The organism is Kitasatospora sp. NPDC089797 (assembly GCF_040684795.1).
Lineage (GTDB): Bacteria > Actinomycetota > Actinomycetes > Streptomycetales > Streptomycetaceae > Kitasatospora.
In genome coordinates this window covers 57,672-100,677 of the sequence record NZ_JBFBGS010000036.1, presented here as the reverse complement: position 1 = coordinate 100,677, position 43,006 = coordinate 57,672, and the positions used below count along the sequence as shown (strand labels likewise).

The 43,006-nt window shown below is 75.0% G+C and carries 32 protein-coding genes, 2 tRNA genes and 2 pseudogenes (1 of these 36 running past the window's edge); 21 read left to right on the top strand and 15 right to left on the bottom strand.

Translation table 11 applies throughout. The annotated features are described in order from the left end of the window. Positions 1 to 164: 164 nt before the first annotated feature. From AB0O91_RS27275 to AB0O91_RS27260, 4 genes are all read right to left on the bottom strand, one after another. Entirely contained in the window at positions 165 to 821 is a 657-nt protein-coding gene (locus AB0O91_RS27275; RefSeq protein WP_363438100.1) for a nucleoside/nucleotide kinase family protein, read from the bottom strand. A 96-nt stretch (positions 822 to 917) separates the two neighbouring features. Further along, positions 918 to 1,898, bottom strand: coding sequence for an LD-carboxypeptidase (locus AB0O91_RS27270; protein WP_363438097.1), 981 nt, complete (start codon positions 1,896 to 1,898; stop codon positions 918 to 920). A 193-nt stretch (positions 1,899 to 2,091) separates the two neighbouring features. Next, positions 2,092 to 3,225 carry a tryptophan--tRNA ligase gene (trpS, locus tag AB0O91_RS27265; protein WP_363438094.1) on the bottom strand — a complete coding sequence of 378 codons (1,134 nt, stop codon included), beginning with the start codon at positions 3,223 to 3,225 and terminating at the stop codon, positions 2,092 to 2,094. A 176-nt stretch (positions 3,226 to 3,401) separates the two neighbouring features. Then, entirely contained in the window at positions 3,402 to 4,973 is a 1,572-nt protein-coding gene (locus AB0O91_RS27260; protein WP_363438091.1) for an APC family permease, read from the bottom strand. A 224-nt stretch (positions 4,974 to 5,197) separates the two neighbouring features. Here AB0O91_RS27260 and AB0O91_RS27255 point away from each other — a divergent pair, with 224 nt between their 5' ends. Both AB0O91_RS27255 and AB0O91_RS27250 read left to right on the top strand, forming a co-directional pair. Continuing rightward, positions 5,198 to 6,313 (top strand): iron-siderophore ABC transporter substrate-binding protein, encoded by a 1,116-nt coding sequence (locus AB0O91_RS27255; RefSeq protein ID WP_363438089.1) that lies wholly within the window; start codon positions 5,198 to 5,200, stop codon positions 6,311 to 6,313. Positions 6,314 to 6,724: 411 nt separating this feature from the next. Then, on the top strand, positions 6,725 to 7,771 hold the full coding sequence (locus AB0O91_RS27250; RefSeq protein WP_363438086.1) for a hypothetical protein: 1,047 nt from the start codon (positions 6,725 to 6,727) through the stop codon (positions 7,769 to 7,771). Here the strand turns inward: AB0O91_RS27250 and AB0O91_RS27245 are convergent. Next, the gene (locus AB0O91_RS27245; RefSeq protein ID WP_363438084.1) at positions 7,768 to 8,307 is read right to left on the bottom strand and encodes an NUDIX domain-containing protein; all 540 of its coding nucleotides are present in this window, start codon (positions 8,305 to 8,307) and stop codon (positions 7,768 to 7,770) included. The genes AB0O91_RS27250 and AB0O91_RS27245 overlap by 4 nt on opposite strands. A gap of 135 nt (positions 8,308 to 8,442) precedes the next feature. On the opposite strand from AB0O91_RS27245, the gene AB0O91_RS27240 reads away from it, so the two are divergent. Further along, positions 8,443 to 9,423: an ATP-grasp domain-containing protein gene (locus AB0O91_RS27240; RefSeq protein ID WP_363438081.1), complete on the top strand. Its 981-nt coding sequence runs from the start codon at positions 8,443 to 8,445 to the stop codon at positions 9,421 to 9,423. A 129-nt stretch (positions 9,424 to 9,552) separates the two neighbouring features. Here the strand turns inward: AB0O91_RS27240 and AB0O91_RS27235 are convergent, their stop codons facing one another. Beyond that, positions 9,553 to 13,584: an ABC transporter transmembrane domain-containing protein gene (locus AB0O91_RS27235; RefSeq protein WP_363438079.1), complete on the bottom strand. Its 4,032-nt coding sequence runs from the start codon at positions 13,582 to 13,584 to the stop codon at positions 9,553 to 9,555. A 625-nt stretch (positions 13,585 to 14,209) separates the two neighbouring features. Next, complete coding sequence (locus AB0O91_RS27230; RefSeq protein ID WP_363438076.1) at positions 14,210 to 14,851, bottom strand: TetR/AcrR family transcriptional regulator; 642 nt, start codon at positions 14,849 to 14,851, stop codon at positions 14,210 to 14,212. Positions 14,852 to 14,985: 134 nt separating this feature from the next. On the opposite strand from AB0O91_RS27230, the gene AB0O91_RS27225 reads away from it, so the two are divergent. The 4 genes from AB0O91_RS27225 (at position 14,986) to AB0O91_RS27210 (ending at position 21,634) form a co-directional block, all read left to right on the top strand. Further along, positions 14,986 to 16,713 (top strand): carboxyl transferase domain-containing protein, encoded by a 1,728-nt coding sequence (locus AB0O91_RS27225; protein ID WP_363438073.1) that lies wholly within the window; start codon positions 14,986 to 14,988, stop codon positions 16,711 to 16,713. 188 nt (positions 16,714 to 16,901) lie between these two features. Continuing rightward, a complete protein-coding gene (locus AB0O91_RS27220; protein ID WP_363438071.1) occupies positions 16,902 to 19,205 on the top strand; it encodes a biotin carboxylase N-terminal domain-containing protein in 2,304 nt (767 codons plus the stop codon). Continuing rightward, positions 19,202 to 20,197 carry a hydroxymethylglutaryl-CoA lyase gene (locus tag AB0O91_RS27215; protein ID WP_363438068.1) on the top strand — a complete coding sequence of 332 codons (996 nt, stop codon included), beginning with the start codon at positions 19,202 to 19,204 and terminating at the stop codon, positions 20,195 to 20,197. The genes AB0O91_RS27220 and AB0O91_RS27215 overlap by 4 nt, the downstream gene beginning before the upstream one ends. Before the next feature lie 246 nt (positions 20,198 to 20,443). Then, a complete protein-coding gene (locus tag AB0O91_RS27210) occupies positions 20,444 to 21,634 on the top strand; it encodes an acyl-CoA dehydrogenase family protein (RefSeq protein WP_363438065.1) in 1,191 nt (396 codons plus the stop codon). A 277-nt stretch (positions 21,635 to 21,911) separates the two neighbouring features. Here the strand turns inward: AB0O91_RS27210 and AB0O91_RS27205 are convergent. Then, positions 21,912 to 22,343, bottom strand: a pseudogene (locus tag AB0O91_RS27205) (universal stress protein); the annotation flags it as partial. Positions 22,344 to 22,721: 378 nt separating this feature from the next. Between AB0O91_RS27205 and AB0O91_RS27200 the strand changes: the two are divergent. Further along, positions 22,722 to 23,093: a hypothetical protein gene (locus AB0O91_RS27200; protein ID WP_363438062.1), complete on the top strand. Its 372-nt coding sequence runs from the start codon at positions 22,722 to 22,724 to the stop codon at positions 23,091 to 23,093. Between the two features lie 434 nt (positions 23,094 to 23,527). Then, positions 23,528 to 24,904, top strand: a complete 1,377-nt coding sequence (locus AB0O91_RS27195; protein ID WP_363438059.1) for an HAD family hydrolase — start codon at positions 23,528 to 23,530, stop codon at positions 24,902 to 24,904. Positions 24,905 to 25,018: 114 nt separating this feature from the next. On the opposite strand, the gene AB0O91_RS27190 is transcribed toward AB0O91_RS27195, so the two are convergent. Beyond that, entirely contained in the window at positions 25,019 to 25,819 is an 801-nt protein-coding gene (locus AB0O91_RS27190; RefSeq protein WP_363438057.1) for a GNAT family N-acetyltransferase, read from the bottom strand. Between the two features lie 1,142 nt (positions 25,820 to 26,961). On the opposite strand from AB0O91_RS27190, the pseudogene AB0O91_RS27185 reads away from it, so the two are divergent. The 5 genes and pseudogenes from AB0O91_RS27185 to AB0O91_RS27165 all read left to right on the top strand — a co-directional run. Further along, positions 26,962 to 27,900 (top strand): annotated as a pseudogene (locus tag AB0O91_RS27185) (helix-turn-helix domain-containing protein); the annotation flags it as partial. A gap of 869 nt (positions 27,901 to 28,769) precedes the next feature. Further along, positions 28,770 to 29,372: an oligoribonuclease gene (orn, locus tag AB0O91_RS27180; protein ID WP_363438054.1), complete on the top strand. Its 603-nt coding sequence runs from the start codon at positions 28,770 to 28,772 to the stop codon at positions 29,370 to 29,372. A 133-nt stretch (positions 29,373 to 29,505) separates the two neighbouring features. Beyond that, positions 29,506 to 29,581: transfer RNA gene (locus AB0O91_RS27175), tRNA-His, on the top strand. 183 nt (positions 29,582 to 29,764) lie between these two features. After that, entirely contained in the window at positions 29,765 to 30,211 is a 447-nt protein-coding gene (locus AB0O91_RS27170; protein ID WP_363438051.1) for a DUF4442 domain-containing protein, read from the top strand. Positions 30,212 to 30,320: 109 nt separating this feature from the next. After that, positions 30,321 to 31,214, top strand: a complete 894-nt coding sequence (locus AB0O91_RS27165; RefSeq protein ID WP_363438049.1) for a hypothetical protein — start codon at positions 30,321 to 30,323, stop codon at positions 31,212 to 31,214. Between the two features lie 134 nt (positions 31,215 to 31,348). On the opposite strand, the gene AB0O91_RS27160 is transcribed toward AB0O91_RS27165, so the two are convergent. From AB0O91_RS27160 to AB0O91_RS27150, 3 genes are all read right to left on the bottom strand, one after another. Further along, positions 31,349 to 31,813 carry a GNAT family N-acetyltransferase gene (locus AB0O91_RS27160; protein ID WP_363438047.1) on the bottom strand — a complete coding sequence of 155 codons (465 nt, stop codon included), beginning with the start codon at positions 31,811 to 31,813 and terminating at the stop codon, positions 31,349 to 31,351. Positions 31,814 to 31,917: 104 nt separating this feature from the next. Continuing rightward, the gene (locus AB0O91_RS27155; RefSeq protein ID WP_363438044.1) at positions 31,918 to 32,823 is read right to left on the bottom strand and encodes a fused MFS/spermidine synthase; all 906 of its coding nucleotides are present in this window, start codon (positions 32,821 to 32,823) and stop codon (positions 31,918 to 31,920) included. A gap of 218 nt (positions 32,824 to 33,041) precedes the next feature. Continuing rightward, a complete protein-coding gene (locus tag AB0O91_RS27150; protein WP_363438041.1) occupies positions 33,042 to 33,557 on the bottom strand; it encodes a hypothetical protein in 516 nt (171 codons plus the stop codon). Positions 33,558 to 33,831: 274 nt separating this feature from the next. Between AB0O91_RS27150 and AB0O91_RS27145 the strand changes: the two genes are divergently transcribed. Next, on the top strand, positions 33,832 to 35,445 hold the full coding sequence (locus AB0O91_RS27145; protein WP_363438038.1) for a tetratricopeptide repeat protein: 1,614 nt from the start codon (positions 33,832 to 33,834) through the stop codon (positions 35,443 to 35,445). Between the two features lie 157 nt (positions 35,446 to 35,602). Here AB0O91_RS27145 and AB0O91_RS27140 read toward each other — a convergent pair whose 3' ends face one another. Then, complete coding sequence (locus tag AB0O91_RS27140) at positions 35,603 to 36,259, bottom strand: histidine phosphatase family protein (RefSeq protein ID WP_363438036.1); 657 nt, start codon at positions 36,257 to 36,259, stop codon at positions 35,603 to 35,605. A 287-nt stretch (positions 36,260 to 36,546) separates the two neighbouring features. On the opposite strand from AB0O91_RS27140, the gene AB0O91_RS27135 reads away from it, so the two are divergent. Genes AB0O91_RS27135 through AB0O91_RS27125 form a run of 3 tightly spaced genes read left to right on the top strand, consistent with a single transcriptional unit; the run spans position 36,547 to position 40,822 of the window. Beyond that, positions 36,547 to 37,806: a hypothetical protein gene (locus AB0O91_RS27135; RefSeq protein WP_363438033.1), complete on the top strand. Its 1,260-nt coding sequence runs from the start codon at positions 36,547 to 36,549 to the stop codon at positions 37,804 to 37,806. After that, on the top strand, positions 37,803 to 39,473 hold the full coding sequence (locus tag AB0O91_RS27130; protein ID WP_363438030.1) for a hypothetical protein: 1,671 nt from the start codon (positions 37,803 to 37,805) through the stop codon (positions 39,471 to 39,473). The genes AB0O91_RS27135 and AB0O91_RS27130 overlap by 4 nt, the downstream gene beginning before the upstream one ends. Beyond that, positions 39,470 to 40,822, top strand: a complete 1,353-nt coding sequence (locus AB0O91_RS27125; protein ID WP_363438027.1) for an AAA family ATPase — start codon at positions 39,470 to 39,472, stop codon at positions 40,820 to 40,822. The genes AB0O91_RS27130 and AB0O91_RS27125 overlap by 4 nt, the downstream gene beginning before the upstream one ends. Positions 40,823 to 40,935: 113 nt before the next feature. Here the strand turns inward: AB0O91_RS27125 and AB0O91_RS27120 are convergent, their stop codons facing one another. Further along, positions 40,936 to 41,184 (bottom strand): hypothetical protein, encoded by a 249-nt coding sequence (locus AB0O91_RS27120; protein WP_363438024.1) that lies wholly within the window; start codon positions 41,182 to 41,184, stop codon positions 40,936 to 40,938. A gap of 235 nt (positions 41,185 to 41,419) precedes the next feature. Here AB0O91_RS27120 and AB0O91_RS27115 point away from each other — a divergent pair, with 235 nt between their 5' ends. From AB0O91_RS27115 to AB0O91_RS27105, 3 genes are all read left to right on the top strand, one after another. After that, positions 41,420 to 41,776: a hypothetical protein gene (locus tag AB0O91_RS27115; RefSeq protein ID WP_363438022.1), complete on the top strand. Its 357-nt coding sequence runs from the start codon at positions 41,420 to 41,422 to the stop codon at positions 41,774 to 41,776. Positions 41,777 to 41,995: 219 nt separating this feature from the next. Continuing rightward, positions 41,996 to 42,553 carry a bifunctional DNA primase/polymerase gene (locus AB0O91_RS27110; protein WP_363438020.1) on the top strand — a complete coding sequence of 186 codons (558 nt, stop codon included), beginning with the start codon at positions 41,996 to 41,998 and terminating at the stop codon, positions 42,551 to 42,553. Between the two features lie 68 nt (positions 42,554 to 42,621). Further along, positions 42,622 to 42,695: transfer RNA gene (locus AB0O91_RS27105), tRNA-Lys, on the top strand. A 111-nt stretch (positions 42,696 to 42,806) separates the two neighbouring features. Here AB0O91_RS27105 and pgi read toward each other — a convergent pair. Next, positions 42,807 to 43,006: the 3' portion of a glucose-6-phosphate isomerase gene (gene pgi / locus AB0O91_RS27100; RefSeq protein WP_363438018.1), read on the bottom strand. The gene runs 1,462 nt beyond the window's last position; the window shows 200 of its 1,662 coding nt (coding positions 1,463-1,662); its start codon lies beyond the right edge, outside the window; it ends in the stop codon at positions 42,807 to 42,809.

Sequence of the window (43,006 nt, the reverse complement as noted above, 5' to 3'; positions counted from 1 at the left end):
AAAACGCACATGCCAAATAAGCCCCCGGCCGGAACGCGCGAAAAACGCGAACACAGCCCGGCGCGAACCGAGAAGTGGTGTTTCAAGGGATTGGCCGCTCCGGGACCGTCCGCGCAGACGCGTGTCCGGTGCTCCCCGCCGAGCGACTAGAGAACACTACCCCTCTACGGGGCCGTGGGCAACCCCGTGCCGGGGACGGTCCGGGTGCAGAGCGCCCGGCCCGGTTTCACGTACTCGCCGTTGGGGTGGTCGTTGGCGGTGACCCACTGCACCGCGGTGGCCTCGTCGCGGCCGCCGTCGCGGTGGCGGCGGAGCAGCCGCTCCTCGCGGACGGTGTCGTCGGTCTCGACGTACCAGAGTTCGCGCAGCAGTCGGCGGGCGTCCGGCCAGGGGGTGTCCGCGGAGGCGAGGTAGTTGCCCTCGGTGATGACCAGGCGGGTGTGCGGGCGGACGACGTGCCGGGCGGCGACCGGTTCGTCCAGGGTGCGGTCGAAGTCGGGGACGTAGATGTCCTGGAACCGGTCGGAGGCGACCCGGCGCAGCAGGGCGACGTAACCGTGGGCGTCGAAGGTGGCCGGGGCGCCCTTGCGGTGGGCCAGCCCGAGCCGGTCGAGCTGGGCGGCCGAGAGGTGGAAGCCGTCGAGCGGGAGGTAGGCGGCGGTGCCGGGGCCTTCGACGCGCTCGACCCCGGCGACGAGGTGGCGGGCGAGGGTGGACTTGCCGGCGCCGGGCGGGCCGACAAGTCCGAGGATCGTACGGGCGTTGCTGCCCGGGCCGCGGAGGAGTCCGAGGGCAAGGGCGGTGAGGCGGTCCTCGTTCATGGCCGCACCCTACTCATTCGGCCGGGCCCGGCGGTCGGCTCGGGCAGAGCCCGTCAGGGAGGACCGCTCGGGCGGAGCGGCTCAGGCGGGTCCCGGTCAGGCGCGCTCGGAGGCGGGAGCGGCGGTGTCGACGAGGGCGGGCCGGTCCAGGGTCAGGGTGCCGGCGTCCGCGTCGAGCAGGGCGGGGACACCGAGCGGGACGGTGAGGGTGGACGGGCAGTGGCCGAAGCCCAGCTCCCAGAGCACCGGTACCCCGAGGTCGCCGAGGCGGTCGAGCATCACGCTCCGGACCCGCTCGGGCCGTCCGCAGCCCTCCCAGGAACCGAGGGCTATGCCGGCCACGCCGTCGAGGGCGCCGGAACGCCGGAACTGGGTGAGCAGGCGGTCGAGCTGGTACGGGTGCTCGTTCACGTCCTCGAGGATCAGGATCCCGCCCGCGTAGGAGGGGCGGGCGGCGGGTGTGCCGCGCTCGGCGGCGAGGACGTGGAGGCAGCCGCCGGCGGTGACGCCGTGGGCGCGGCCGGGCACGAGCGCGGTGGCGCCGGGCGAGCCGAGGACGGTGGTGGTGGCGGGGTCGAAGAGCGTCCGGCGCAGGTGGTCGGCGGTGGGGCCGTCCTCGATGAAGGAGGAGGCGGCGGCCATGGGCCCGTACAGGGTGGCGAGGCCCAGGCGCCGGGCGAAGGCCTCGTGCAGCGAGCTGACGTCGCTGAAGCCGACGAAGGGCTTGGGCCGGGCGGCGCGCATCGCGGTCCAGTCGAGCAGGTCGACGATGCGGTGGACCCCGTAACCGCCGCGGGCGCAGATGACGGCGTCGACGGTGGGGTCGAGCCAGGCGCCCTGGAGGTCGGCGGCGCGGTCGGCGTCGGTGCCGGCCAGGTAGCCGAGGAGGGGGTGGGTGTCGAGGACGTGCGGGGCGACGGTGACGCGCAGGCCCCAGGAGCGGAGGATCTCGCAGCCGGCGGTGAGCCGGTCGGGGTCGATCGGGCCGCTGGGGGCGACGACGGCGATGTGGTCGCCGGGGCGCAGCTGCGGCGGGCGGGTCAGTCCCTGGCCGGGCGTGGTCGGTTGCTGGTCCATGGACCGGGCCTTTCGGGGAAGGGGCGGGGCCGGGGCGGTCCCGGGGTGTGGTCGGGACCGCCCGGTGACGATATGCCCGCCGGTCGACCGGCCGATGTCGGCGGAGCGGCGCACGGGCCGGGCCGACGCCGCTTCGTGGACTGCCTCGTGGACCGCCCCTGCGGGCCGGGCTGCCGGTCGGGGCGGGGGCTCTTCAGATCGCCCCCATCACCTCCCGCACCTCGGCGAGGGTGGCGTCGGCGACGGCGTTGGCCCGTTCGGCGCCGGCCCGCAGGACCTGGCGCAGGTGGCCGCGGTCGGCGGCGAGTTCGGCCCGGCGGGCGCGCAGCGGACGGAAGTACTCGTTGACGGACTCGATGACGGTCCGCTTGAGGGCGGCCGCACCGCCGTCGCCGATCTCCTCGGCGATCGCCTCGGGCGCGCGGTCCTGGCAGAGCGCGGCGAGCAGGACCAGGCCGGAGACCTCGGGGCGGCCGCTCGGGTCGTAGCTGATCCGGCGGTCGGCGTCGGTCCTGGCGCCGCGGATGATCCGGGCGGTCTCGTCCTCGTCGGCGCCCAGGGCGACGGCGTTGCCGCGGCTCTTGCTCATCTTGCCGCCGTCGGTGCCCGGCAGCATCGGGGCCTCGGAGAGCAGGGCCCTGGGGCGGGGGAAGACGGCGCTGCCGTCCGCGTGCGGGTAGCGCTCGTTGAAGCGGCGGGCGACGGTGCGGGCGACTTCGAGGTGGGGCAGCTGGTCCTGGCCGACCGGGACGAGGTCGGCCTTGCAGAACAGGATGTCGGCGGCCTGGTGGACGGGGTAGGTGAACATCAGTCCGTTGACGGCGGCCTGGCTGGAGTGGGCGATCTCGTCCTTGACGGTGGGGTTGCGGCTCAGTTCGGCGACGCTCACCAGGCTGAGGAAGGGCAGCAGCAGCTGGTTGAGGGCGGGGACGGCGCTGTGCGCGAAGATCGTGGCGCGTTCGGGGTCGAGGCCGGCCGCGAGGTAGTCGAGGACGAGGTTCTCGGTGTGCTCGGCGAGCCGGTCGGCGATGTCGCGGTCGGTGATGACCTGGTAGTCGGCGACCAGGACGAACATCTCGACGCCGCGGTCCTGGAGTCGGACCCGGTTCTGCAGGGTGCCGAAGTAGTGGCCGAGGTGGAGCGGCCCGGTCGGGCGGTCGCCGGTGAGGACGCGGTGGGCGCCGGGGTCCTCGATCGGGTCCGCGGCGATCGCACCCGTGGTGGACGGGCCGGCGGTGCTCGGGTCCGTGGCGATCGGGCCGGCGGCAGTCAGGTCGGCGGCGGTCAGGGCGGAGGTCGACGCGCTGGGAACGGCGGTGCTGGTCACGGGGTTTCTCCCTCGGTACGGCGGTGGTGGCGGCCGTCCGGGGCGCGGGCCCGTCCCGTGGGGAAACGCGACAGGGCCGTCCATCCCGGACGGCCCTGGTCAGGCGAGCGTGGTGGCCGTCCTAGGACGGCCACCAGCACAGGCCCGTGAAGCGCTTCATGACCCCAACGATAGCGTCAGTCCTCCACGACCAGGGCCTGGGTGTCCTGGCGCAGCGTCTCGCCGCGGAAGAACTCGGGCCGGATCAGGGCGTACCAGGTCATCAGCCCGGCGCCGAGCAGCAGGATGCCGACGCCGATCACGAACACCGATCCGATGCCGAGGACCGAACCGCTGCCGTAGTCCGGGGACCAGGCGTCGGTGAGGGTCTGCAGGAAGACGGCGCTCAGCAGGAGGCCGCCGAGCAGCGGGGCGACGCCCTTGAGCAGCAGGTCGCGCAGGCCGCCGCGGAGCGAGCGGCGGAAGTACCAGACGCAGGAGAAGGCGGTCAGCGCGTAGTAGAAGCAGATCATCAACCCGAGCGCCAGGATGGTGTCCTGGACGACGTTCTCGCTGATCAGGCTCATGCCGACGTAGAAGACCGCAGTCGCCAGGCCGGCCGCGACGGTGGCGTACCCGGGGGTGCGGAAGCGCGGGTGGACGGCGCCGAAGCGGGGCGGCACGGCGCGGTAGGCGCTCATCGCGAGCAGGGTGCGGGCCACCGGGATGAAGGTGGTCTGCAGGCTGGCGGCAGCACTGGCGACGACGGCCAGGAAGAGCAGGATGCTCCACGGCGAGCCGAGCACCGGGCGGGCGAGCGCGGCGAAGACGTTGTCGGCGGTCGCCGGGTTGCCGAGGCCGTTGCCGGTGCTCCCGACGCCCGCGAACATCTGGGCGGAGATCGCGACCAGCAGGTACGAGCCGACCAGGGTGACCATGGTGATCATGGCGGCCCGGCCCGGGGTCCGGGCGCTGCCCAGGGTCTCCTCGTTCATGGTGAGGCAGGTGTCCCAGCCCCAGTACATGAAGATCGACAGCGACAGCCCGGCGGTGAACGCGCTGAACGAGCTGACCTGGAGCGGGTTGAGCCAGGAGAACGAGAAGCCGATCGAGTCGGGCAGGTCCCCGGCGGCCGCCTTGGCGATCGCGATGGCCGAGAAGAGCAGCAGCACGGCCAGTTGGAGGCCGACCAGGCTGTACTGGAACCACTTGGTGGCCGTCATGCCCCGGTAGCTCATCGCGGTGGCGCCGGCGATGAGCAGGACCACGGTGAGCAGGTGGACGGCCTTGTTGTCGTCGAGCCCGGCCACCCAACCGCTGCCGGTCATCTCACCGAGCATCAGGTAGAGGAAGTTCGTCGCGACCCCGGCCAGGTTGGAGAGCACGATGATGGTCGCGACGGTCAGTCCCCAGCCGGCCATCCAGCCGGTCCGGGGGCCGAAGGCCTTGACCGTCCAGGTGAAGGACGTCCCGCAGTCCGGGAAGTCCTTGTTCAGTTCCTTGTACGCGAACGCGACGAGCAGCATCGGCAGGAATCCCGCCAGGAACACCGCCGGCATCTGGACACCGACCGCGGTGACCGTCGGCCCCAGCGTCGCCGTCAGGCAGTAGACCGGGGCGACCGTCGAGACGCCCAGCACGATGCTGCCCAGCAGGCCCACCGAGTTGCCCCGGAGACCCTTGTCCCCCGCTCCCCCAGCCGTTCCCGGATCGGGAACGCCACCACTGGTGCCACTGACCGGGGCACCCTGCGGAGCGCCGGGCGCCATTGCCCGGCCGCTGCTTGTGTGCTCTGAGAGCTGCTGATCAAACACGAGCGCACTCTAAGGCGGATGAGGAAGGTTGAATAGACCAACTCTTGGTGATTTTATGCACTTACGATGACTTTTGACTTTACGGCGGACCCCCCTGTCCGGCGGGCACTGCGGGCGTCGAGATAGGTTTGCCTCACCTAATTCCGACCGCCCGGTTCCGACCCGTGAAGGAGCGTCGCGTGACCCCCCACCCCGACGGCCCGACCCCCACCCTCCCCACCCCCGGCCGACGCCGCTTCCTCACCGCCGGACTGACCGGCGCCGCCGTGCTCGGCCTCGGCGGACTGCTCAGCGCCTGCGGCAGCTCGGGCGGCTCGGGCAGCGGTAGCGGGGGCGAGGGCGGCGCGAAGCCGGGTGGCGGCTCCTCCCCCGACCAGAAGTCCGTCAAGCAGGGCGGCGACGACTACGCCACCGTGATCGAGAAGATGAAGGGCTTCGGCACCGACGCCGCCCCCGGCGTCTACCCGCGCACCGTCAAGCACGCCCTGGGCGAGACCGTCATCCCGGCCCGGCCCACCCGGGTCGTGGTGCTGGACACCGGCGAGCTCGACAACGTCGTCTCGCTCGGCATCCAGCCCGTCGGCGTCGTGTACACCGACGGTTCCAAGTCGCTGCCGTCCTACCTGAAGGACAAGGCGGGCAGCCCGGCCGCCGTCGGCACCATCAACAGCCTCAACCTGGAGGCGATCGCCGCGCTCAAGCCCGACCTGATCCTGGGCAGCCAGCTGCGCGCCCAGGACCAGTACGCGCAGCTCTCGAAGATCGCGCCGACCGTCTTCTCGCTGCGCCCCGGCTACCCCTGGAAGCAGAACTTCCTGCTCAACGCCAGCCCCTTCGGCCTCCAGGCCGAGGCCCAGTCCCAGCTCGACGCGTACCAGGCGGCCGCCGCGGCGATCGGCGCCGGGCTCGGCGACAAGCGGCCCACCATCACGCCGCTGCGGTTCATGCCCGGCCGGACCAGGCTCTACGCGGAGCTCTCCTTCATCGGCACCATCCTCACCGACGTGCCGCTGCCGCAGCCGAAGATCGAGCAGGTCAAGGAACTCGCGGTGGAGGTCAGCCCGGAGCAGATCGACCGGGCCGACGCCGACTGGATCTTCTACGGCGTGTACGGCAGCCCCAGCTCGACCAACCAGGACGCGGTGCTCGGCGGCGCGCTCTGGAAGACGCTCGGTGCGGTCAAGTCCGGTCAGGCCCGGCCGGTTTCGGACGAGACCTGGTTCCTCGGGCTGGGCGTGGCGGCGGCCAACGCGGTGCTCGCCGACCTCAAGGGCTTCGTGGCGCCCAGGAGTTGAGCCGACGGGCCGGGTCGGCGGCGGCGCCGGCCCCGCGGTCATCCCGACGGGCTCCCGGACACCCCTCCGGGAACGACGCTTGGAGCTGGTCGCGCGGTGCGGGAGGATCGTCGGGACCGTCCCCCGAAGGGCCCGCCGATGACCTCGCTCCACCCCCGTTCCACCGACTCCGCCCAGCCCGGCCCGCCCGCGGACGGCGTCGGCTCCGCACCGCCGGGCGGTGCACCGGCCGTCACCGGCGCACCGCCCGTGACGGCGGTGCTGACCGCCGTTCCGGGTCCGCCTGTTGCGGGAGCGCCCGTTGCGGGGGCGCCTGATGCGGGCCCGCCTGTTCCGGGGGTGGCGTCCCCGGGTGCGGCGTCCCTCGGGGCGGCGCTGTGCGCGGTCGCCACGGCGGCCGACCATGCCGGCGTGACCGTCGGCGCTCCGGTCGCCCCGGCCCGCCATGACTCGGTGCCGCAGCCGCGCACCCCGGAGGACGTCGAGGCGCAGCTCCGGCAGGCCGCGACGGACGGCACGGCGACGGACGGCGCGACGGACAGCACGGCGGACAGCACGGCAGACGGCGCGGCGACGGACAGCGCCGCGGACGACACTGCGACGGACGGCACTGCGACGGGCAGCGCGGCGACCGCGGAACGGCTCCGGGCGGCGTTCACCGAACGGCTCCGGTCGGCGGCCGCGCCGCCGGAGGGCAACCGGCCCGCGCCGGCGGCCCGTTCGGCGCGGGAGGAGCTCCGGGGCCTCGGCTCGCGGCGGCCGTCACCCTCCCGCCGACTGCGCCGGATGCACCCGCAGACCGACCGGACCGGGCAGGAGGCGACCGCACGGGAGACGGCCGCGACCGACCCGACCGGAGCGCCCGGAGCGCCGACGCGCGGCGCGGGACCGGCAGGTGCACCGACCGGTGCAACGGGGGCGTCGACCGATCGCGCACCCCTGGCGGGTGGCCGGACCGCGACGGAGGCCGGGCCCGCTGGGGCTCCCGGCCGTGGAAGTGCCGCCGGATCCGGGCCCTGGGCCGAGGAGTTCGGGGTCGAGCCGCCGCTCGGCATCCTGATCGGCGGCAGCCCGGTCCAGTCGGAGGCCGTCGGCCGTCCGGAGGAACGGGCACCGGTCCGGGTCGCCGCCGAGCCGATCCGGGTCGGGCGCGGGACCAGCCTGGTCGTCCTGCCCTCCTGGCGTCCCGCGATCGCGGTCTCGGTGTCGACCGAACAGTTGCTCGCCGAAACCGGACTCAGCATCGATCAACTGGCCGTCACCCGGCTGACCGTGTGGATGAACCCCTGGGCGCTGCACGACCGGGAGTTGGACCTGCACGGCTGGGAGCCGGGACCGTCGGGCCAGGCGGGCCCGGCCGGACGGGCCCGACGCGGCGGGCCAGGCGGGCCCGGCGGGCGCGGCCAGGGTCCGTCCGGACGGGACCCGATCAGCCCGGAGGCCTCCCGGAACCGCTAACGGGGCTGCGGGGGGCGGGAGTTCGGGATGTAACCGAGGTCGACGGGCACCGGAGGGCGCCCGTCGACCGCCCAGCCCGCACGGACCGGCTCCAGCAGCTCCGGGAGACTGGGCGGCCAGAGCGCGTCGGCGTTCCCGTCCGCCAGGTCGGCCGGGGTCCACCAGCGCCAGTCGAGGATCCGGTCCTGGGCGTGCACGGCGCTGACGTCGCCGACCGGGCCGCGGTGCGGTCCGGCGGTCAGGTAGATGTGCTCGTGCTGGCGGACCGGGGTGCCGTGCCAGGTGAAGTCGTGCTCCCAGGTGCAGAGCAGCGGGCCCGGCACCAGGTCGGTCCAGCCGGTCTCCTCCCACAGTTCGCGCCGGGCTCCGGCCTGCGGGGTCTCGCCGGCCTCCAGTCCGCCGCCGGGCATCGTCCAGTGGACGCCGATCTCGTCGTTGTCCGAACGCAGCAGGAACACCGAGCCGTTCGGGTCCAGGACCACCGTGCGGGCGGCCCGGCGGGGAACACGCTTGCGCGGTCGCAGCAGTCTTCGCATCGGGACACTCTGACAGCGCCCGGACCGCGCGTCGATCGGATTCGCGGCCCGGCTCGCCCACTTGGGCCGTTTCCGGGCAGCGAACCGTGGTCGGGGCGGGGCCTCCGGCGGCCCACTGGCCGTACCCTGACCGCCATGCCCGTACCCTCGATCCTCTTCCCTGCCGACCCGCTCAATCCGCGTCGGCCCGATCCGCACTTCGCCTGGGAGGCCCGGCTGCTGCGGGAGTTGGGCGGCGAACACCATCTGGTCGACCACGACGCGCTGTTCACCGGGCGTGCCGGGGAGGCGGTCCAGCGGGTGCCCCAGGACGACGGACCGCTCTGGTACCGGGGCTGGATGCTCCCCTCCGCCCGGTACGCCGAGTTCGCCGCCGCCCTCGCCGCCCGCGGCGGCAACCTGCTGACCAGCGCGCCCGGCTACGCGGCGGCACACGAACTGCCCGGCTGGTACGGGGTGTTCGAGGGGGCGACCCCGCCCAGCGCGTGGATCCCGTCCGACGGCGCGGCGGCCCCCAGCCCGGCGGAGCTCGCGGACGCGGCGGCCCGGCTCGGCGGGAGCGGGCCGGCGATCGTCAAGGACTACGTGAAGTCGCGCAAGCACGAGTGGGACGAGGCCTGCTACGTACCGGAGTTGGCGGATCTGGAGACTGTCGGCCGGGTGGTCGGGCGGTTCGTCGAGCGGCAGGGCGCGTCCCTGGCGGGCGGGGTGGTGCTGCGGCGCTACGAGGAGTTCGAGCGGGCCGGCGGACCGGGCGCCGAGGGCGCCTCGGGTGACGCGGGTGGCACGGGTGGCACAGGTGGCGCGGGTGGCGCGGGTGGCACGGTCGACGCCGGTGGCGGCGGGAGGGCGCTGGAGGCCCGGGTGTGGTGGCTCGACGGGCGGCCGATCCTGGTCGGGCCGCACCCGGACGCCCCGCACCGGCGGGTCGAGCCCGACCTGACCGACGTGCCCGCGCTGGTGCGAAGACTCGGCTGCCGCTTCGTCACCACCGATCTCGCCAGCCGGGCCGACGGCTCCGGCTGGCGGGTGGTGGAGGTCGGGGACGGACAGGTGAGCGACCTGCCGCGCGGCGTCGACGCCTCCGGCCTGCTGGCCTCGTTGATCGCCGCCTGACGCACCGGACACACCGGACACACCGGACACACCGCTCGACGCTGCGCCCGGCACACCGCTGCTCGCGGGTCGCCGCCCACCGGTCCGGTTGCCCGTCCGACGCGCGGGCGGGCAACCGGCTCCCCCGGGCTAGCCGGCGACGGCCGCCCCGGCCGGTGCGGGGTGGCCTTCCGCGACGAACGCCTGCCAGAGCCGGGCGTACGTCCCGTCCAGGGCGAGCAGTTCGGCGTGGGTGCCGTCCTCGACGACCCGGCCGTGGTCCAGGACGACCACCCGGTCCGCGCGTTCGGCGGTGGTCAGGCGGTGGGCGATGACCAGGGTGGTGCGGCCGCCGCTGAGCCGGTCCGCGGCCTGGTTGACGGCGGCCTCGGTGGCCAGGTCGAGCGCCGCGGTGGCCTCGTCCAGCAGCAGGATGTCCGGGTCGACCAGTTCGGCCCGGGCCAGCGCGATCAGTTGCCGCTGGCCCGCCGAGAGGTTCCGCCCGCGGCCCGCGACCTCGTGGTCGTAGCCGTCCGACAGTCGGACGATCATTTCGTGCGCACCGACCGCCCGGGCCGCCGCCTCCACCTCGGCCGCCGAGGCGTCCGGTCGGCCGTACGCGATCGCCTCGCGGACCGTGCCCGCGAACAGGTAGGCCTCCTGCGGCACCACGCCCAGGCGGTGGCGGTACTGGGCCAGGTCGTAGCGGGTGAGGTCCACCCCGTCCACCCGGACCGTGCCCGCGGTCGCGTCGTAGAACCGTGCGACCAGCTTGACCAGCGTCGACTTCCCGGCACCGGTCTCGCCGACCAGCGCAACCGTCTGACCGGCGGGTATGTGCAGGTCGACGCCGCTCAGCACCTCCGGGGCACCGTCCGCACCGCCGTTGTAGGCGAACCCGACGCCCTCGAAGCTGATCTCGCCGCGCAGCCCCTTCGGCACCGGGACCGGGTCGACCGCCTCGGCCGTGGTGGTCGGGGTGCGCAGCAGCTCCCGGATCCGGCCGAGGCCGACCGAGGCCTGCTGGTAGCCGTCGAACACCTGGGACAACTGGTTGACGGGGGCGAAGAACAGGTCGATGTAGAGCAGGTACGCGACCAGCGCGCCGACCGTCAGCGTCCCCGCGTCCACCCGGGCGGCGCCCACGATCAGCACCAGCGCGGCCGCCACGCTGGAGAGGAACTGGACGAACGGGAAGTACAGCGAGATGTAGAACTGCGCCCGGACCCGGGCCTCGCGGTAGGCGATGCCGCGGGCCACGAAGCGGTCGGTGTTGGTGTCCAGCCGGCGGAAGGCCTGGACGATCCGCATGCCGGCCACGTTCTCCTGCAGGTCGGCATTGACCGTGCTGATCAGGTCACGGGAACGCTCGTACTGGTCCCTGGACTTCCGACGGAACACCAGGGTCGCGATCACCAGCAGCGGCAGCACCGCGAAGACCACCAGCGCCAGGCCGGCGTCGATGATCAGCAGGGCCACGAAGATCCCGGCGAAGGTCAGCAGGCTGACCACCGCGGTGACCATGCCGGTCTGCAGGAAGGACGTCAGCGAGTCCAGGTCGGTGGTCATCCGGGTCATGATCCGGCCGGTCAACTCGCGCTCGTAGTAGTCCAGGCCGAGCCGGTTGAGGTGGGCGAAGATCTTGAGCCGGAGGGTGTAGAGCACGCGCTCGCCGGTACGGCCGCTGACCCGGTTCTCGCTGCTCTGCACCAGCCAGTCCAGCAGGACGACGACGAGGGCGATGACCGAGGCCACCGCGACGCCGGACATCAGGCCCTTGCGGACGCCCTCGTCGATGCCGTGCCGGATCAGCACCGGCAGTACCAGTCCGGCGGCCGCGTCGAGGGCGACCAGCAGGAAGGCGATCAGCAGCGGGGTGCGGAACGGGCGCAGCAGGCGTCCGAGGCTGAAGTCGGGGTCACCGGCCTCGGCCTCGGCGCGGGGGACGTCCGGGACGTCGGTGGCCGGTGGGAGGGCGGCGACCTTGGCCAGCAGGTCGGGGTCCGCGGTGCGGGCGGCCTTGGCGAGGGCGGGGGTCGAGAGCCCGGGGGTGGGGAGTCCGGGGGTGGGGAGTCCGGGGGTGGGAAGTCCGGGGGCCTTGGGGGTCGGGGTCCCGCCCTCGGACGCCTCGCGGTCGGGCCGGACGGTCGGTTCCGAGCGTTCGGCCCGGTCGGCCCGGTCGGCCGGGGCGTTCGGGTCGCCCAGGTCGGCCGGGGTGTCTGGGGTATTCGGGGTGCTCGGGGTGTTCCGGGGCTCGATCGCGGGCTGCGGCTCGGGCGCGCGACCGGCCTCGGGGTCGGTGATCAGGGCACGGTACTGGGGACATCGGGCTTCCAGTTCCTCGTGCGTACCGAGGTCCAGCAGGCGGCCGTGGTCCAGGACGGCGATCCGGTCGGCGAGTTGGAGGGTCGAGCGGCGGTGGGCGATCAGCAGGGTGGTCCGGCCGGTCATCACCGAGCGCAGCGCGTCATGGATCTCCGCCTCGACCTGCGGGTCGACGGCCGAGGTGGCGTCGTCCAGCAGCAGGATGCCGGGGTCGGTGAGGATCGCGCGGGCCAGGGCGATGCGCTGGCGCTGGCCGCCGGAGAGGGTCAGGCCCTGCTCGCCGACCTTGGTCTCGTAGCCGTCCGGCAGCGCCCGGACGAATTCGTCGGCCTGGGCGGCGCGGGCCGCGGCGACGATCTGCTCGTCGGTGGCGTCCGGTCGGCCGTAGGCGATGTTGGTGCGGACCGACTCGGAGAAGAGGAAGCTCTCCTCGGGGACGATGCCGACCGCCGAGCGGACCGAGTCCAGGGTGAGGTCGCGCAGGTCGTGGCCGTAGAGGCGGACGGCGCCGGCCGCCGGATCGTAGAAGCGGGGCACCAGCTGGGCCACCGTCGACTTGCCGGAGCCGGAGGCGCCCACCAGGGCGAGGGTCTCACCTGGGGCCAGCCGCAGGCTGAGGCCGTGCAGGACGGGGGCGGGGTGCTCCGGGTCGTAACGGAACTCGACCCGGTCGAACTCCAGGGCGACGTCGGGGGCACGGGGGCCGGTCACCGCCCCGCCGGTGGCGTCGCTCGGTGCGGTGGCGTCGCTCGGTGCGGTGGCACCGGTCGATCCGGGGGTGTCGATCGATCCGGCGGCGTCCTGGACCGGCCCGCGGGTGAGGTCCAGGGTGAGGGCGTCCGGGCGCTCCTGGACCAGCGGGCGCTCGTCGATCAGTTGCAGGACCCGCTCCACTCCCGCCCGGGCCTGCTGGCCGACCGTGATGACCATGGTCAGCATCCGGACCGGACCGGTCATCTGCGCGACGTACGTGGAGAACGCGACGAAGGTCCCGAGCGAGACTCGCCCGTCGACGGCCAGCCAGCCGCCGAAGGCCAGGACCGCGACCTGCGCGAGGGCCGGTATCGCCTGCATCGCCGGGTTGTAGCGGGCGTTGAGACGGATCGAGCGGAGCCGGGCGGCGAACAGGTTGTGGGAGACCTGCTCCAGCTTGTCCCGTTCCTGCGCCTCCTGCCCGAAGCCCTTGACCACCCGGACGCCACCGATCGCACCGTCCACCACGCCCGCCACGGCGGCCGCCTCCTGCTGGGCGGCCCAGGTGGCCGGGAACAGGCGCTTGCGGCTGCGGACGCTGACCCACCACAGGGCGGGCGCCATGACCAGGGCGATCAGGGTCAGCGGCGCGGACAGCCAGACCATCACCCCCACCGACATCACGAACATCAGCAGGTAGCCGGTCATCATCGGCAGCATCGAGAGCAGGCCGTTGATCAGCTGGAGGTCGGAGGTCGCCCGCCCCACCACCTGGCCGGTGTCCAGCCGGTCCTGACGGTGTCCGTCGAGCCTGCCGAGCGACCGGAACAGATCGCTGCGCATGTCGTGCTGGACGTCGAGCGCCAGTTGGCCGCCGTAGTAGCGGCGGACCTGGGTGCAGCCGAAGACCACGACGGCCGCCAGCAGCAGCACCACCGCCCAGGGGGTCAGCGAGCGGGTGTGGGCGACGATGACGTCATCGATGATCAGCTTGGTGACCAGCGGCACCAGCGCGGTGACGGCCATGCCGAGCAGCGAGGCCCCGAAGGCGAGCAGCAGGCTGCGCCGGGACCTCCAGCTGTAGCCGATCAGGCGGCGCAGCCAGCCGTCGGGTGTGCCCGTACCCGTGCCCGGGGCGGCGGGTATCTCGGTTCCCGGCGACACGTCCGTTCCCGGCGACACGTCCGTTCCCGGCGGCGCGGACGCACCCGGCGCGACGGGTGCGTCCGCACCCGGGCCGGCGCTCGACCCCTGCTCGGGGTGCGGGTGCGGGCCGGTGGTCTGCTGGCCGTCGCCGGGGACCGCCCGGTTCGGGCCGGGGGCCGGTGAGCCGCTCGGGGATTGCTCCACCATGGATCCGTGAGTCTCGGGCATATTTAGGGATGCTAACCATTTCGTCGGGTGGCCGCCATGGCTTTTCCGGCCGCACCCGTCCGCCGGAGCGACTCCGGGGCGGCCCGGATCGTCCGGTCCGGCGGACTGGGCAACAGCCTGCGGCCAGCGATGATTCCCGATCGGACGCAGCTGCGACCCCACGGTGCGCCGCTGTCCCAAGCATCGTCGACGCTCCCGCACGGCGCCCAGCGGCCCAGGGGCGAGCGGCCCCCGTTCCTTGGGCCTAGGACCGGGGGACGGCACCGAGCGGACGGGCGCAGGAAGCGGCGGGCGCAGGAGGTGACCGGCACAGGAGGCGCGGAGGTCCACACGATGAGCACGGAGGTCCGCACGACGGGTGCGGAGCCGTCGGACGCGGAGCCGTCGGGCGCGAGCGGGGCGCTGACCCGGAGACCTACGCGGGCTCCGCCGCCGATCCGGCCGCCGCCGCGAAGGCGCCGTGGGCGAGGGTGTGCAGCAGCGCGGCCATGCCGTCGCGCTGCAGGCCGGACCGCTCGCCCTGGGCCGGGTTCGGGCCGAGGCTGTGCGGGGTCGAGTTGATCAGGCCGAAGACCGCGTGCACGGCGGCCCGCGCCACCGGCTCGGCGGCGGGGGCGGCGAGCGGCGGGTGGGCCTGCCGCACCACGTCCACCCACAGCTCCACGTAGCCGCGCTGCAGCCGGCGGACCGTCCGGCGGTCCTCCTCCTTGAGGTTCAGCAGCTCGCGGTCGTGCAGGGTGATCAGGTCGCGGTCGTTGAGGGCGAACTCGACGTGGCCGCTGATCAGTGCGTCCAGCGCGGCGGCCGGGGCGGTGGCGCCGCCTGCCCGGCGCCGCCCCTCCTCCAGCAGGCGCTCGCTGATGCCGATCAGCAGGTCGGCCAGCATCGCGTCCTTGCCCGCGAAGTGGCGGTAGAGGCCGGGACCGCTGATGCCGACGGCCTTGCCGATCTCGTCCACGCCCACCCCGAGGAAGCCCCGGGCGGCGAACAGCCGGGCCGCCTCCTTGCGGATCTGGTCGCGGCGTGGGAGCGCGGAGGCTGCGGGGGCGTTCGACATGCCGTCCATCGTAGACAGTCGGGTTATCGACCGTTAACCTGGCTGCGTAAGTTAACGTTAATTAACGTATGGGACCACGGGCGCACCGCACTCGGCCCGTCCACCCGCTGCCGAGGGCAAGGGAGCTCTTGGGAATGGTCATCTCCACCACCGGCGCCCCGTCCGGCGTCCGGCTCAACGCCGCGAACGGCACTTCGGCGGCCCCGGGCGCCGTAGCACCGGGGGCTGTACCGCCGGGGGCCGCCGCCCCGGCTCCCCGGCTCGGCACCTCCGCCGACCCGGGTTCCGCCGCCTACCAGGCCAACGCCGCGGCGCACCGGGCCCTGGTCGCCGAACTGCGCGCGAAGCTCGACGCGGCCGCCCTCGGGGGCGGCGCCAAGGCCCGTGCCCGGCACACCTCGCGCGGCAAGCTCCTCCCCCGCGACCGGGTGGACACCCTGCTCGACCCGGCCTCCCCCTTCCTGGAGCTGGCCCCGCTGGCCGCCGACGGGATGTACGACGGGGCCGCGCCCGCGGCCGGGGTGATCGCCGGGGTCGGCCGGGTGGCCGGGCGCGAGGTGGTGGTGGTCGCCAACGACGCCACCGTCAAGGGCGGCACCTACTACCCGATGACGGTGAAGAAGCACCTGCGGGCCCAGGAGGTCGCGCTGGAGAACCGGCTCCCCTGCGTCTACCTGGTGGACTCCGGCGGTGCCTTCCTCCCGATGCAGGACGAGGTCTTCCCGGACCGCGACCACTTCGGCCGGATCTTCTACAACCAGGCCCGGCTCTCGGCCGCCGGCATTCCGCAGATCGCCGCCGTGCTCGGCTCCTGCACGGCCGGCGGCGCCTACGTCCCGGCGATGAGCGACCAGGCGGTGATCGTCCGCAACCAGGGCACGATCTTCCTGGGCGGGCCGCCGCTGGTGAAGGCCGCCACCGGCGAGGTGGTCACCGCCGAGGAACTGGGCGGCGGCGAGCTGCACTCCCGCACCTCGGGCGTGACGGACCACCTGGCCGAGGACGACGCCCACGCGCTCGCCCTCGTCCGCACCATCGTGTCCGGGCTCGGCCCGCGGACGGCCACACCGTGGCCGCTCGCCCCGGTCGAGCCGCCGGCCGTCGACCCGGCGGGCCTGTACGGCGCCGTCCCGGTCGACCCGCGCACGCCCTACGACGTCCGCGAGGTGATCGCCCGGCTGGTCGACGGCAGCCGCTTCGCCGAGTTCAAGGCCGAGTACGGCGCGACCCTGGTCACCGGCTTCGCCCGGATCCACGGCCACCCGGTCGGCATCGTCGCCAACAACGGCGTGCTGTTCTCCGAATCGGCCCTCAAGGGCGCCCACTTCATCGAGTTGTGCGACCAGCGCGGCATCCCCCTCCTCTTCCTGCAGAACATCACCGGCTTCATGGTCGGCCGGCAGTACGAGGCGGGCGGCATCGCCAAGCACGGCGCCAAGATGGTCAACGCCGTGGCCTGCACCAGGGTCCCGAAGCTGACCGTGGTGATCGGCGGCTCGTACGGGGCCGGCAACTACTCGATGTGCGGCCGGGCCTACTCACCTCGCTTCCTGTGGATGTGGCCGGGCGCCAAGATCTCCGTGATGGGCGGCGAGCAGGCGGCCTCCGTGCTGGCCACCGTCCGCCGCGACCAGTTGGAGGGCCGCGGAGAGGAGTGGCCGGTCGAGGCGGAGGAGGAGTTCAAGCGCCCGGTCCGCGACCAGTACGAGCGCCAGGGCAACGCCTACTACGCCACCGCCCGGCTTTGGGACGACGGTGTGATCGACCCGATGGACACCCGTACCGTCGTCGGACTCGCCCTCACCGCCTGTGCCAACGCCCCGCTGGCACCGCCCGCCCCGTACGGCGTCTTCCGCATGTGACGCCGTCCGCCGGTGCGCCGGCCCGCCCGGACCGCTCCGATGTCCGTGACCGCTCCGCTGTCCGCGACCGCCGCGCCGTCCAGTGATCGCAGTGCCGTGCGGCGCCGGCCCGACGACCGGGCCGGCGCCCCGACCGCCCACCGCCACCTCCTTCTTACGGCTCCCCTCGACCCGGAGGAACGCCTCCCATGTTCGACACAGTTCTGGTCGCCAACCGCGGCGAGATCGCCCTGCGGGTGATCCGCACCCTGCGGCGGCTCGGCGTCCGCTCGGTCGCCGTGTTCAGCGACGCGGACGCCGACGCGCCGCACGTCCGCGAGGCCGATGTCGCGGTCCGCCTCGGTCCGCCGGACCGCAGCGACAGCTCCGCGGCCGAGACCTACCTGCGCACCGACCAGCTCCTCGCCGCGGCCCGTCGCACCGGCGCCCAGGCCGTCCACCCCGGCTACGGCTTCCTCGCCGAGAACCCCGGCTTCGCCCGCGCCTGCGCCGACGCGGGCCTCGTGTTCATCGGACCACCTCCCGGTGCGGTCGAACTGATGGGTGACAAGATCAACGCCAAGGAGGCCGTCCGGGCCGCCGGCGTCCCGGTGGTGCCCGGTAGTCAGGCCACCGCGCCCACCGACGAGGACCTCGTCGCCGCCGCCGACGAGATCGGCTACCCCGTCCTGCTCAAGCCCTCCGCCGGTGGCGGCGGCAAGGGCATGCGCCTGGTGCGGGACCCGGCCGAACTCCCCACCGAGATCGCCGCCGCCCGCCGCGTCGCCCGTACCGCCTTCGGCGACGACACCCTGCTGCTGGAGCGCTGGGTCGACCGGCCGCGCCACATCGAGGTCCAGGTGCTGGCCGACGCCCACGGCACCACCGTCCACCTCGGCGAGCGCGAGTGCAGCCTCCAGCGCCGCCACCAGAAACTGATCGAAGAGGCTCCCTCCGTCCTGCTCAATGCCGAAACCCGTGCCGCGATGGGCGCCGCGGCCGTCCGCGCCGCCGAGTCCTGCGGCTACACCGGTGCCGGCACCGTGGAGTTCATCGTCCCCGGCATCGACCCGGACGCCCCCGCCTCCGCCGCCGAGGGGGTGCGGGACTTCTTCTTCATGGAGATGAACACCCGCCTCCAGGTCGAACACCCCGTCACCGAACTCGCCGTCGCCGTCGGGCCGGACGCGGCCCGACTGGACCTGGTCGAGTGGCAACTGCGCGTCGCCTCGGGCGAGCCGCTCCCCTTCACCCAGCCCGACATCTCCTTCCTGGGCCACGCCATCGAGGCCCGCATCTGCGCCGAGGACCCGGAACGGGACTTCCTGCCCACCGGCGGCCGCATCCTCACCCTGGACGAGCCCCGGGGCGAGGGCATCCGCGTCGACTCCGGAGTCGCCCCCGGAACCGTCGTCACCAGCGCCTACGACCCGATGCTCGCCAAGGTCATCGCGTACGGGCCCGACCGCCCGACCGCGCTGCGCCGGCTCCGCGCCGCGCTGGCCGACACCCGCATCCTGGGTGTCACCACCAACACCGGCTTCCTGCGCCGGCTGCTCGCCCACCCCGACGTCGTCGCCGGCCGACTGGACACCGGCCTGGTGGAGCAGACGGCCCAGCAGCGGCCGGACCTGCTCGCGGCGCCCCACTCGCCGTCGAACGCGTCCCCCCGGAACCCGGCGCCGTCGACCGGGAGCACGGACGGGACCAACCCGGCCGGGACCACGGACGGGGCCACGGACAGGGCCACGGACGGGACCGACGCCCCGGCGACCGAACCGCCGTCACCTGCCCACCTCCTCTACTTCGCGGCCGCGCTGGCGCGGCACCTGGACCTCACCCCGGCCGCCGACCCCGGCGGCTGGACCGACCCGTTCTCCCTTCCCTCCGGCTGGCGCCTGGGCGGCACCCCCGCCTGGACCACCCACCGACTCCGTACCCCCGGCCAGGACCCGGTCTCGGTGCGCATCCGTTCGATCACTGCGGGCAACGTAACCGACCCCACTGACAATGCCCCCGGAGCCGCCCGCGAGGTGGAGCTCCGACTCGACGCCGGACCCGTGCACCGCGCCCGCGCGGCCGTGACGGGCGACCGGCTGCACCTGACCGTCGACGGCCTCCGGACCGCCTTCGCCCTGGCCACCGACACCACCCCCGGCCTCGCGGCCGGCCCGGTGACCTGGCTCGGCATCGACGGCGACGCCTGGCCGGTGCACGCCTACGACCCGGTCGTCGAGAGCACCGCCGGAGCCTCGGCGCACCACGGCGCGCTGACCGCCCCGATGCCCGGCACCGTCACGGTCGTCAAGACCACGACGGGCGAGGCGGTCCGCAAGGGCCAACCCCTGCTCGTGCTGGAGGCCATGAAGATGGAACACGTGATCGCCGCGCCGCACGACGGCGTGGTGGCCGAGCTGCGGGCCACCGCGGGTGCCACCGTCGCGATGGAGGACCTGCTGGTCGTGGTCACCCCGGCCGAGGAGGCCGCCGAGCCCGCCGAGGTGCGGTCATGACGCCCCGGCAGACCGCGGCCCACGAGCCCGACGCCCTCGACCTGGGGCTGCCCGACCCGGTCCGCGCCCCCGGCCTGCCGGAGGAGGTCCGAATCCACGAGGTCGGACCGCGCGACGGGCTGCAGAACGAGAGCTCCCTGGTGCCCGTCGAGGTCAAGGCGGAGTTCATCGGCCGACTCGCCGCCGTCGGACTGCGGACCGTCGAGGCGACCAGCTTCGTTCACCCGAAATGGGTACCCCAGCTCGCCGACGCCGAGGAGCTGGTGCCCCGGCTCGCCGACCTGCCGGAGCGCCACCCCGGCCTGCGGTTGCCGGTGCTGGTGCCCAACGAGCGCGGCCTCGACCGCGCGCTCGCCCACCACGCCACCGACATCGCGGTGTTCGCCAGCGCCACCGAGACCTTCGCCCGGCGTAACCTCAACCGGTCGGCGGACGAGGCCATGGCGATGTTCCGGCCGGTCGTGTCCCGGGCCACCGAGGCCGGGGTCGCCGTCCGCGGCTACCTCTCGATGTGCTTCGGCGATCCCTGGGAGGGGCCCGTCCCGGTCGACCAGGTGGTCCGGTACGGCGTGCAGCTGCTGGAGATGGGCTGCGCGGAGCTGAGCCTCGGCGACACCATCGGCGTGGCCACCCCCGGCCAGGTCGGCGCCCTGTTGGGCGGCTTCGCCGCGGCCGGCGTGCCCGTCGACCGGCTCGCGGTGCACTTCCACGACACCTACGGCCAGGCGCTCAGCAACACGCTGGCGGCGCTGCGCGAGGGCGTCAGCACGGTGGACGCCTCGGCCGGCGGCCTGGGCGGCTGCCCGTACGCGAAGAGCGCCACCGGCAACCTGGCCACCGAGGACCTGGTGTGGATGCTGCACGGGCTGGGCGTCCGGACCGGCGTCGACCTGCGCGCGCTGGTCGCCACCAGCGGGTGGATGGCCGAGCGGCTCGGCCGCCCGAGCCCCTCCCGCACCGTCCAGGCGCTGCTCGGCGCCGCCCGGGGCTGACCCGCCCCGCCCGACTCCCGGGCGCCGGCAGCCCGTTCGGCCGGTCGGCGCCGCGGCGGCCCTTCGATCCGTCTCATCCGCTTGATCCGTCTCATCCGCTTCGTCCGCTTGATCCGCTTGAACCGCTCGCGGAATCTCCCACCGCTTCGTCCGTCAACCGCGCCGCACGACCGTCACACCATCGACGGACGACGGCCGTCCCGTTCACTGCCCGCGGCCACCCCGGCCGGGCACCAGGAGGATCAGATGCTCGACCACCGGCTCAGCAGCGAGTACGAGGAACTGCGGCGCACCGTCGCCGAGTTCGCCCAGGACGTGGTGGCCCCGAAGATCGGCGAGTTCTACGAGCGGGAGGAGTTCCCGTACGAGATCGTCCGCGAGATGGGACGGATGGGCCTGTTCGGCCTGCCCTTCTCCGAGGAGTACGGCGGCATGGGCGGCGACTACTTCGCGCTCGGCCTCGCCCTGGAGGAACTCGCCCGCGTCGACTCCTCGGTGGCGATCACCCTGGAGGCCGCCGTCTCGCTCGGCGCGATGCCGATCCACCGCTTCGGCACCGAGGAGCAGAAGCGCGAGTGGCTGCCCCGGCTGACCTCCGGCGAACTCCTCGGCGCCTTCGGCCTCACCGAGCCCGAGGGCGGCTCGGACGCCGGGGCCACCCGCACCACCGCGCGGTACGACGAGGCCACCGACGAGTGGGTCATCAACGGCACCAAGTGCTTCATCACCAACTCCGGCACCGACATCACCGGTCTGGTCACCGTCACCGCGCTCACCGAACCGCTCGCTCGTTCGAGTGAAGAAGGCGAATTCCGCTCGCCTGTGCGGGAGATCTCCTCCATCATCGTGCCCACCGGGACCCCGGGGTTCCAGGTCTCGAAGAAGTATTCGAAGGTCGGGTGGAACGCATCCGACACCCGCGAACTGTCCTTTACCGACTGCCGCGTCCCCGCGGCCAACCTGCTGGGCGAGCGTGGCCGAGGCTACGCCCAGTTCCTGCGGATCCTCGACGAGGGCCGCATCGCGATCGCGGCCCTGGCCACCGGCCTGGCCCAGGGCTGCGTCGACGAATCCGTCAAGTACGCCGGCACCCGGCGGGCCTTCGGCCGCCCGATCGGTGCCAACCAGGCCATCCAGTTCAAGCTTGCCGACATGGAGCTGCGCGCCCACACCTCCCGCCTGGCCTGGCGGGACGCCGCTTCCCGGCTGCTGCACGGCGAACCGTTCAAGAAGGAGGCCGCGATCGCGAAGCTGTACTCGTCCGAGGCCGCCGTCGACAACGCCCGCGAGGCGACCCAGATCCACGGCGGGTACGGCTTCATGAACGAGTTCCCGGTCGCCCGCTTCTGGCGCGACTGCAAGATTCTCGAGATCGGGGAGGGCACGTCCGAAGTCCAGCGCATGCTCATCGCCCGGCAGCTCGGCGTCACTTCGTGACGTTCGCCCGCTGAGGGGGCACCCTCCGGGGCGAGCCGTCGGGGTCAACCGTCCGCCCCTCGACGACTGTTGAGGAACGGCCGGAGGTGATGTCCAGAGGCGACGTCCGGGGACGACTCCCTGGGGGGGACGCCCTGGGGGCGACGTCCGCGGCGTCTCCCCGAGGCGACGCAGGTCGCCGCCGAGCGCCGGCGGCGACCCCGGAGGGAAGCACTCTCAGAAGGAGGCCATGAGGAGAAGCAACGAGCAAGGCCTACACGGGAGTTCGCCGAGGCCCTCAGGGAATCACGATCACCGGACGGTTGGCCCGCCGCGCCAGCCGCCCGGAGACCGAGCCGAAGATCTTGCCGAGCAGGCCGTGCGTCGTGCCGACGACGATCGCGTCGGCGGCGTACTCGCGGCCGACCTCCTCGATCTCGTGGCAGATGTCGCCGCCCCGCTCGATCAGGACCCACGGCACCCCCGCGAGGAAGTCCGCGCAGGCGAGTTCCAGGCCGAGGACCTCGGTGCGGTGGTCCGGAAGGTCGACGAAGACGGGAGGCTCACAGCCTGCCCAGACCGTGGCGGGCAGCCGGTTGGCGACGTGCACGATCACCAGGCCGCACTGCGATCTGCGGGCCATGCCGACCGCGTAGGCGAGGGCGCGCTCGCTCGACAGCGAACCGTCGAAGCCGACCACGACGCCGTGCTGGAACACCGGATCGAGGGCGTGCCCGGGTGCGTCCTTCCCTGACGGTTCGGTGTGCCCGCCGAACCGGCCGGACGCCGTGTTCGGACGGTCGGCACCCGAGCCGGGGCGGCCCGTCACCGACGGCTCCGCGGGGTCGGCTGCGCGCCCGTCCAACCGCTGGCGGGGCGCCGAACGGTCGCGCCGGGCCAGGCCGCCACGGCGGAGGCCGCGCAAGGCGCGTACCAGGCCTCGGGGTTCGGCCCGTCCAGGGCTCCCGACGGCCGGCCGAGCGGCTCCGACGACACCGGTCCGCTCGTGGTCCGGCTCGTGGTCCGGCTCGCCGATCGGCCCACGGTGGGACGGGAGTTCGACCTGCGGGGCCGCGGGCGGTCCGACGGGCGGGTCCCGCCGCTGGTCGTGCTGCAGATCGCCGGGAAGGTCGGCCGAGCCGTCCCCTCGGCCGTCCCCTCGGCCGTCGACTCCGACCGGACCGCCGACCGGGCCGACCAAGTCGCCGTCGCCGTCCGCGGCGTCGTCGGCGCGGCCGTCCGCCCGGCTGCCGGCAGGGCCGTCGCGACGGTCGTCGCGGCGCCCGTCGAGCTGCCCGTCGACCGGTTCGGGGTCCGGACGGGCGCCGTCTTCCTGAGGGCCTGCGCCCGCGCTGCGGGGTGCGTCCGGTTCGACCGGTCGGGACGACTCATAACCAGCCATGGCTCACGGCTCTTCGAGGGAGAGGGGCCGACAGGAGAGGACAACGCTGCCCGGGCAGCAGGCCCGCCCACGGGATGACGTCGGTCTGCGACGTGCAGCACCGTATGTGACCTGTTCCTTTCAGAGTACGACGAGCAAGGGGCCCAGCCCAGCGGCGAAGCCCCGGAGCGACGTTGTTCCCGCGAAAGGAGGATGCGCCCGCCGCGGCAGTGCGCCCTGCCCGCAGGCGATCGCGCCCCCTCCAGAACGGAGGTTCTAAGGAGCTTGACTGAGCGGGCCGGGAGGCGCAACAGGCCCGCGGGACACCGTGACCGGACTGTCATGGATTGGCGACGATCCGTTGCCGGGCGTCGCCAACCGTCACGCCCCGGGCGCCCCGACCAGCGTTCCGGTCCGTCCGGACTCACCCCGTCCGGTCGGTGTCCGGGCCCTTTCGGCCACTTCGTACGGCTTCGCGACGCGCTCTGGCATTTGCCAGGTGCATAGGCGCAGCCGCTGGCACCATGCTCGGCATGCCGCTGCTCCTGTTCGACCTCGACAACACGCTGCTCCCCCGGGACGCCGCCTTCCGGGCCTGGGCGCAGGACTTCCTGTCCGAACACGACCTGCCGCCCGGCGACCTCGACTGGTTCGTCACCCTGGACGGCGGCGGCTATGTGCCGCGCAGCACCGTACTGTCCGCCGTCCGGCGCCGCTACGGTCTGGACGCCTCCATCGAGTTCCTGCACGCACACTTCCGACGCGGCATCAACTCCCACATCCACTGTCCGGCCCGGAACATCGAGGCCTTGCAGGCGGCCCGGACCGCGGGGTGGACGCTCGGGATCGTCTCCAACGGCGGCACCCGGCCGCAGTTGGAGAAGATCCGGCGGACCGGGCTGGGGCCGCTGGTCGACGGCTGGGTGATCTCGGAGGAGGCCGACTGCGTCAAACCGGATCCGCTGATCTTCGAGATCGCCGCACGGCGGTGCGGCGTCCGGCCGACCGGGGACTGGGCGGCGCACACCTGGATGGTCGGGGACCACGCACCCGCCGACATCGCCGGCGCCGAACTGGCGGGGCTGCGCAGCGTCTGGTTGCACCACGGCCGGCCGTGGGCGGAGATCGGCTACCGCCCGACGCTGAAGGCCGCCGGTCTGCCGGAGGCGGTCGGCCTGGTGCTCGCCGCGCGCAACGCACCCTCGGCCCGCCCGGGGAAGCGGCCGGGAATGCGGCCGGGCGCCCGGTCCGGCCTCCCGGCGGACGCCCAGTCGGACACGCAGTCGGACGTCCGCACGGGCGGGCCCGGCCGGCTGCGGCAGGCCGGTGCCGGCTCCGGCGCCGCCGGTCCGGGTGTTCCGGTGCGCGCGACGGCGCTGCTCGGCGCGCGATCCAGCGCGCGGACGCCGGTGTCCGCCCCGGAAGGGCCGAATGCGCCCGTTCCTGTGGAGGCCGGGAGGGCGGTGGTCGCGGCTTCCGGGGCCGGGCCCGGTGTCCGAAACCGATCAGGCGGGTTTGCCGCGATCGCCGACGGCGTCCAGCGGACCGGCGCCCCGGGAGGGACGGGGGACGGAGCCGGCGACGACCTGCGGACGGGCGACGCGGCGGCGACGGGCGCGCACGCCGACCGGGTCGCCGCACCGGCGCGGCCGGCACCTCTCCGTACGGTCGCCGGTGGGGCTGTGGGGACTGGTGGGACGAGTGGTGCGCAGGGGGTCGGGCCGGCCCGTACCGTGTTCGCCGCGGCACCGGGCGCCACGTCAACGGCCTTGGCAGCACACGCCGTTGCGGTGGCGAAGGCCGCCGCACCCCGCGCGGCTGCGCCCCTCGCCGCCGTATCCGGCGCACCCCGCACACCCTCCGCGCCTGCCGTGGCCGCCGCACCCACCGCGGCGGCGGTCGGCCAGTAGCACCCCGGTCCCGACCCGCCCTGGCCCCCCGGCACGCGGCCCTGCCCCGCCCTGAAGGCCGACCCCCCGCCCCGGGCCCGGCGGCCGCTCCCACCGGCCGAACGCTCCCGCCGGTCAGCGGCTCGACGAGGTGCGGCTCCACCAGCAGGTCGGGGCCTGCGCGGTGAACCCGAGCCGGCGGTAGACCGGCTCGCCGGCCGCGGTGGCGACCAGAGTGGCCGGGCGGTCCGGGTGCGCGTGGGCCAGGGCGGTCCGCAGCAGGGCCCCGGCCACGCCCTGTCCGCGCTGGTCGGGCAGGGTGGCGACCCAGTACACCCCGGTGGCGGATCCGTCGTCGAAGGTCAGGCACGCGCCCGCCGGCGCGCCGTCGAGGCGGCCCGCCCAGGCCCGGCAGCCGGGCTCGCGCAGCAACCGCGTCGGGAGGGCATCGCCGCGCGTCCAGGGCTGCCGGGCGGGCAGCGGGAAGCCGTCCACGATGATCCGCTCGACCAGTGCGAAGGTGTCACCGTCCAGCGCCTCATCGATCGTCAGGGTGCCACCGCCGTGCGCCCGGACGGTGGCGGGCAGTCCGGCGGGCGCGCCCTCGACCGGGCCGGGCTCCCGGACCATCACGGGCATGATCGGCAGCCGGGCGGCCCCGAAGCGGGTCAGGTCGAGCCCGCCGTACGGGTCCTCCAGGGTGAAGCAGACCGTCTCCCACGCGTCCAGGAGTTCCGCCAACTGCTTTTCCACGTCGGCCGGTTCGACGTAGGGGCGGGTGACCACGAAGCGCTGGGAGTCGTCCGGGGTGCGCGCGCAGCGGACCGCGGTGAGGCCCGGGCGGACGTGGGACCGCCAGCCGTGGGTGCGGGCTTGGGCGAGCCAGAAGGCGGCGGCGTTGTCGTTGGCCTGTTCGAGCCGGCGGTTGGTCTTCACGGCAGGACCGTAACCCGGTGGCGGCGGTGCCGGTCGGGCCGCCCGGATGCTGGCCGGATGGAGCCAGGGAGGCGCACGGCCGGCTTTCGTGCGCCCTCCCGTGCACCGCCGATTTTCGGTCAATTTCGCGCCTCGCCCTCCCGCTTGGGCAAATCCGCAGCCCAGACCCGCCTACCGGGCGCCCGGAAGCCGGACACCCCAGGAACCGCCCCGCGACAACCAGCCACCGTTGCACCGGCCCTCTTCCCAGAAGGGTCGACGGGTGCCACGCTTCGTGATCGAATGCATCACGCCAAATTGCCATGTCGACATAGCGTCGGATGGTGAACTTGTCACAACGGCAACGGTCCACCCGATAGATTTCGATCTTGGCCAGCAGTGCCGCACCACCCACACCACACCACCGAGGGGGCTTGAGCGCCTTGAGCAGGGTGAGCAGGAGCGACGCGGGTCCTGAGAGCGGCCAGGCGCCGGCCGGCAGCGCGAGTCGGCCCACGAGAAGCACCGGCACCTCCGCCATCGCCGCCACCACCCGAACCTCCGGCACCCCGAGCACCTCGGGCCCCGCCCCGTACTCCCCCTATCCGGCCGGTCCGTCCGCCCCGGGCCACGCCCCGGCCGAACACGGCGGCCAGCAGTACGGCAGCCAGCAGTACGGCGGCCCCCAGCACGGCGGCGCGGCCCACGGCGGCCTGACCCACGGTGGTACGTCCCTCGGCGGTACGCCCCACAGCAACCCGGCGCCCTACGGCGCCCCGCCGGTCCAGGGCGGGCACCCGAACCCGCTCGGCCAGCCCGGCGGCAGAGGCCTCGTCAGCCCGGCCCAGGCCTACGGCGGCCCCGCCCCGTCCTACGGCGGCGAGTACCCGGGACACCCCGGTTACCCCGGGAGCCCGGCCCACTCCGGCGCCCCGGGCTACCCCGGCCACCCGACCTACCACTCCGGCCCAGCGACCCCCGGCCTGAACGGCTCCGGCACCGGTACCGGCCCGCTCGGCGGCGGCCTCGCCCTGGGCACCGCCCCCGGCCACGGTCCGCTGGGCCACGGCGGGCCGGGCGGCAGCGCCTCCCCGGGCTCCCCCTCGGCGCTCGGCGCCCCGCGGAAGCTCTCCGGCCGACGCCGTCGGGAGACGGTCGCGGTCCTGATCTTCGGCGGCGCCCCGATCTTCGAGAGCTCCATCCCGCTCTCGGTCTTCGGCGTGGACCGCCAGGACGCCGGGGTCCCCCGCTACCGGCTGCTGGTCTGCGCCGGTGAGGAGGGCCCGCTGGCCACCACCGGCGGCCTCACCCTCTCGGCACCGTACGGCCTGGAGGCGCTCGCCCGGGCCGGCACGATCGTCGTACCGGCCTGGCGCTCGATCTCCCAGCCGCCGCCGGTCGAGGCCATCACCGCCCTGCGCAAGGCCCACCACGAGGGCGCCCGGATCATCGGGCTCTGCACCGGTGCGTTCGTGCTCGCCGCCGCCGGTCTGCTGGACGGCCGCCCGGCGACCACCCACTGGATGTACGCGCCGACCCTGGCCAAGCGCTACCCGCGGGTGCACGTCGACCCGCGCGAGCTGTTCGTGGACGACGGCGACGTGCTGACCTCGGCCGGCACCGCCGCCGGGATCGACCTGTGCCTGCACGTGGTGCGCAGCGACCACGGCGCCGAGGCCGCCAACGCGCTGGCCCGCCGTCTGGTGGTGCCCAGCCGCCGCAGCGGTGGCGGACAGGCCCAGTACATCGATCAGTCTTTACCTGAGGAGATCGGCAACGACCCGTTGGCCGAGGTGGTCACCTGGGCGCTGGAGAACCTCAACCAGCAGTTCGACGTCGAGGTGCTGGCGGCCCGTGCCTACATGAGCCGGCGCACCTTCGACCGCCGCTTCCGCACGCTCACCGGCAGCGCGCCGCTCCAGTGGCTGATCACCCAGCGGGTGCTCCAGGCGCAGCGGCTGCTGGAGACCTCGGAGCTGTCGGTGGACGACGTGGCGCGCCGGTGCGGGTTCCGCTCGCCGGTGGCGCTGCGCGGGCACTTCCGCCGCCAGCTCGGGGTCTCCCCGGCCGCGTACCGGACCAGCTACCGGGCCCGTCGGCCCGGGCAGCAGGCCCCGGCCCCGGCCGGAGCGCACGGTGCCGACCTGCGGCTGCCCGGTGCGCTGCAGCACGCGGCGGCCGCGGCCGCCTCGGCGGGCGGCGGGCCGTTCGGCGGCACGGCGCACGGTGGTGCGCCGGCCCACCCGTTCCCGGCCGGTCCGGGTGCGCAGGCGCCGGTCGGCCAGCCGGGCCAGCACGGGCAGCCGGTGCCGCACGGACAGTCCGGCGGGTACGGCGCGGGGCAGGCCGGGGCGCCGGTCGGCCAGGGCTTCCACGGGCGCACCGGCCAGCCGTACCCGCACCAGCAGGCCGCGCAGCAGTCGCACCCCGGGCAGCAGGGTGCGGCACGCGGTCCGCTGCGGTCGCCGCTGGTCCCGCCGCAGGCCGGTCCGGGTGCGGGGCGGCCGTCCCGCACCGCCGAGCACGCGGCGGCCGAGGACGGCCACCCCCAGCCGGGGGCGCGCGGCCAGGGCCAGGGGCACCGCAGCGCGGTCGACCGGCCCGGCGACGAGCCGGGCGCGGCCGGGCGGGCGCACGGCGCACCGACCGGCCGGGTGCCGTCCGCTGCCGCCGGGCAGCCGGCGGCCGGGGCGGGCGACCTCCGGGGACGGCAGGCGCGGGCCCCGCAGGTCCGCACGCCGGCCGGTCCGGCGGGCACCCGGACGGCTCCGGCGGACGGTGGACGGTCGGCCCGCGAGGGCCGTCCCGGGCGGGACGGCCACCCGGTCCGGACCGGCCGGGAGGACGAGCACCCGGAGGGCCACGGCACGCACGCCGGGGCGGAGGAGCACCGGGCCGAGACCGCCACCGCGGCACCCCGGTCGGCTCCACCGGTCCCCGCCGCGCGTGATCGCGCCGTAGGGTGAGTTGCGTGAATGACCGTTTGGTATGGATCGACTGTGAAATGACCGGCCTCGACCTCGACCGGGACGCCCTGGTCGAGGTCGCGGTGCTGGTGACGGACTCCGAGCTGAACGTCCTCGGCGAGGGCGTTGACGTCATCATCCGCCCGCCGGCCGAGGCGTTGGCGAACATGCCGGAGGTGGTGCGCGAGATGCACACCTCCTCCGGCCTGCTGGAGGAGCTGGAGCAGGGCGTGACCCTGGCCGAGGCCGAGGAGCGGGTCCTCGCGTACGTGCGCGAGCACGCGCCGGAGGCCGGGAAGACGCCGCTGTGCGGCAACTCGGTGGCCACCGACCGCGGCTTCCTGGCCCGGGACATGCCGGCCCTGGAGAAGCACCTGCACTACCGGATCGTGGACGTCTCCTCGATCAAGGAGCTGGCCCGCCGCTGGTACCCGAAGGCGTACTACAACAGCCCGCCGAAGGGCGGGAACCACCGCGCGCTCGCCGACATCCGCGAGAGCATCGACGAACTGCGGTACTACCGCGAGGCGGTGTTCGTCCCGCAGCCCGGTCCGGACGCCGAGACCGCGCGCACGATCGCCGAGAAGTACCGGGCCGCGACCGACTGACGGGCCCGTCGCGGGGTCGGAGGGGGTGCCGTCGTCCGCCGGGACGGAACCCTGGCGCGAGCACCCTCTCGGATCCTGTAGAGTTCTTCCTGTCGGAACGGGAACGCGGAAGCGGAAACGGACCGGACAGATGGTGGGTGTAGCTCAGTTGGTAGAGCACCTGGTTGTGGTCCAGGTGGCCGCGGGTTCGAGTCCCGTCACTCACCCCAGAGCCTGAGGGGCCGATCTCTTCAAGAGATCGGCCCCTCAGGCGTTTTCGCGTGCCGTCGATCGGTCGCGGGCTCAGTTGCGCCCGGTGCTCCGGGGTTGCGCCCGGCGGCCCCGCGTCGCGCCGGGATGTTGTGCCCGGCGACCCCTGCCGCAAGAAGCTACCGACTAGTAACATCGTCGCCATGACCACTCCTTCGATCGGCCAGATGCTCGACGCCACCGTGCCGATGGCGCACACCCTCAAGCTCGAGTACCTGGAGACCACCCCCGAGCGCGCCGTGCTCCGGCTGCCCGACCAGCCCGCGTACCACAACCACGTCGGCGGCCCGCACGCCGGCGCGATGTTCACCCTCGCCGAGTCCGCCAGCGGCTGCATCGTGCTCGCCGCCTTCGGGGAGCAGCTCTCCCGGGCCGTGCCGCTCGCCGTGAACGCCGAGATCGCCTACAAGAAGCTGGCCATGGGCGAGGTCACCGCCACCGCCGTGCTCGGCCGCCCGGCCGCCGAGGTCGTCGCCGAGCTGGACGCCGGCGGCCGCCCCGAGTTCCCGGTCACCGTCGAGATCACCCGCGCCGACGGCGCGGTCACCGGCGTGATGACGGTCACCTGGACCCTGCGCCCCAACTCCTGATCCCCGCGCGGACGGTGGCCCCGGGCGCACCGCCCCGGGGCCGCCCGCGCGATGACTGTCCGTGACGGCGGGCGTGACCTCACCCCCGCCCCGCTCGTTCTCAACTCACGTGCGAGCCAATCACGCGACCGAGCCCCAGGAACCCGCCCCCCGCGGCGACGCCGGAGCCCGGCGGGCGGCCGCCCGGTGGCTCCCCCGCCCCCGCACCGTCGCCGCCGGCGGGGCGCTGCTCGCACAACTCTGGGGCGTCGGCGCCCCGGGCGCGTACGCGGCCACCGCCGACCCCTCCGCCGGGCAGCCCCGGCCCGCCGTCCGCCGGACCCTGCCCGGCGGCCCCGCGCTGGACGGCCCGTCAGCCGTCCGCCCGGTCGGACCGGACCGCGAGACCGGACCCGTCGGGGACCTGACCCGTGGAGCGGCGGACGGGGCGGTGGACGGACCGGCGGACGGGGCGGCCCTGAGCACGGGCGTCGGCACGGTCGGCGAGGCCCTCCAGCAGCGCATCCGGGCCGGTGGGCTGCCGCTGCCCGGCCAGGGCGCCGCCGTCCCCGATGCCGTCCCCGACGCCTTCGCCCTCGCCTCCGGTCTGCTCGGCACCGTCCCCGCCCAGGGCCGCCCCGACCGGATCCGCGCCTCCCGCGAGGGCGAACCCGCCGCGCTGCCCGTCCTCCCACGCCCCCGCTCCGGCGACACCGCCGAACCGGCCGGCCCGGCCGCACCCGGCGCGCCCGGGGGGCCCACCGTCCAGGAGGCCGCCGCCCACGAGGGGACGGGCACACCGGAACCCGTCGGTGCGGCCGGGGCCGCGGAGGGCGCCGTGATCCCGGCCGCACCGGCGGGCGACGGGACCGCCGAGGCGCTCGCCCTCACCGACACGGCGACCGTCACGGCCGCCGTGGACGGCTCCGCCACCGCGACCGCGGTCCTCGCCCCGATCGCCGCCGGGCTGCTGCTCACCGGCGCGGCGATGTGCAAGCACCGCGGACTGCCGCGCGGGCACTGAACGGGCCCTGGGCGGGTACCGGACGGGCGCGGAGCGGGCCTCGGGCAGGGACCGGAACCCGGTCGCGGTCGGGTTCCGGTCCCTGCCCGAGGCCGGGCCGACGACCGATCAACGCGCGGATGACGGAGCGCCGGTCAGGGCGCCCGGTCCAGCAGCACTTCCAGCCGCGGGAGTTCACGCCCGGGCAGGGCGGTCGAAGGGGTGCTGCCGATCCGGGCCGCGCCCATGGCCAGGTAGAACGCTTCGGCGTTCGGGTCGGCATCGATGGTGAGGCGGCGCAGACCGCGCACCCGGGCCAGGTCGCGGACGTGCGCGAACAGCGCCCTGCCGATGCCGCGGCCGATCCGGTCGGGCTCGACGAACAGCATCTCCAACTCGCCGTTCGGCGCGGTACCCGCCAGTGCGGCGAAGCCGAGCAGCCGGCCGTCGCCGTCCTCGGCCACCACCGTCGAGGCCCGTTCGACCGCGGCCGCGTCCAGGGTCAGCTCGGCCCGGCAAGCGGCCATGAACGCCTCGTCGTAGCCCCAGTACGCCTTGGCCCGCAGGGCGATGCCGGTGAGCAGTTCGGCCTCGTCCGGTCGGGCCGGTCGGATCCGCACGTACTCCCCCTCCTTCTCACCCTCGACGGCCGGCTGCCCGCCGCCCTGACGGGCCGTAATCCGCTCGTCCGCCGACTGATCGACGACACGGGCCCACCGGGCCGTCAACGGAAGACGCCCGGCGGCGGGGTCGGGGAAGGGGCCGCCGTGGCGTCGGTGGCCGGGGCCGTGCCCGCGGTGAAGTCGGCCAGGGCGCGGCCGTGTTCGACCCGGCCGTGGGAGGAGTCCGAGGCGACCCGGCGGGTGAGCTCCGCGATCGGGAGCGGGGTGTGGGCGGCGGCCAGGACGAGGTTGCCGAAGCGCTTGCCGCGCAGGACGGCGGGGTCCGCGGTGAGGCAGAGCTCGGGGAAGACCGCACCGAGGGTGGCGACCTGGGAGCGGGCGAAGGGCAGGGCGCCGCCGTCGGCCAGGTTCGCGGCGTACCACCCGCCGGGGGCGAGGGCGCGGGCCGCGAGGGTGGTGAACTCGACGGTGGTGCAGTGGGCCGGGGTGCGGGCTCCGGAGAAGACGTCGGTGATGACCAGGTCGACGCTGCCCTCGGGGGTGCGTTCCAGCACGTCGCGGGCGTCCGCACCGCGCACCTTGATCTGCCAGCCGCGTTCCAACGGGAGTTCGGCGCGGACGAGTTCGGTGAGCGCGGTGTCGATCTCGGCGACCTGCTGGCGGGAGCGCGGCCGGGTGGCGGCCACGTAGCGGGCCAGGGTGAGCGCGCCGCCGCCCAGGTGCAGGACGGTGAGCGGACGGCCGGGCGGGGCGACCAGGTCGATCAGGTGGCCGAGCCGGCGCTGGTACTCGAAGCCCAGATGGGTGGGGTCGGCCAGGTCGACCAGGGACTGCGGGGCACCGTCGACGAGCAGCGACCAGGCGTGCGGGCGGTCCCGGTCCGGGCGCAGCTCGGCCTGGCCGGAACCGACCGGGCGGATCAACGGCCCCTGGGCATGGGTGCGGCCGTCCGGTCCGGTGGTGAGCGCCGGTTCCGGGCTGCGCGCGGCCCTGTTGCTTCGTCCCATACCGGTCATTATCGCCGCAGGCGCAGAAGCTGGAGTCGCCGCCAGGCGCAGGGGCTGGAGCCGCCGCGGGCGCGGAGACCGGAGTCGCCGAAGGAGCAGGAGCCGGAGCGCCCGGGTCGGGGCGCCCTCCGGGTCAGGGGCGCCCTCCGGTTCGGGGGCGTGCTGCGGGGGTCCGGCCGGTGGGCGTAGGGCCCGGCGGAATCCTCGCGGCACGCCCGCTAGAACGGGCCGAGGCCGCCCGCAGTGAGCGTGCAGGCGGCCTCGCAGAGGGCGGAGCGGAGTACCCAGGCGTCGGTCGGACGGGTGGCCCGGCCGGGCCCGGCGGGCGGGATCACCCAGCGCGGATCGGTGGCACTAGGCACCAGGGCACCGGCCGTACAGGAGCTGCCGGGCAGGTGCCAGGTCTCCCAGGTGCCGGCCGGGACGAGGAAGGCGACGGTGCTGCCGTTGCGGCTCTGCAGGACGGCCCCGCAGGCGCGGCGCAGGCGCAGGATGTCGACGGCCTCCAGTCCGTGCCGCAGGGCGACCGTCACGGTGTCGCAGCCGGTGGCCAGGGTGTCCTCGGCGGGGACGGCCCGGTCCCGGCGCAGCCCGCCGCAGGAGCCGTGGCCGCCCTCGACCGGGCCCCGGCCGGGGAACCGGTCGTCGGCCGGGTCCGGGAGCAGGGCGGGGACGGCGGCGGCGAGCACACCCCCGGCGACGGGTCGGTGCTGCGGCAGTCCGGTGGCCATCATGGGCCCTCCTGTACCTCGTCGGGTGTACCTCGTCGGGTCGGAAGCGCTGCCGCCGCGGGGGGCCGCGGGGGCGGGGACGGGCCGGGGGGACGCCCTGGGCTTCCAGGTACCAGGTCAACGCGCCAGGGCGCCCGGAGGCCACGGGGCGCCTTACAGCAAGGCATGGCATTTCATGGCGGATACCCGGCAACTACGCCCGTTTCACCCCGTATTGATAGGAGATGTCCTGCGAACCGACTGTGGCCGATCAGTGACTCCGAGTACTCTCGGCGCCATGGCAGCCACCCCACCGGCCGAGCCGAACCGTCCGTCCCCCAACCCCGTGATGCGCGCGCTGCGCGGCGACCGCTCACCCGGCGAGTTCGCCATGGCGGTCCGCCGGGCCGCCCGCGAGATCGGCGAGCACGTGTCCTGCGACGCCCGCTACGTCGGCCGGGTCGAGTCCGGTGAGATCCGCTGCCCCAACTACGCCTACGAGCGGGTCTTCCGGCACATGTGGCCGGGGAGCACGCTCACCGACCTGGGCTTCGCCCCGCGCACCGCCGTCCGCCGCCGTCCGGCGGCCGGCCCGGCCGGTGCCCCGCCCCACCCCGCGCTCCATCCGTCGTTCCCGCCCCCGCCCGCCCCGCGCTCACCACTCTCCACCCAACTCCCGTACGCTGCCTCGCCGTACGCGGATCCAGCCGCTCCGGACGGGCCCCCGTGGCCGATGGCCGGCGCGGTGCCCAGGGGGCCCGATGGATCGCCCTACCCCGACGAGGAGAACGACGACGTGCGTCGCCGTACGTTCCTGGCCGGCGGCTCGACCGCGCTGGCCACCGTGATCGGCATCGACCGGTCGGCCGCCGCCCGGCCGGCCCCCGGTGCCGGTTTCGGCCCGGCCCCCGGCCGGTTCGCCTTCCCCCGCCCGGAGTCGGCCGCGCCGGCGCTGCTCGGCGCCGAGCCGCTGGTGCCCGGCCGACCGGGCCCGGTGCCACCCCCGCGCAAGGTCGGCGCCGCCGAGGTGCTCGGTGTCGAACAGGCCGTCCGGGACATCAGAGTGGCGGACGACGCGCACGGCGCCGACGCCCTGTACGAACGCGCCGGGCAGTCCCTGCGCACCGCCTACCTCCTGCTCAACGAGGGCGACTACAGCGCCGAGACGGAACGGAGGCTCCAGGCCGGGGCGGGCGAACTGGCCATCTCGGTGGGCTGGTTGGCCCATGACTCGAACCGGCTCGCGGACGCCCGTTCGTTCTACGCCGAGGCGCTGGCCACCGCCCGGATGGCCGACGACTCCGCGCTGGAGGCGCACGTCTTCTGCAACAGCGCCTTCCTCGCCCGCGACGCGGGGCGCCCGCGCGAGGCGCTGCGCGCCGCGCAGGCCGGGCGGTCCGCCGCCCGGGAGCTGGGCTCCGCCCGGCTGCTCGCCCTGCTGAGCATGCGGGAGGCCGGAGCCTGGGCCGTACTGCGGGATCGTTCCTCCTGCGAACGTGCGCTCGGCCGGGCGTACGCGCTGTTCGACCGGGGGCCGTCGGAGTCCGATCCGGAGTGGATGTGCTTCTTCGGCGAGGCGGAGATCGCCGGTCTGCAGTCGCAGTGCTGGTCCGCGCTGGAGGACTGGGACCGCGCCAGCGACCAGGCCGCGCTGGCGATAGCGCTGCAGGAGCCGCACTTCGTGCGCAACCGGGTGCTGTACACCGCCGAACTGGCCCACGACCGGCTCGGCCGGGGGGACTTGGCGGGGGCGGCGCACCACGGCTCGGCCGCCGTGGCGCTGTTCGGCGAGGTCCGCTCGGCCCGGATCCGCAGCATGCTGGCGGACACCGCGGGACGGCTGCGCCCGCACGCCGCCGTGCCCGAGGTGCGCGGCTTCCTCACCGGCTACGACCGGGCCGCGGCGGCCTGACCGGCGCTCCGTCCGTCACCCCGGGGCCCATGGCCGGGCCCCGGGGTGGCGGACGGTCTCCGGGGTGGCGGACGGTCTCCGGGGTGACGGACGGTCTCCGGAACCGACGGACGGGCCGGTCGGCGGAACACCCACCGGCCGGCCCGCGACGACCGCCTCAGTGGCCGGACGTCAGCCCCTCCAGGTGCGACAGGTCGTTCCAGACCTCCACCGCCGGGGCGCCGTACTCCCAGGACAGCACGCACAGCGCCGCCGTGCCGAGCTTGAACCGCTGGGCGAACTCGGGCGGCAGACCCAGCCAACGGGCGGTCAGGATGCGCAGCAGGTGGCCGTGCGCGAACAGGATGACGTCGCGGTCGGCGCAGTGCATGTCGGTGGTGTCCGCCGCCGGGACGCCGTGCTCCTCGTTGAGTTCGGCGAGGAAGGCGTCGACCCGGGCGGCCACGTCGGAGAGCTTCTCGCCGCCGGGCACGCCGTCGCGCCAGATCAGCCAGCCGGGGTGGTCGGTGGCCCGGATGTCGGCGCCGGTGCGCCCCTCGTACTGGCCGTAGTCCCACTCCAGCAGTTCCGGACGCTCCACCGCGCGGTCGCCGAAGCCGGCCAGCGCGCAGGTCTCCTCGGCGCGGCCGAGCGGGCTGGTGTAGACCAGCGCGTCCGGCAGCCCGTTCCAGGGGGCCTTGGCGAGTCGGGCGCCGAGCGCCCGGGCCATCGCCCGGCCGTCCTCGGTCAGCGGGATGTCGGTGCGGCCGGTGTGGCGGCCGGTGGCCGACCACTCGGTCTCGCCGTGGCGGACCAGCACGATTCGGGCGGGCATGGGGGGCTCCTCGCAGCGGGGCGGTCAACGGTCGGTCTCACCCTTGAGCACCGGGCTCCATGATCCCCCACCCGGACGGCGGCCACGATCGCGGCCCCGGGATGCCGACCGGGCCCCGGCCCGGCAGGGGCCCACGACCTGCCCCGCGCCGGCCTCCCACCGGGCCCACGGCCTGCCCCGCGCCGGCCTCCCACCGGGCCCGCTACGGGCGCGGATCGACCGGTTGCGGCCGGAACGGGCCGGTCCGCACCGCGTTGTCGGACCCGGGTGCGACACTGGGCCGCACCATGAACGTCTCGACGAACGTCCCGCTCGGCGGGCCCGCTGAGCCGCTCGCCCGCCGGCTCGCCGAGCTGCGCGGACCGGCCCCGCAGCGCAGTCTGAACGCCCGCTCCCTCGCCGCGCTGGCCGCCAATCCGGGCTGCCACCGCCGCGCCGTACTGGATGCGGCCGGGGTAGACAAGTCGGCGCTGGCCGCCCGGCTCGGCCGCCCCGCCCCCTTCGGGCAGTCCCCGTTCGCGATCGCCCGCGGCGTGATCTTCGAGTCCCGGCTGAAGGCGGACGACCACGCCGCCCTGCTGGAACCGCTCCGCGCCCATCTCGGCGTCCCGGCGGACGACCGCGCCCCGCTGCTGGTGCCGGACCTGCTGCAGCGCTCCGGCCCGGCGGTCCGTGCCGACCGCACGGCCGAGGTGCTGGCCCGGGCCGCCGCCGATCCGGACGCCTGGACGCTGCTGGACCACCCGATGCTGCGGCTCGCCGTGGCCGGCAGCACCGCTTACCTGGAACCGGACGCCCTGGTGGTGCACGGCGGGCGGTGCACGGTGGTCGAGATCAAGTCCTTCCCGGTACTGGACGGCAGCGCGGACCCGGCCAAGGTCGGCGCGGCGGCCCGCCAGGCCGCGGTGTACGTGCTGGCGCTCCAGCACGCCGCCGCGGCGGCCGCCGGACTGCCGCTCGACGACGACCCGTACACCGAGCAGCGGCTGCCGGGCAGCCCGCGGACCAGCGTGCTGCTGGTCTGCCCGAAGGACTTCGGCAACCGGCCGACCGCGGTCGCCGTCGACGTCCGCCGCGAGCTGGCCACCACCCGCCGCCAGCTGAGCCGGATGACCGGCATCGGCCGGCTGTTGGCGGAGCTGCCGCCGGGCACCGACTTCGACCTGGCCGCCGACCCGGACGGCGCCCCGGCCCGGACGGCCGACCAGCTCACCGCCTCGGTCGAGGCGGTGCCCGCCGCCTACAGCCCGGACTGCCTGTCCACCTGTGAACTCGGCTTCCACTGCCGGGCCCGGGCCCGCTGCGACGACCGGGTCGAGCAGCTCGGCCGGGGCGTGCGCGGCGAGTTGGGCAGCATCCGGACGGTCACCGAGGCGCTGGCCGCCGCCTCCGGAAAGACCGGTGACACCGATGCCGGGCGCACCGACGGGGTCGACGGCGGGCACGACTCCGACGGCGGATACGACTCCGACGGGGAGCACGAGGCGGCCGAGCGCCTGGCGTACGCGGCGGCCCTGCGCGCCGAGGCGCTGGGGGTCCGCGGATGAGCCTGCTGACCACCCTCGCCCGGCTGGAGGCCGTCCGCAGCGGCCGGGCCGAACCGCTGGCCACCGTCCGGCACCGGCACCTGTCGGAGCGCCCGATGGTGCTCGTCCCGCTGACCGCCGCCGGCGAGGCCGGCGCGCCGCTGGCCGTCATGCTGGGCACCGACCGGGACGCCCCCAGGCTGCACCTGGTGCCGCAGCCGCTGAACCGCACCCTGCGGTTCGACTACCTGGCCGCGCTGGCCGCCGACCTGCTGCCCTACCTGGAGTCCTTCGGCACCGAGGTCGAGCAGATCGAGGGCTCCGAGAAGGACCCGGAGACCGGCGAGAAGACCCAGGTGTTCCGCGAACTGTGCGCTGAAGCACCCCAGTTGATCGTGCCCAACAGTGCGGGGGTGCACCACCTCGCGCTGATCGGCCGCTCGACCCGGTTCCGCCGCACCGCCGAGGACGCGGACCCGGGCCCGCACCCGGCGCCGCTGCGGGTGCCCCTGCTGGGTCGCTGGCTGACCCACCTGACCGACCGCGCCCAGGTGCCCGGCTCCAGCCTGCTGCTGCCGATGACCGGCCTGCTCGCCCGGCACTGGGCCACCGGCCAGAGCCACCTGGAGGACCAGCACCTGGCGGCCCGGCTGGCCTGGCACGCCCCGCCGCCGGGGCTGACCGGCGCCCGGGCCGCCGAACTGGCCGAGAGCGCCCGCGACGAGCGGGGCCAACTGCTGCACCCGCCGGCCGGTCCGGCCACCGACCCGGGCTTCGACGAGGGCGTGCTGGCCCCGGCGATCGCCCGCTACGACGCCGCCGTCAACGCGCTCCAACACGGCACCGGGCAGTACGGCACCGGGCGGCACGACGCCGACCCGCACGACGAGGCCTCCGCCGAGCGCGCCCGGGCGGCCGTCCGGGCGGCGCTCGACCAACTGGAGCAGGCGCTGTCCACCGTCCTGCTGCCCACCTGGCGGGACGTCTGGCAGGGGCTGGACCTGCTGCGCGCCCTGCCACCGGCCGCCCACCTGGCGGAGCGCTGGACCGGCGACCGCTGGTCCTACACCGGCCACCGGGACCGGCTGGCGGCCGGCGAGCCGCCGCAGCCCCGGCAGGACGACGCCGTCACCGCGGCCCGCAAGCTGGCCCAGCGCGAGCGCGAGCAGGCCCGGCTGGACGTCCAGGAGGCCCTGGACGACCCGCTGGCGATGGCCGAACACCGGCTGTCCGGCGAGGCGTTCAGCGGGGTGGTGACGGACGTGGTGCTGGAGTACGACACCACCGGCCGCTCCCCCAAGCCCCGCCCGCTGGTCACCCTGCACACCACCGACCGGCCGCACGCCGACCTCGGCCGGGAGGCCCACCGGGTGTGGGGCTCCCCCCGGGCGGAGGCCGGCGGCGGGCCGGCGGCGCAGAAGGCCGAGATCGTCGCGGTCGAGCCGACCGGGGGCACCATCACCCTGCGGGTGCTCTCCGGCATGGGCCGCAAGAAGGAACCCGAACCGGGCAGTCTGCCCGAGCCGGGCGACCCGGTCACCTTCACCCTGTTCGAGCTGACGGTCCGCCAGTCCGCGCCGCTGCCCGAGCCGGACGACACCCCGTGGACACACGGCGGCCCGCCCGGCTCCGCGGCCGTGCCCGCCCCGGCCGCCGCCCTCGCCGTCGCCACCGAGGATGGGGAATGATGAGCACGCAGTCCCCGGGCGCGGCCGCCGACGCCGCCGTGGCCCGCATCCTGGCGGCCACCGTCCACCCGCCGGTCGGCGCGCCGCGCGGCGTGGTGGTGGACTCCCCGCCCGGCGCCGGGAAGTCGACCCTGGTGGTACGGGCCGCCCGCGAGCTGGTGGCGGCCGGTGAGCGGCTGATGGTGGTCGCCCAGACCAACGGCCAGGTGGACGACCTGGTCGGCCGACTGGCCGAGAGGGCACCGGAGTTGACGATCGGCCGGCTGCACGCGGCGGACGCCCGGCCCGGGCCGGAGGTGCTCCGGCACGCCAACGTCACGCCCTCCGACAAGGTCGCCGACCTGGTCGAGCAGGACGTGGTGATCTCCACCTCCGCCAAGTGGCAGTGGGTGCGGGTCGAGGCGCCGTGGCGGCACGCGATCGTCGACGAGGCGTACCAGATGCGCTCGGACGCCCTGCTCGCGGTGGCCCGGCTGTTCGAGCGGGCACTGTTCGTCGGCGACCCGGGCCAGCTGGACCCGTTCACCGTCGTCGGCACCGAGCAGTGGGCCGGCCTGTCCTACGACCCGTCCAGCAGCGCCGTGGTGACCATGCTGGCGCACAACCCGCAGATCGAGCCGCACCGGCTGCCGATCTCCTGGCGGCTGCCGGCCAGCGCGGCACCGCTGATCTCCCGGGCGTTCTACCCGTACACGCCGTTCCGCTCCGGCACCGGCCCGGACGACCGCCGGCTCACCCCGGGCGTGCGTCCGGACGGCTCGGCCCTGGACGCGGTGATCGACCGGGCCGCCGAGCACGGCTGGGCCCTGCTGGAGCTGCCCGCCCGGCACACCGTGCGGACCGACCCGCAGGCGGTGGCGGCCGTCGCGGCGACCGTCCGGCGGCTGCTGGAGCGCGGGCTGACCGCCGGTTCCGAGCAGGGCGAGACCCCGCTCACGGCGGACCGGATCGCCGTCGGCACCGCCCACCGGGACCAGGCGGCGGCGGTTCGGGCGGCCCTGCTCAAGGTGGGGGTGCCGGTGGACGGCTCGGCCGGGCCGGCCGTCACGGTGGACACCGCGAACCGGCTGCAGGGCCGGGAGTACGACGTCACCGTGGTGCTGCACCCGCTCTCCGGGCGGCCGGACGCGACCGCCTTCCACCTGGAGACCGGCCGGCTGTGCGTGCTGGCCTCCCGGCACCGGCACGCCTGCATCGTGGTGGCCCGGGCCGGGATCGCCGAGCTGCTCGACGAGCACCCCTCCACCGAGCCGGTCCAGTTGGGGGTCCCGGTCACCTTCCCGGACGGCTGGGAGGCCAACCACCAGGTGCTCCAGCACCTGAGCGGCCACCGGGTCCGCCTGCGCTGAGCCGGGCGGCCCCGGAGGGACGGCCCGGGCCCGGGGCACCGGACCGGGCGGGGTCAGTCCTCGGTCTCGCAGACCGCGAGGGCCACCACCGAGCCCTGCTCGGCCCGGGCGCTTCAGCCGGTGGCGTCGGCGGTCGGCCCGCTGTCGCGCACCGGTCCGGCCGCGTCGGGCTGGAGGCGGTAGCCGCCACCGGTCAGGTGGCTGCCGGCCGGGCAGGTCGCGGTCGAGACGCCGCCCGGGGCGCTCGGCGGCCCGGTGACCACCGTGGCGGCCTCGGCGGCGAAGGCGGGCGCGGCGGGGGCGACCACCGCGGCCGGGAGGAGGACGGCGGCCGACAGCAGGCCGGTGGACAGTGCGCGCATGGGGTGCTCCCGGTTCGGTGGACGACTGCTGCACCCGGCACAACCGGTTCGCATGCGATCCGGAAGCGCGGCGCCCGGAGTCACCGCCCCGGCGCGCGCCCGGGAATAGCGCCTGCATGCGCACCGTTCCGCTACCGGCCGTCGCCGCGAGACAATGGACGACGGCCACGACCGGGCGGTGCGGCCCGGAGCAGCCCGCCGCCCTCCCTCACCGAGACCCCGGAGGTGTCCGTCCATGCCCGACTCCCCCGCCGAGACGCCCGAGTCCACCAGGCGCCTGCGCCCCGCGCAGCTCCTGTTCGAGCCGCAGTCCGCCGAACCGGAGCCGGAACGATTCTTCGACCTGGAGGCGATCGACGACCCCGCGGAGCTGCTGCGCCGCTCCACCGAGCTGGCCCTGGCCTTCCGGACCGCCGCCGAGCGGGCCACCGACTTCCAGGCCGTCGCCGCCGCCCAGCTGGCCGACCCGCGCCGGTTCGACGCGCTGTCGAACACCGAGGTCGCCGAGCGGGCGGACTGGACCCCGGACTACGCCGCCAAGATGATCGAGTACGGCCGCGGCCTGCTCCAGCCGCGCCGCCACGAGGGCTGAGGCCCGCCGGGAGGACGTCCACCGGAACCGCCCCGGTGGCCGGGCCGGCCACCGGACCGTTCGCCGGACGGGGACGGACCCGGAAACCGGACACCGGACCGGTCCGCCCGGGGCCGCTGGCATATGCCAGCGGCGGAGGGTACGGGATCGCCCGGCGCCCTGTCCGGCGAACGGCGCTTTCCGCCCCGGCGGGGGCGCGCACGGCGCAGGCTGCTGGGCGTGGACATCTGGACGCACCAGTCGGTGGAGTACGTCACCGTGGCCGGGGAGGCCTGGCTGGCCTCCGCCAGCGAGTACCCGCGCAGCATGCGCGCCCTCTGGGAGGCCCGCCCGTGGGCGCCCTCGGTGCTGCCCTGCGGGCGCGCCTTCGACGTGATCAGCATGCCGTCGCTGTTCGGCCGCCGGGTGCTGGACGAGCTGTGGGCCTCCGGCCCCGGGTGCGGCCCGGGGGCCGGCTACCGGGGCCGCACCCGGCGGTTCGTCCAGCCCGGCGCGGCGCCCCGGCGGCGCCGGCTGCTGGCCTGGGAGGAGTGGGCCCGGGACGTGCCGCCGCTGCTCTGCCACGGCAGGGGCGACGCGGTGACGGTGCCGCCGCTGCAGCGGATGGTGCACGGCCCGGAGTCCCCCGGCCGGGGCTCGGGCCGCTGGATCGTCGCCCCGGAGGAGCGGGAGCCCTGGCTGCCCGGGGCCTCGGTGGTGCTCTGGGCCTGCGTACGGGCGGCGCGCGAGCCCGGCGGGGCCGTCCCGGCCGAGCCGGTCGTCGTGACCGGCGGGTGAACGGGGGGCGGCCGGTATTCGATTTTGGCTCGACCCCGGGCCGCTGCTAGAGTCTTCTCTGTCAGCAGGCGCCGCTAGCTCAGTTGGTTAGAGCAGCTGACTCTTAATCAGCGGGTCCGGGGTTCGAGTCCCTGGCGGCGCACAGACAGCCGGGAGGCCCCTTGCGAGAGCAAGGGGCCTCCCGGCGTTTCGCCGTACGTGCGAAGGACGGCCGGGCCGCCCGCCGGGGCGGGCGGGCGGCCCGGGCCGGGGCTCAGCGGCCGCGCAGCGCGCGGTAGCGGGCCACCAGCGCGGCGGTGGAGCTGTCCAGCTGGTCGCCGCCCTCGCCGGTGAGCAGCACCGGCTCGATCCGCCTGGCGAGCACCTTGCCCAGCTCGACGCCCCACTGGTCGAAGGAGTCGATGTTCCAGACCGCGCCCTGGACGAACACCTTGTGCTCGTACAGCGCGACCA

Bases quoted from the DNA above. Each gene is read 5' to 3' on its own strand.
- AB0O91_RS27145 (WP_363438038.1), top strand. From the start codon at position 33,832: ATGGCAGCCACCCCACCGGCCGAGCCGAACCGTCCGTCCCCCAACCCC.
- AB0O91_RS27210 (WP_363438065.1), top strand. From the start codon at position 20,444: ATGCTCGACCACCGGCTCAGCAGCGAGTACGAGGAACTGCGGCGCACC.
- AB0O91_RS27240 (WP_363438081.1), top strand. From the start codon at position 8,443: ATGCCCGTACCCTCGATCCTCTTCCCTGCCGACCCGCTCAATCCGCGT.
- AB0O91_RS27155 (WP_363438044.1), bottom strand. From the start codon at position 32,823: ATGGGACGAAGCAACAGGGCCGCGCGCAGCCCGGAACCGGCGCTCACC.
- AB0O91_RS27195 (WP_363438059.1), top strand. From the start codon at position 23,528: ATGCCGCTGCTCCTGTTCGACCTCGACAACACGCTGCTCCCCCGGGAC.
- AB0O91_RS27230 (WP_363438076.1), bottom strand. From the start codon at position 14,851: ATGTCGAACGCCCCCGCAGCCTCCGCGCTCCCACGCCGCGACCAGATC.
- AB0O91_RS27275 (WP_363438100.1), bottom strand. From the start codon at position 821: ATGAACGAGGACCGCCTCACCGCCCTTGCCCTCGGACTCCTCCGCGGC.
- AB0O91_RS27270 (WP_363438097.1), bottom strand. From the start codon at position 1,898: ATGGACCAGCAACCGACCACGCCCGGCCAGGGACTGACCCGCCCGCCG.
- AB0O91_RS27170 (WP_363438051.1), top strand. From the start codon at position 29,765: ATGACCACTCCTTCGATCGGCCAGATGCTCGACGCCACCGTGCCGATG.
- AB0O91_RS27260 (WP_363438091.1), bottom strand. From the start codon at position 4,973: ATGGCGCCCGGCGCTCCGCAGGGTGCCCCGGTCAGTGGCACCAGTGGT.
- AB0O91_RS27225 (WP_363438073.1), top strand. From the start codon at position 14,986: ATGGTCATCTCCACCACCGGCGCCCCGTCCGGCGTCCGGCTCAACGCC.
- AB0O91_RS27215 (WP_363438068.1), top strand. From the start codon at position 19,202: ATGACGCCCCGGCAGACCGCGGCCCACGAGCCCGACGCCCTCGACCTG.
- AB0O91_RS27115 (WP_363438022.1), top strand. From the start codon at position 41,420: ATGCCCGACTCCCCCGCCGAGACGCCCGAGTCCACCAGGCGCCTGCGC.
- AB0O91_RS27150 (WP_363438041.1), bottom strand. From the start codon at position 33,557: ATGATGGCCACCGGACTGCCGCAGCACCGACCCGTCGCCGGGGGTGTG.
- AB0O91_RS27140 (WP_363438036.1), bottom strand. From the start codon at position 36,259: ATGCCCGCCCGAATCGTGCTGGTCCGCCACGGCGAGACCGAGTGGTCG.
- AB0O91_RS27130 (WP_363438030.1), top strand. From the start codon at position 37,803: ATGAGCCTGCTGACCACCCTCGCCCGGCTGGAGGCCGTCCGCAGCGGC.
- AB0O91_RS27125 (WP_363438027.1), top strand. From the start codon at position 39,470: ATGATGAGCACGCAGTCCCCGGGCGCGGCCGCCGACGCCGCCGTGGCC.
- AB0O91_RS27220 (WP_363438071.1), top strand. From the start codon at position 16,902: ATGTTCGACACAGTTCTGGTCGCCAACCGCGGCGAGATCGCCCTGCGG.
- AB0O91_RS27135 (WP_363438033.1), top strand. From the start codon at position 36,547: ATGAACGTCTCGACGAACGTCCCGCTCGGCGGGCCCGCTGAGCCGCTC.
- AB0O91_RS27120 (WP_363438024.1), bottom strand. From the start codon at position 41,184: ATGCGCGCACTGTCCACCGGCCTGCTGTCGGCCGCCGTCCTCCTCCCG.
- AB0O91_RS27245 (WP_363438084.1), bottom strand. From the start codon at position 8,307: ATGCGAAGACTGCTGCGACCGCGCAAGCGTGTTCCCCGCCGGGCCGCC.